A 41,160-nucleotide genomic window follows, 5' to 3' on the forward strand; every position below is an offset into this window, starting at 1 on the left:
CGGCGGTGCTGGCGAAGCTGAAAGACCAGGCTTCCGTCGGCGCGCCCGCACCAAAAGGCCCCGCCAAACCGGTGCTGCCTGCGGTTAAAAAATAGGGGAACCTGTAAAGGAAGGGGCATCGGCTGCCGCCGGCGCTTTTTTGTTCTTTGTTTGGAAGGGAAATGGCTGGAGAAAGACCTGCGCTATATCGGGGAATGAATCGATGCAAAGGAAATGCCGTCTGAACATGCGTTCGGGCAGCGTTTTGTTGGGTGTATCAGAGCGGAACGTCTGAAAAAGGGTTTCAGGCGGTCTTTGGGCGTGTGGCGGCAGTTGAAAACGTGATAAGGCTACCTGAAAAGTTTGGGAGATTTTCAGGTAGCCTTTGGTATTGGGCGCAACAGACGCAGGTACAGATTAGGCGGTGTGCCGTAATCGTACGAATGCCGATTCAACCTAAGCAGACATCAGTATACATCAGTATTTAGGAAGTGGATGTTTGATGGAGCAAAGGTTGTACGAAGGGTGGAAGGCAACCTGTGGGTGTTTGGTATGGTCGCGCTTGAAAAAACGTGTTTTAAGGGACAAATGCCGTCTGAAAATTGGTTTTAAGACGGCATTTTCGGTTTGTGTGAAACAATGAGGTAAGCTGCACTACGGAATACTTCCCTTGGAAATGGGAAAAGGCAGCATTTTTATGCTGCTTTTTATACGTAAGGGAATTAGAACGTTGCGGCTACGCGGAAGCCCTACTCGTTAAACTTTTCGCTGTCTGTTTTGGTTTTGGTAGTGTTCGAGACAAATTCGGCAGACTTGCGGATTGCGCGGTGGCGGTAGTATGGGTCAAACTCTACGCCGAGACTGCCGGTCAGTTGTTTGCCCACATTCAGACCGCTGCTGACGAACCGGCCTTTAGAGTTTAGGTTGGCATCTTGGGAGGCAATTGCTATTCTGTTTTTGTTGCGGAGATAGACAGCCACCCCGCTCATAGCTTCAGAAACCAGCCTTCGCCAAGGTTTTGACGGATTTCACCATCTGCTTGCAGGGTGAAGCGTTCGCTTTTTGGACAGGCGTAGCCGCAGCATTTTTCTCCCAGATAACGTTTAACTTGGACACGCTCCAAACCGCCACGGAAACGTGTGGATTCGCCGCCCGGTTGGGTGTAGGTATAACCGGCATACACGGCAGCCATTTTGCCTATTGCGCCGTTAGCGATGTGTGCATTCCCTCTTTTGTCGTCTGCATCGTTTTTGCTTCGGGCGTACTCTGCCTTAAAACGCATATCGTGGCGTTCGTTGAACGAAAACCGATGGACGGTGTGCGTTATTTTTCTTTCAAATTGCCGGCAGTGGCTTTGCCTTTAACATAAGCGGTAAAGACTTTGTATTCGCCTTTGCCGTTAGACTCGGGAATATCGGCTACCGTAACGGCGGACACGGCTGCAAGTGAGAGTGCAAGCAGGGGTTTTTTTTCATGTTTTTATAATGAGGATAAATAAATGGAGAAAGTGTGGGAAATACCCGCATTCCAATTAAATCTTTTTTCAAGCAATTAGTTCTTTTTGTTTTCAACATTTTCCTTGCGTATGAAATTTTGCCGGATGTGCAGGCGGAATCGGCAGCGGGGTGTCCTGTACCGGATTGTCGTGGAAACGGGAAAACGGATGTTCCGTGCGGTTTTGCCCGAATGAATGGCGGGTATTGTTTTTATCAATCTGTTTCTTTTTCTTTGAAATAAAATTCCTAAAATATTAAAAATATGAAATTTAAAATCTATGAAAAAAGATATATCAGTTATTTTGAAATAAAATAGCTTTGTAGTAATATGTTGCACTTGTTTGTGCAAGGTAAACGATGTAACCTAAGCAGCGTATAAAAACCCATCAGGAAAGATGCAAGATGACACACCATTACCCCACAGACGATATTAAGATTAAAGAAGTTAAAGAGTTGTTGCCGCCGATTGCCCATCTTTACGAGCTGCCGATTTCCAAAGAGGCTTCGGGCTTGGTTCACCGCACCCGTCAGGAAATTTCCGATTTGGTTCACGGCAGGGACAGGCGGCTGTTGGTCATTATCGGGCCGTGTTCGATTCACGATCCGAAAGCGGCGTTGGAATATGCGGAACGTCTGTTGAAACTCCGCAAGCGGTATGAAAACGAGCTTTTGATCGTGATGCGCGTTTATTTCGAGAAGCCGAGAACGACGGTGGGTTGGAAAGGTTTGATTAACGACCCGCATTTGGACGGTACGTTCGACATCAATTTCGGTTTGCGTCAGGCGCGCAGCCTGTTGTTGTCCCTGAATAATATGGGCATGCCTGCCTCTACCGAATTTTTGGATATGATTACACCCCAGTATTATGCCGACCTGATTTCTTGGGGGGCAATCGGCGCGCGGACGACCGAAAGCCAAGTCCACCGCGAATTGGCAAGCGGTCTGTCCTGCCCCGTCGGCTTTAAAAACGGTACGGACGGCAATTTGAAGATTGCGATCGACGCAATCGGTGCGGCGAGCCATTCGCATCATTTCTTGTCTGTAACCAAGGCCGGGCATTCCGCCATTGTCCATACCGGCGGCAATCCCGACTGTCATGTCATTTTGCGCGGCGGAAAAGAGCCGAATTATGATGCGGGACACGTCAGCGAGGCGGTGGAACAACTGCGTGCGGCAGGGGTAACCGACAAGCTGATGATCGATTGCAGCCACGCCAACAGCCGCAAGGATTACACCCGGCAGATGGAAGTGGCACAAGACATTGCCGACCAATTGGAACAGGACGGCGGCAATATCATGGGCGTGATGGTGGAAAGCCATTTGGTCGAAGGCAGGCAGGACAAGCCGGAAGTGTACGGCAAGAGCATTACCGATGCGTGTATCGGTTGGGGCGCGACTGAAGAATTGTTGGCATTGTTGGCGGGTGCGAACACAAAACGTATGGCGCGCGCAGGTTGAGATTTTTGACGCAGAATGTCATAAAATGCCGTCTGAAGCGTTCAGACGGCATTTTTGTGGAGAAAATATGCTCAAAATAACCATAATTGCGGCGTGTGCGGAAAACCTGTGCATCGGGGCGGGCAATGCTATGCCTTGGCACATCCCCGAAGATTTCGCATTTTTCAAAGCCTATACCTTGGGCAAACCCGTCATTATGGGGCGGAAAACGTGGGAATCCCTGCCCGTCAAACCCCTGCCCGGACGGAGGAACATCGTCATCAGCCGGCAGGCGGATTATTGCGCGGCAGGCGCGGAAACGGTGGCAAGTTTGGAGGTGGCATTGGCATTGTGCGCCGGCGCGGAAGAAGCCGTCATTATGGGCGGCGCGCAGATATACGGACAAGCGATGCCATTAGCGACCGATTTGCGGATAACCGAAGTGGATTTGTCTGTGGAAGGAGATGCATTTTTCCCAGAAATAGACCGGACGCATTGGAGAGAAGCAGAGCGGACGGAACGCCGTGTCAGCAGCAAAGGCGTTGCATATACATTCGTGCATTACCTCAAGGGATAACCGCAAGGCAGATGCCGTCTGAAGCCGCTTCAGACGGCATTTTTCCAGCTTGAGAACGGATGTTTGCTCAAATAGGCATTGGTAAACATACCGTCTGAAGTGATTTCGCGCCCCAGCCAGTCCGGACGGTCAAAATCGGCATTTTCGGCGGGCAACTCGATTTCCGCGACGACCAAAGGCGAGTTTTCGCCAAGGAAAACATCGACTTCAAACAGGCTGCCGCCCCATCTGACCGGATAACGCCGTTTTTCCATCTTAAACGGGCACATCGTTTCCATCATCTTTTCCGCATCGGCAAGCGGGATTTCGTATTCGAACTCGCTGCGGCTGATTTCCGAAATATAGCCTTTCAGCGTCAGCCACGCCCGTTTTCCGGCAATGCGGATGCGGATGGTGCGTTCTTTTTCAACAGACAGGTAGCCCTGTTTCAGCAGTAGCGGCTCATCGGCGTATTGCCGCCATTTGTCGTTTCCAATCAAAAAACGGCGTTCGATTTCTATCGGCATAAGATGCTCCGTCAAAACGGTTTGAACACGACCAGATACAGCGCGGCAACCATCAGCAGCACGGGGATTTCGTTGAACACGCGGTACCAGCGGTGTGAAAAAGCATTGCTGTAATCCTGAAAACGGCGCAGCAGCACGCCGCAATACAACTGATAAGCCAAGAGCATCAAGCCCAAACACAGTTTGACGTGAACCCAGCCGCTGCCCCACCGGCCGGCGGCAAACGGTATCGCCGCGCCGAGCACGACCGCGCCGAAACCCAAAGGCGACATAAAACGGTACAACCGCACCGCCATCCCCGACAGGCGCACATACTCGGGATTGCCGCGCGGCGCATCAATCATCGCCATATTGACGAAAATCCTCGGCAGGTAAAACAGCCCTGCAAACCACGAAATGACAAAAAACAAGTGAAACAGCTTGAACCAAGAAAACATCATCGCCCACACCCTTCCGAAAAGCGGTATTGTACAGGCAAACCGCTTGGGAAACGTGATAAAATCAGGCGGATAAACAAATCGAATAAATCCTTACCGCAAAACGGAGGCAAAATGCTCAAATCCATCGAACTCAATTCACACATCCGCAACCGCCTTGCAGCATATCTGAAAGGCAGGGGTTTGGATTTTCAGACGGCAATGCAGGAAGAAGAAGGCAACAAAGAAATCGCCGCCATCGTCCACAGCGGTCTGCCCACTCTGGTCCGCAAACTGTATTCCGAACAAAAAATGCAGAAGTTTTTTTGGGAAAAGCGGGATTTGATTGCCGACTACATCAGCCGCCGGATGCAGGGATAGGCGGCTGAAATCTGTTTTCAGGCAAGTGAAAAGACAATATGGCGGATTGAAATTACGCTTATCGTCATTCCCGCCCGCGCGGGAATCCGACTTGTCCGGTTTCGGTTCTTTTTCTCGTTTCGGGTGATTTCTAAACCGTCATTCCTGCGCAGGCGGAAACCCAGACCTTTAAACCCCGGCCATCCCCGATAAATTCTTGAGGCGTTGAAATTCTGGATTCCCGCTTTCGCGGGAATGACGGCGGAGGGGTTTTTTGTTTTTCCCGATTTTTCATTGCGATGTAGTGTGATATAGTATATAATCATTATAACTTTAACACTTGACAAAGGAAAATTTCTCATGACACTGAAAGCAAGCAAGCGGTCGGGTTAATCTATTAACATTATCTGTTTTATCGCTGTTTTGCACGCCATATGCTTGGGGTTCGGATGCGTACGATCCCGTCAAAGAAGCCGAGATTAAAAACAAATTTATTTTAGAAGCGGCGGAAGACAGAAATTCCCACGTTTGGCGCGGCCCGTGCAGCATATCTTTATGATTGCTTCGGTGCTTTCAGTTATCAGCCCGGTTCGGATACTCGTCCTACAAATGTTGGCGATACTGCCGATTTTTCATTTTCAGACAAGCCGGCAAACGGTGTTTTCCATTATTTCTCCAGCGGTAAAACCGATCAAAAATCATCTGAAGCCTTGTATGACGAAATCAATATTACGGGTAAAAACTACAATAGCGGCATCCCCGCCGTCGATAATATGCCTGTTGTTAAGAAATATATTACAGATAATTACCGAACTGATTTAAAGCAGGCAGTTAAAAAGCAATTACAGGATTTATACAAAACAAGACCCGAGGCTTGGGAAGAAAATAAAAAACGGGTTAGGGAAGAGATAATAAAGCAGTTTGGAATTTCTGAAGATGTGTTTAATAAACTTCAACAGAAAATGCCTCAAAAGATTAATTCTTTAATAGAAGAACAGGTACTCACTCCTTATATATTGCGTCCCTAAGAAGGGGCGTTAATTTTTGTTAATCGCCCCTTCTTAGGGACGCAATATATAAGGCAGTAATATGCAGTTTTACCTGCAACCGCAGGCGCAGTTTACCTACTTGGGCGTAAACGGCGGCTTTACCGACAGCGAGGGGCGGCGGTCGGGCTGCTCGGCAGCGGTCAGTGGCAAATCCGCGCCGGCATTCGGGCAAAAACCCGTTTTGCTTTGCGTAACGGTGTCAATCTTCAGCCTTTTGCCGCTTTTAATGTTTTGCACAGGTCAAAATCTTTCGGCATGGAAATGGACGGCGAAAAACAGACGCCGGCAGGCAGGACGGCGCTCGAAGGGCGGTTTGGCATTGAAGCCGGTTGGAAAGGCCATATGTCCGCACGCATCGGATACGGCAAAAGGACGGACGGCGACAAAGAAGCCGCATTGTCGGTCAAATGGTTGTTTTGATGCGCCGGGAAATGTTTTGACACACAGGCGGCACCCCTGCACGGCCCCGTGCGCCGCCCCGCAAACCGATCCGAACCCTGCCGCCCCGAAGGGCGGGGCATAATGATGAAACCGGCGGAAAACCGCCGGTTTTTTGCCGCCGTCTGAAACCCGATTCTGGCTTCAGACGGCATTGTCGCGGCATCGGGCGGCAGGGTTTGGAACAGCGGCATAAAAAACTGATACAATCCGCCGGTTGATAATGGTTATTTTTTATTTTTATTTTTGTGGGAAGACATTTATGCCTGCACGAAACAGATGGATGCTGCTGCCTTTATTGGCAAGCGCGGCATACGCCGAAGAAACACCGCGCGAACCGGATTTGAGAAGCCGTCCCGAGTTCAGGCTTCATGAAGCGGAGGTCAAACCGATCGACAGGGAGAAGGTACCGGGGCAGGTGCGGGAAAAAGGAAAAGTTTTGCAGGTTGACGGCGAAACCCTGCTGAAAAATCCCGAATTGTTGTCGCGTGCCATGTATTCCGCAGTGGTCTCAAACAATATTGCCGGTATCCGCGTGATTTTGCCGATTTACCTACAACAGGCGCGGCAGGATAAGATGTTGGCACTTTATGCACAAGGGATTTTGGCGCAGGCAGAGGGCAGGGTGAAGGAGGCGGTTTCCCATTACCGGGAATTGATTGCCGCCCAACCCGACGCGCCCGCCGTCCGTATGCGTTTGGCGGCGGCATTGTTTGAAGACAGGCAGAACGAGGCGGCGGCAGACCAGTTCGACCGCCTGAAAACAGAAGATCTGCCGCCGCAGCTTATGGAGCAGGTCGAGCTGTACCGCAAGGCATTGCGCGAACGCGATGCGTGGAAGGTAAACGGCGGTTTCAGCATTACCCGCGAACACAATATCAACCAAGCCCCGAAACAGCAGCAGTACGGCAACTGGACTTTCCCGAAACAGGTGGACGGCACGGCGGTCAATTACCGGTTCGGCGCGGAGAAAAAATGGTCGCTGAAAAACGGCTGGTACACGACGGCGGGCGGCGACGTGTCCGGCAGGGTTTATCCGGGGAATAAGAAATTCAACGATATGACGGCAGGTGTTTCCGGCGGCATCGGTTTTGCCGACCGGCGTAAAGATGTCGGGCTGGCAGTGTTCCACGAACGCCGCACCTACGGCAACGACGCTTATTCTTACGCCAACGGCGCACGCCTTTATTTCAACCGTTGGCAAACCCCGAGATGGCAAACGCTGTCTTCGGCGGAGTGGGGGCGTTTGAAGAATACGCGCCGGGCGCGTTCCGACAATACCCATTTGCAAATTTCCAATTCGCTGGTGTTTTACCGGAATGCGCGCCAATATTGGACGGGCGGTTTGGATTTTTACCGCGAGCGCAACCCCGCCGACCGTGGCGACAATTTCAACCGTTACGGCCTGCGCTTTGCCTGGGGGCAGGAATGGGGCGGCAGCGGCCTGTCTTCGCTGTTCCGCCTCGGCGTGGCGAAACGGCATTATGAAAAACCCGGCTTCTTCAGCAGTTTTAAAGGGGAAAGGCGCAGGGATAAAGAATCGGACACATCCTTGAGCCTTTGGCACCGGGCATTGCATTTCAAAGGCATCACGCCGCGCCTGACGCTGTCGCACCGCGAAACGTGGAGCAACGATGTGTTTAACGAATACGAGAAAAACAGGGCGTTTGTCGAGTTTAACAAAACGTTCTGATTGCTGTTCCTTTTCGGCGGAAACCCTGCCGGCGGCGGTGTCACGGCGGGCATCGGCGGCTTTCGGGCGGTGTTTTGCGTGCCGCCGCGTGTGCGGAAACGTATTCCGGTTTTTCCGGCATAACGGCGATGCGGGGTAAAATGCCGTCTGAAACCCGATTCGGGCTTCAGACGGCATTGTCGCGGTTGCGGCGGGCGGGTTTACCAGATTCCGTCAAAGGTTTTCGTGCAGCGCCAAAACTTCCGCCTGTCTGTGGGTTTGAAGGTCAGCGTACCGCCGTGTTGTCCGTCCGTGGCGATGTCCAGCCGTTTGATTTTGCCGGTGCGGACGGCTTCGTAAAGCGGTGCGAACCAGCGTTCTTCCCACTGCTGCAATATTGCCGCATACCGCTCCCTGTCCCCTGTCAGGGCGGTCAGGCGCAAATCGTCCATAAACAGGATGTGGTGCGTATCGGGCAGGTGTGCCGCCGTTTCCGCATAAGCTCGGAAGCTGTCGGGCAATGCTCGGCGGTTCGGGTGAAAACGGCTCCAAACCGTATCGGCGAAAAGCGTGCCGCCTTGTGCGCTTCCGTGCAGACTGTCCCAAAGCCATAAGCCGTTCAATTCGGGCAGCCCGCGTTTTTTGCGGTTGTGGTTGACGGGGTGAGCGTTCAGCCACATTTGGATTTCGGTTTGGACGCGCAGCCATTCCAACGCGTCTTCCCCGTCCGGCTGATCGTCCGCGCCCAACAGTCCGCCCAAGTCCAAAACGGGCTTCGCGCCCCAGCGGTACGCGCGGGGAAGGGAAACCAGCCATAATTCGGGCAGGACGGGAACGAAACGCCACGGAATGTCGCCGTAAAACGCCGACAGATCGCGGCAGAGCCGTTCCGCTTCATCCGTACCGACATCCAAATATTCCGCCGTCAGCACATTTGCCTGATGCAGCCCCATTTTTTGCCAGACGGGCGTGGCGAGCGCGACGGTTTCAGACGGCATATTCAGGCTTTGCGCCGGGCGTTGTGCCAGTCTTCCGCACCACAAATAACGTGCGTAAAATGCCGAAGCCGTGCAGCTTTGGCGGTGCGGCGAGCCGTATTGCAGGATTTTGTTGAAGGCGGGCAGGCATAGAGGTATTCGGATTTCGTCTTCATCCAAATTGAGCGAGGGGAGGGCGAGGGTGAGTTTCATCGTTTGATGCCTGACAAATGAGGATCGGGCGGATATTATAGAGGATTCGGCGCAAACGCCGTCAAAAAGGAACAATATGGCTGTCTTCCCACTTTCGGCAAAACATCGGAAATACGCGCTGCGCGCGCTTGCCGTTTCGATTATTCTGGTGTCGGCGGCATACATTGCTTCGACAGAGGGGACGGAGCGCGTCAGACCGCAGCGCGTGGAACAAAAACTGCCGCCGCTGTCTTGGGGCGGCAGCGGCGTTCAGACGGCATATTGGGTGCAGGAGGCGGTGCAGCCGGGCGACTCGCTGGCGGACGTGCTGGCGCGTTCGGGTATGGCGCGGGACGAGATTGCCCGAATCACGGAAAAATATGGCGGCGAAGCCGATTTGCGGCATTTGCGTGCCGACCAGTCGGTTCATGTTTTGGTCGGCGGCGACGGCAGTGCGCGCGAAGTGCAGTTTTTTACCGACGAAGACGGCGAGCGCAATCTGGTCGCTTTGGAAAAAAAAGGCGGCATATGGCGGCGGTCGGCTTCTGATGCGGATATGAAGGTTTTGCCGACACTGCGTTCGGTCGTGGTCAAAACGTCGGCGCGCGGTTCGCTGGCGCGGGCGGAAGTGCCCGTCGAAATCCGCGAATCCTTAAGCGGGATTTTTGCCGGCCGCTTCAGCCTTGACGGTTTGAAGGAAGGCGATGCCGTGCGCCTGCTTTACGACAGCCTGTATTTCCACGGGCAGCAGGTGGCGGCGGGCGATATTTTGGCGGCGGAAGTTGTCAAGGGCGGCACAACCCATCAGGCGTTCTATTACCGTTCGGACAAGGAAGGCGGAGGGGGCGGCAATTATTACGATGAAGACGGCAGGGTGTTGCAGGAAAAAGGCGGCTTCAACATCGAGCCGCTGGTCTATACGCGCATTTCTTCGCCGTTCGGCTACCGTATGCACCCCATCCTGCACACATGGCGGCTGCACACGGGCATCGATTATGCCGCACCGCAGGGAACGCCGGTCAGGGCTTCCGCCGACGGCGTGATTACCTTTAAAGGCCGGAAGGGCGGATACGGCAACGCGGTGATGATACGCCACTCCAACGGTGTGGAAACGCTGTACGCGCACTTGAGCGCGTTTTCGCAGGCACAAGGCAATGTGCGCGGCGGCGAGGTCATCGGTTTTGTCGGTTCGACAGGGCGTTCGACCGGGCCGCACCTGCATTACGAGGCGCGCATCAACGGGCAGCCCGTCAATCCTGTTTCGGTCGCATTGCCGACACCCGAATTGACGCAGGCGGACAAAGCGGCGTTTGCCGCGCAGAAACAGAAGGCGGACGCGCTGCTTGCGCGCTTGCGCGGCATACCGGTTACCGTGTCGCAATCGGATTGAAGTTTGAACCGACGACGAAAACAATGCCGTCTGAAAATCTGCAAACAGGTTTTCAGACGGCATTTATAGTGGATTAAAACTAAGCCAAGGAAGCGCTGCCGTCATTCCCGTACCGGCGGGAATCCGGACACCACGGCACGGAAACCCATCCGCCGTCATTCCCGCGAAAGCGGGAATCTAGAAATACAATGCGGCAGGAGTTTATCGGAAATGACTGAACCCCAACGCACCGGATTCCCGCTTTCGCGGGAATGACGAAGTGGGTGGGAATCCGGATTTATCCGTTCCGGCAGTGTTTGCAAATAAAAGAAAACCCAACCGTCCCGATTCCCTACAGAGCTGTTTTACGGATTTTGCAGCGAGGGCACGGGGCGGTCTTGCGCCTGTTTGGTTTGCAGGGCCGTCAGTTTTTTCGTCAGCAGATTCAGTATCACGCCGTAGGCGGGCAGGAAGAAGAGGGTGCAGACGGTAAGTTTGAACAGGTAATCGACAAAAGCGATGCCCTGCCAGTTTGCCGCCATAAATTCATCGCTGCTTGCGTAAAAGGCAACGGCAAAAAATACTAACGTGTCCAGTGCATTGCCGATGACGGTTGATGCGGCCGGGGCAATCCACCACGCTTTCAGACGGCGTAATTTGTCGAATACGAAAATATCAAGGATTTGTCCGAGCGCGTAGGCGGCAAAACTTGCCAGCGCGATGCGTCCGACAAAGGTGTTGAATTGGGACAGCGCGCCCAAGCCCGTCCAACTGCCGTTGTGGAACAAAACGGAAAAGACGTAGGAAAGCAAAAGGGCGGGGAACATCACCCAAAAGATAATCCGCCGCGCCAAGTGCGAACCGAAAATGCGGACGGTCAGGTCGGTGGCGAGGAAGATGAAGGGAAAGGAAAACGCGCCCCAAGTGGTGTGGATGCCGAAAATCCGGAAGGGGAACTGCACCAGATAGTTGCTGGCGGCGATGATGAGGATATGGAAAAGCACCAGCCGGAAGAGTGCCTTCTGTTGCTGTGCGGCGGTCAATGCGTACATAAAAACCTTTCGGAAAGGCGTTCAGACGGCATACCGTATCGAAGGAATGCCGTCTGAAATATGGGAAGGATGGTTTATTGTGCGTCGTGCTCGAACAGGCGTTTGCGTGCCAATGCTTCAAACTCTGTGCCTGCTTTGCCGTAGTTGGCAAACGGATGAACGGCGATGCCGCCGCGCGGTGTGAACTCGCCGAACACTTCGATGTATTTCGGATCCATCAGGGCGATGAGGTCTTTCATGATGATGTTGACGCAGTCTTCATGAAAATCGCCGTGGTTGCGGAAGCTGAAGAGGTAGAGTTTCAGGGATTTGCTTTCCACCATTTTGATGTGCGGGATATAGCGGATGACGATGGTGGCGAAGTCGGGCTGCCCGGTCATCGGGCAGAGGCTGGTGAATTCGGGGCAGACGAATTTGACGAAATAGTCGTTGTCGGGATGTTTGTTGTCGAATGCTTCGAGAATTTCAGGCGCGTAGCCGGTCGGATATTGGGTTTTTTGATTACCCAAAAGAGAGATGCCTTGCAGCTCTTCGTTGTTGCGGGACATAGGGTTTCCTTAGTTTTTTAGTGTGGGAGGTTTTCGAACCACGGGGCGGCGATTGTAATATAAGCGGCGGTATTTGTGTAGTTTTCTTCAGACGGCATGGTGCGGGCGGCGGTGTTTGCCATGTCATATATAAACGAAATATATTTTCAGTTTTGCCGCCTGAAGCGTTGTTTTTTGAATATTGCATCTAAAATACTGACTTGATTGAATTATTGCGCGGATATAAAATCTATTTCCTATTGAAAGAACATTGTTTATATGAAATCAGGAAATTCGGAACCCAATCTTATGGAAACGCACACAGACGAAACAAAACTTCAAAACACGCAAGTCAAACGCAAACGCCGCCTGACGGCATTGACGCTGCTGTTCGCGCTTTCCGCCGCAGCCGCCGGATCGGCGTTTTTTTATGGTGGCAGCAGGAAGAGGAAACGGAAGACGCTTATGTTGCCGGACGCGTGGTTCAGGTTACGCCGCAAAAGGGCGGCACGGTGCGGAAGGTTTTGCACGACGATACGGATGCCGTGAAAAAAGGCGACGTGCTGGCGGTGTTGGATGACGATAATGATGTGCTGGCTTACGAGCGGGCAAAAAACGAGTTGGTTCAGGCGGTGCGCCAAAACCGCCGGCAAAATGCCGCCACTTCGCAGGCGGGGGCGCAGGTTGCCTTGCGCCGTGCGGATTTGGCGCGCGCGCAGGATGATTTGCGCCGCCGGTCCGCTTTGGCGGAATCGGGTGCGGTGTCCGCCGAAGAGCTGGCACACGCCCGTACGGCAGTGTCTCAGGCGCAGGCGGCGGTTAAGGCGGCTTTGGCGGAAGAATCTTCGGCACGCGCGGCTTTGGGCGGAGGTGTTTCTTTGCGCGAACAGCCGGAGGTTCAGACGGCAATCGGCAGGTTGAAAGATGCGTGGCTGAACCTTCGGCGGACGCAAGTCCGCGCGCCGGCGGACGGTCAGGTGGCGAAGCGTTCGGTGCAGGTCGGGCAGCAGGTGGCGGCAGGCGCGCCGCTGATGGCGGTGGTGCCGCTGTCGGATGTGTGGGTGGATGCCAATTTTAAAGAGACGCAGTTGCGGCATATGAAAATCGGACAGCCTGCCGAGCTGGTGTCCGATTTGTACGGCAAACAAATTGTTTATCGCGGCAGGGTGGCAGGGTTTTCGGCAGGTACGGGCAGCGCGTTTTCGCTGATTCCGGCGCAAAACGCAACGGGCAACTGGATTAAAGTGGTGCAGCGCGTCCCCGTCCGTATCGTGCTGAACCGCGAAGATGTGGACAGGCATCCGTTGCGTATCGGTTTGTCGATGACGGTTAAAGTGGATACTTCCGCCGCAGGCGCGCCTGTTTCAAAAACGCCGGGTGCGGCATTGCCGGAAATGGAAAGTACCGACTGGTCGGAAGTCGATCGGACGGTCGATGAAATCCTCGGGCAATCCGCGCCCTGATGCCGTCTGAAACGGAGGACACAATGGATTATCCACCGCTTAAGGGTGCGGCATTGGCGTGGGTTACGCTGTCTTTGGGGCTTGCCGTATTTATGGAGGTTTTAGATACGACCATCGCCAACGTCGCCGTCCCCGTCATTGCCGGCAACCTCGGTGCGGCAACCACGCAGGGGACGTGGGTCATCACTTCTTTTTCCGTGGCAAACGCCGTTTCCGTGCCGCTGACGGGCTTTTTGGCAAAACGTATCGGCGAGGTCAAATTGTTTACCGCCGCCGCCGCCGGTTTCGTCATCGCATCGTGGCTGTGCGGCATCGCGCCCAACCTTCAGTCGCTGGTTGTTTTCCGCATTTTGCAGGGCTTTATCGCCGGGCCGTTGATTCCCCTGTCGCAAAGCCTGTTAATGGCATCCTATCCGCCCGCAAAACGGATGCTGGCACTGGCATTGTGGGCAATGACCGTCGTTGTCGCCCCTGTCCTCGGGCCGATACTCGGCGGTTGGATTTCCGGAAACTGGCATTGGGGTTGGATTTTCTTCATTAATATCCCCATCGGGATCATATCGGCATGGATTACATGGAAACATTTGAAACACCGCGAAACGGCAACCGTCAGAACGCCGACCGACTATGTCGGGCTGACGCTGATGATGGTCGGTATCGGCGCGTTACAGATGATGCTGGACAGGGGTAAGGAACTTGACTGGTTCGCCTCTGGAGAAATCATTACCTTGGGCGTAGTCGCACTGGTGTGCTTGTCGTATTTTATTGTTTGGGAATTGGGAGAAAAATATCCGATTGTCGATTTATCGCTGTTTAAAGATCGGAATTTTACCGTCGGCGTAATTGCCACCTCGTTGGGTTTCATGGTGTATATGGGGACGCTGACCCTGCTGCCGTTAGTGTTGCAGACCAACTTGGGCTATACCTCCGCGTGGGCAGGGCTTGCTGCCGCGCCCGTCGGCATCCTCCCCGTCTTCCTATCTCCGTTAATCGGCAGGTTCGGCAATAAAATCGATATGCGCCTGCTCGTAACCGCCAGCTTCCTGACCTTTGCCTTCACTTTTTATTGGCGCACTGATTTTTATGCCGACATGGATATCGGCAACGTCATCTGGCCGCAGTTTTGGCAGGGGGTAGGCGTTGCCATGTTCTTCCTGCCGCTGACCACCATCACACTGTCGCACATGAAGGGCGGACAGATTGCCGCCGCCGGCAGCCTGTCGAATTTCCTGCGCGTGCTGATGGGCGGTGTCGGCGTATCCGTCGTCAGCACCCTGTGGGAACGGCGCGAAGCGTTGCACCACACGCGTTTTGCCGAACACATCACGCCCTATTCCGCAACATTGCACGAAACGGCGGCGCATTTGTCCCAACAAGGCATTTCCGACGGTCAAACTCTAGGCATCATCAACAATACCATTACGCAACAGGGCTTCATCATCGGATCGAACGAAATATTCCTCGCCGGCAGCATTTTGTTTATCGTCCTGATTCCCATTGTCTGGCTGGCGAAACCGCCGTTCCACAGCGGCGGCGGTGGACATTGAGGGATTTGAAAACTTGAAATGCCGTCTGAAAATACTGGAAATATGTTCGGACGGCATTTTGAATGCAGAAGCTCCCGAAATCCGCTATAATCGCGCCCCATCTGTTTCGCACCTGCAAACGTTCCGCAGATGCGGCACTCGGGCGGCTTACCCGCGCAAAACATCTGTTTTTCTTTAAAACACTTGAAACGGCATTGTTTTTCGTGGTATAAATCGCGTTTTACTATTTTAGAAGTTTGGAGACTGATTATGGCACGAGTTTGCAAAGTGACCGGTAAACGCCCGATGTCCGGCAACAACGTATCGCACGCCAACAACAAAACCAAACGCCGTTTTTTGCCCAACTTGCAATCACGTCGTTTTTGGGTAGAAAGTGAAAACCGCTGGGTTCGCCTGCGCGTTTCCAACGCTGCATTGCGTACCATCGACAAAGTAGGCATTGATGTCGTATTGGCTGATTTGCGTGCTCGCGGCGAAGCTTAATTTAAACACTATTTAATTAAGGATTACTGCAATGCGCGATAAAATCAAACTGGAATCCGGTGCAGGTACTGGCCACTTCTACACCACTACCAAAAATAAACGCACTATGCCCGGCAAACTGGAAATCAAAAAATTCGATCCGGTTGCCCGCAAACACGTAGTGTACAAAGAAACCAAACTGAAATAATTTCAGTTTGAAAGCAAAGCCTCCGACTGTTCGGAGGCTTTTTTATTTTTATTGTGTTTCCTTTCTGCTTGAAACATCTGCCGTATGCGAATCTGCTGCAAACCGTCTGCCAAGGATATGGAAACCGCAAAACGGTTCATAATACAAAAATGCCGTCTGAAACGTTTCAGACGGCATTTCGGCAGTTTTCAACCGGTCAGTTGTTTGGTAATCAGCTTTTTCAGCGGCGGGAAGTTGTTGCCGGCTCGTAATACCAAACCGCGCAACAGTTTTGCCGGCGCGGTTTCGTTGGTAAACAGTTTCAGCATCATATTGGTGCCGTGATAAAGCGGATGGGCGTGCAGCATATGTTTGCTGCTGTATTTTTCCAACAAGGAAGCCGCGCCGATGTCTTGACCGCGCTGTTCGGCTTCGAGTATCAGTTTTGCCAGAATATCCGCGCTGGAAAGCCCGAGGTTGAAGCCGTGTGCCGTTACGGGGTGCATACCGACAGCCGCATCGCCGATCAGCGCGCTGCGTTTGCCGTAGAAACGTTTGGCAATCATGCCGACAAGGGGGTAATGGTGGATGCTGCTGACCAGTTCCATGTCGCCGAGCCTGCCCTTGAGCTGTTCTTTTACGCTTGCCGCCAATTCTTCGGGCGAAAGGTTTTGAACGCTGTTGATTTTATCGGTATCGACTGTAATGACGGTATTGGTCAGGCGCTTTTCCAGTGGCAGCAGTGCGATGGTGCGTCCGTAATGGAAGCATTCGTAAGCGGTATGTTGGTTGGAAAGGGTATGTTTCATGCGGCAGACGAACATGGTTCGGCTGTAGTCGTGCATATCTGAAGAAATACCGAGTTGTCGGCGGGTTTGTGAGAAACGGCTGTCTGCTGCCAAAAGGAGACGCGCGGTTAGAATGTCTCCATTTTCCAAAAAGACTTGCGCTTCATTATCAGATGTTTTGACTTCTTTAACGGCCGTATCGGTCAGAATGCTGACATTGTCGAGTTGTGATACGATTTCATAGGCGGCGCGGCGGATATTGTGGTTGGAAATCAGATAGCCCAAACAGTCGGCAGGCTCGCCGCGCGCTTCAGTCGGTTGGGGAAAGTGGAGCTGGTAGTCGGAACGTCCGTTCAGCACTTTGGCATCGCGCAAGGGGTAGATTTCGTTTTCGGGAATTTTGTCCCACATACCCAAACGCTGCATGATTTCGCGGGAAAAATGGGTCAGGGCGATTTCGCGTCCGTCATAGGGAGGATTTTGCAGAACAGTCAGTGGGCTGCGTTCGATCAGAGTAACTTTCAAACCGCTGCCGGCAAGTTCGGCTGCAAAACTTAAACCCGCCGGGCCTGCGCCGACGACGAGGATGTCGCTGTGTAAACTCATAAAATATCCTTTGCATAGGCGGATGCCGATGATTTCAGACGGCATTTGTAAGGGTTTGAATGCCGTTTGAACTATCTGTAACAGATAGGCGATTATATCAAAACCCGTTGTTGAAGAAATATGCAGGGGAGGGTGTATGCGGATTTTTACTTTCAGCTTAATGTGTATCAAATCGGGTATGGGGTATGTAAAAAGCCGCATCGTGAAAAGATGCGGCTTCAGGTATCGGTTGAATTATTCTTCAGAACCGGTGTAAGGACGGATGCTGACAGTTTTACGGTTCAGCGCGCCTTTGGTTTTGAATTCGACATAACCGTCAATTTTGGCGAACAAAGTGTGGTCTTTGCCCATACCTACGTTGTCGCCTGCGTGGAATTTGGTACCGCGTTGGCGTACGATGATGGAACCTGCGGGAATCAGCTCGTTGCCGTAGGCTTTAACGCCCAAGCGTTTGGCTTCTGAATCGCGACCGTTGCGGGTGCTGCCGCCTGCTTTTTTACTTGCCATTTGTAATGCTCCTAAGTTTTAAGGTTAGGCGATTGCCACGATTTCGATTTGGGTGAAATTTTGGCGGTGGCCTTGGCGTTTTTGGTAGTGTTTGCGGCGGCGCATTTTGAAGATGCGGACTTTTTCGCCACGACCGTGTGCCACTACTTTAGCCGTTACTTTTGCACCTTCGATAAAGGGTGCGCCAACTTTTACAGATTCGCCGTCAGCAATCATCAAAACTTCGGTCAGTTCGATTTGGCTGTCGAGTTGGGCTGGTATCTGTTCTACTTTCAATTTTTCGCCGACGGAAACTTTATACTGTTTGCCGCCGGTTTTTACGACCGCGTACATACTCAACTCCATAAGGGTTATGGTTAATATCCGCACACCATTGTGCGAAATTGGGCATTGTATTGTTATTTGCCTGTTTTGTCAAAGTTTGCGCGGTTCGGGCAATCATATGCCGTCTGAAAAGATGTACCCTGATGGCTTTGCTGATATAATTGCCCGCTATTTGAATCAGCTTTCAAGCGGTATCTGCCGTTTGACGGAAACGTAAACCTGAGAGTCTGCCATGCTCGAGAATCTGCCCTATTTCCAGCGACATCTGCCTGAAGACCTTGCCAAAGTCAATGAAGTCATCAACCGTGCGGTGCAATCCGATGTCGCACTGATTTCGCAAATCGGTACATATATCATCAGCGCGGGCGGCAAACGCCTGCGTCCGATTATGACGATTTTGGCGGGTAAGGCGGTCGGTTATGATGACGAGAAACTGTATTCGCTGGCAGCGATGGTCGAGTTTATCCACACTTCCACACTCCTGCACGACGATGTCGTCGATGAAAGCGATTTGCGCCGTGGGCGGGCAACGGCAAACAATCTGTTCGGCAATGCGGCGGCAGTGTTGGTTGGCGACTTTTTATATACCCGTGCATTTCAACTGATGGTTGCCTCGGGCAGTATGCGCGTTTTGGAAGTGATGGCGGATGCGACCAACATCATTGCCGAGGGAGAGGTCATGCAGCTGATGAACATCGGCAATACGGACATTACCGAAGAACAATATATCCGAGTCATCCAATATAAAACGGCAAAATTGTTTGAAGCTGCCGCTCAAGTCGGCGCAATTTTGGGCAAAGCTTCCCCCGGGCACGAACAGGCCTTGAAAGACTACGGTATGTACGTCGGTACGGCATTCCAGATTATTGACGATGTGCTGGATTATTCGGGGGAAACCGAAGAAACAGGTAAAAACGTCGGCGACGATTTGGCGGAAGGAAAACCGACCCTGCCTTTGATTTATCTGATGCGTCAGGGTTCCGAACAGGTTGCGAACGATGTGCGTACTGCTTTGGAAAATGCAGATCGCGGCTATTTTGAAAAAATCCGCGATTATGTCGTCCGTTCGGATGCTTTGGCATATTCGATAGGCGAGGCGCGCAAAGCAGTCGATTGTGCCGTTGCCGCGTTGGATGCCCTGTCCGACAGCGAAGTGAAGGATGCTATGATTCAGCTGGCGAAGGAATCTTTGGTCAGGGTGTCGTAACCGATGAATTTCAGTTTTGTTCCCCTGTTTCTGGTTACGCTGATTCTGTTGGGGGTGGTCAGCAACAACAATTCGATTACCGTCTCGGCAACCATATTGCTGCTGATGCAGCAGACGGCATTGGTACAGTTTGTCCCGTTGGTCGAGAAGCACGGGTTGAACCTCGGTATCATTCTTTTGACCATAGGGGTTTTGAGTCCGTTGGTTTCAGGAAAGGCGCAGGTTCCTCCTGTTGCCGAATTTTTGAATTTTAAAATGATATCCGCCGTTTTTATCGGTATTTTCGTGGCTTGGCTGGCGGGATGCGGCGTGCCTTTGATGGGACGGCAGCCGGTATTGGTAACGGGCTTGCTGATCGGTACGGTCATCGGGGTGGCATTTATGGGCGGTATCCCTGTCGGGCCGCTGATTGCGGCCGACATCTTGTCTTTTGTTGCCGGAAAGGTTTAAAATCTCCCTTTTCATTTCGGCTCGCCATAGTTCAACGGATAGAACGTATGCCTCCTAAGCGTAAAATACAGGTTCGATTCCTGTTGGCGAGGTTTGACGGTTTGCATTTGTCTGTTTCCCGTGTTGCGGGAAGTTTCCGATATAAGGCCTTTCAGTGCTGGAGGGCTTTTTTGCCATCTGAAAACTTTTTCTTCCTGCTTGAAAAACCGACCTTTAGGACGGCAGAATCGTGAAATGATTTTCAGGCTTCGTAAAAGATGTTCAGGCTTGGAAATCTGTTGTTTTATGATAAAATCTGTACAGGTATAACAATGAATAAATTTGGGGATAAGGTCGTATGAGCGTAGGTTTGCTGAGGATTCTGGTTCAAAACCAGGTGGTTACTGTTGAGCAGGCCGAGCATTACTACAATGAGTCGCAGGCGGGTAAGGAAGTGTTGCCGATGCTGTTTTCAGACGGTGTCATTTCGCCCAAGTCGCTTGCGGCATTGATTGCGAGGGTGTTCAGTTATTCGATTCTTGATTTGCGTCATTATCCGCGCCACAGGGTGCTGATGGGGGTGTTGACGGAGGAGCAGATGGTGGAGTTCCACTGTGTGCCGGTTTTCCGTCGGGGCGACAAAGTATTTTTTGCGGTTTCCGATCCGACCCAGATGCCGCAAATTCAGAAAACCGTTTCTGCCGCAGGGATTGCGGTTGAGTTGGTCATTGTCGAGGATGACCAGTTGGCGGGTTTGCTCGATTGGGTGGGTTCGCGTTCGACATCGCTGCTTCAGGAGCTTGGGGAGGGGCAAGAGGAAGAGGAAAGCCACACCCTGTATATCGACAACGAGGAGGCAGAAGACGGCCCTGTTCCGAGGTTTATCCATAAAACTTTGTCGGATGCCTTGCGTAGCGGGGCATCCGACATCCATTTCGAGTTTTACGAACACAATGCGCGTATCCGTTTCCGTGTGGACGGGCAGCTCCGCGAGGTGGTTCAGCCGCCCATTGCGGTAAGGGGGCAGCTTGCTTCCCGGATTAAGGTAATGTCGCGTTTGGACATTTCCGAAAAACGGATACCGCAGGACGGTAGGATGCAGCTGACCTTTCAAAAGGGCGGCAAGCCTGTCGATTTCCGTGTCAGCACATTGCCGACGCTGTTTGGCGAAAAGGTCGTGATGCGGATTTTGAATTCCGATGCCGCGTCTTTGAACATCGACCAGCTCGGTTTTGAGCCGTTCCAGAAAAAATTGTTGTTGGAAGCGATTCACCGTCCTTACGGGATGGTGCTGGTAACCGGTCCGACGGGTTCGGGTAAGACGGTGTCGCTCTATACCTGTTTGAATATTTTGAATACGGAGTCGGTAAATATTGCAACGGCGGAAGACCCTGCCGAGATTAACCTGCCGGGCATCAATCAGGTTAACGTCAATGATAAGCAGGGTCTGACTTTTGCCGCTGCTTTGAAGTCTTTCCTGCGTCAGGACCCGGACATCATTATGGTCGGTGAGATTCGTGATTTGGAAACTGCCGATATTGCGATTAAGGCGGCACAAACAGGGCATATGGTGTTTTCCACACTGCACACGAATAATGCGCCGGCGACGTTGTCGCGTATGCTGAATATGGGTGTCGCGCCGTTTAATATTGCCAGTTCGGTCAGCCTGATTATGGCGCAGCGTCTTTTACGCAGGCTGTGTTCGAGCTGCAAACAGGAAGTGGAACGCCCGTCTGCCTCTGCTTTGAAGGAAGTCGGTTTCACCGATGAGGATCTTGCAAAAGATTGGAAACTTTACCGCGCCGTCGGTTGCGACCGTTGCCGGGGGCAGGGTTATAAGGGGCGTGCGGGCGTGTATGAGGTTATGCCCATCAGCGAAGAAATGCAGCGTGTGATTATGAACAACGGTACGGAAGTGGGTATTTTGGACGTTGCCTATAAGGAGGGTATGGTGGATTTGCGCCGGGCCGGTATTTTGAAAATTATGCAGGGCATTACTTCATTGGAAGAGGTAACGGCAAATACCAACGATTAGGTTTGAGAATGAAAATGCCGTCTGAAGCGTGTTTGTTTCAGACGGCATTTGACCTTTCAGGGTGTTTGCCGGGAAGGCGGGGCGGTCAGCGGTATGCCCCGTCGGGTTCGGATATTTCCGGCAAACTTTCCGTTTGACCGGAAACCGTATATTTCCCGTCTGCCCATCCGCCCAAGTCGATCAGTTTGCAGCGTTGCGAACAGAACGGGCGGAATGCGTTTTCCGGTTTCCATACTACTGCCGTTTGACAGGTCGGACATTTGACTTGAAGGCGTGTTTGCCGCGATTCAGCCATTGTGTTTTCCTTGTGTTGGTTTTGAGGCGAAAATCCCTGAATAAAACGCGTGCAGGAGCATTGTTTTCTCACGTAGGCTTTTGAGGCTGCCGTCATTGAGCAGTACATCGTCTGCAAGCAGCAGGCGTTCGGATTCGGATGCCTGATGGCTGATGATGTCCGCCACCTCGCCGCGCGTCAGCCCGCTGCGTGCCATTACCCTGCCGATACGTTTTTCCAAAGGTGCGCTTATGGTCAGGACACGCCGTATCAGGCTGATAAATTGACGCTTCTCCGTCAGCAGCGGAATTTCGACAATGCCGTAAACCGCATCGGTAAAGGTTTCTTGCTGTTTTTTGATTTCTGAGAAAATCAGCGGCAACATCACGGATTCGAGCAAGGCTTTGCGCGATGGGGAGGCAAAGATTTCTTTACGCAATATGTCGCGCCGCAACAAACCCTGTGTGTCGAAAACGGTGTCGCCGAACAGCCGCCTGATTTCCGGCAGGGCGATGCCGTCTGAAGCCGTCAGCGAGTGCGCCGCCGCGTCCGCATCGATGCGCGGCACGCCCAAATCGGCAAAATATTGCGCGGCTGCCGATTTGCCGCTGCCGATTCCGCCGGTCAGTCCGACCCATGCTGTCATCTCACCGGATGGGTCAGCCACCAGTTGACCGCCCGCCATACGGAATCGTTTGCCGTAAAAATTATCCAGCCCGAAACTGTCAGTGCGGGGCCGAAGGCAAAATGCCGCCCCTTGGCGACGCGCATAACGATTGCCGCGACCAAACCGATCAGAGAGGAAACAAAAATCAGCACGGGCAATGCGGATATGCCGAGCCACGCGCCCAATGCGGCAATCAGTTTGAAATCTCCGTTGCCCATACCGGTTTTTCCTGTGAGCAGTTTATACACTGCACATAAGAGCCATAATGAACTATAGCCGGCAACCGCACCTAAAACGGCAGACTGCAAAGGCACGAAGCCGCCGTCCAAATTAAATATCAGCCCCAGCCAGATCAAGGGTAATGTCATCGAGTCGGGCAGGTATTGGGTGTCCGCATCGATAAAGGTCAGGGAAATCAGAAACGCGGTCAGTATCAAACCGCCCAGCGTAATCCAAGACCAGCCGTATTGCCAGGCGACCAGCCCGAACAATACGCCGGTCAGCAGCTCGATTAAGGGATAACGTATGCTGATTTTGGTTTGGCAGGAAGCGCATTTGCCGCGCAGGAGCAGGTAACTGACAATCGGGATGTTCTGCCACGCGCGTATCGGCACACGGCATTTGGGACAGCAGGAATCCGGCTTCATCAGGTTGAAGGTACGGCTTTCATCGTCGGTCAGCGGCAGGTTTAAATGTTCTTTGGCAAATACCGTCCAGCCGCGTTCCATCATAACGGGTACGCGGTAAATGACGACATTCAGGAAGCTGCCGACCAGCAGCCCCAAAACTGCTGCCAAAGGCACGGCAAACGGCGACAATACAGACAAATCAGACATATTTTGTCCTTGATATATTCAAAGCAAAAACAAACCGGCGCAGAACCAATCCGCGCCGGATCTGTGCGGCAAATCAGGCGACCACGTTGCCCAAGTTGAACAGCGGCAGATACATAGCGACCAGAAGCGTACCGATGACCAAGCCCAAAATCACAATAATAATCGGCTCCATCATAGCGGACAGCCTGCCGACCGCATTGTCCACCTCGTCTTCGTAAAATTCGGCGGCTTTGTTGAGCATATCGTCCAAAGAACCCGATTCCTCGCCGATGGAGGACATCTGCAACATCATATTGGGGAACAGTTCCGTCGCACGCATCCCCGAAGTCATAGACAGACCTTGGATGACGCGCGTACGGATTTCCCGGGTGGCTTCTTCATAGATTAAATTGCCCGCCGCGCCGGCAGTGGAGTCCAATACATCGACCAAAGGCACGCCGGCGGCAAACAGCGTTGCCGTCGTCCTGCCCCAGCGGGCAATCGTCCCTTTGCGGACAATGTCTCCGAAAATCGGCATACGCAGCAGTATGGCATCCATACGCCGTTGGATTTTAATCGAACGCGCCTTCAATTTAAGGAAGCCGTATATGGCAAAGCCCAGTGCGATCAGCACCATCCAGCCGTATGAGACGAAAAAGTCGGACATATCCATCACTGTTTGGGTCAGTGGGGGAAGCTCCGCGCCCATATTGGCGTAAACTTCTTTAAAGGCGGGCAGTACGAAAATCATCATCACGAATACCAAACCGATGGCGACGGCGATGACGGATACCGGATAGGTTAGCGCGGTTTTTACCTTTTTGCGGATGGCCTGGGTTTTTTCCTTGTAAATTGCCAATTTGTCCAGCAGGCTTTCCAATACACCGCCCGTTTCGCCCGCCGCAACCAGGTTGCAGTAGAAGCGGTCGAAATATTTCGGGTGGTTTGAGAATGCGCGGCTCAACGAGCTGCCCTGTTCCACTTGGCCTCGGATTTCCATCAGCATTTCCGTCATAGACGGGTTGCCGTGTCCGCGCGCCACGATTTCAAATGCCTGCATCAGCGGCAGGCCCGCTTTAATCATCGTGGAAAGCTGGCGGGTGAAAACGGTAATGTCTTCTTGTGTGATTTTGCGCTTGGAGCTTGTTTTCACACGGGTAATCTGCAACGGGCGGATGCCGCGTTTTGCCAGTTTTTTGCGTGCCTCTTCTTCGGTAAACGCGGATACTTCGCCGTTGACCAGTTTGTCGGAGGCAGAATGCCTGCCTTCAAAGATAAAGCGTTTTTCTTTCTTTGCGAACAAAGAAAATCCCCCATTTTTAGCCATATTCTAGCCCCGTAAAGTAATTGGAATAAAATGTAAGAAACATCGTTAAAAAACAGTATCGGCGTGTTCCCGGTAAGATGAAAACCGCCGACATCCCGCCTGCGGGCGGCAAACGGGACAGAATCGGATGCGATTATACCTTAATTTAGGCGGCTGTCCGGCATTTATGCGTACACAATAAATCTTGCAGGATATTGTTGCGGGTCAAATGCCGGCCGGAGGGTATAGTGAATTAACAAAAACCGGTACGGCGTTGGCCCGCCCCGGCTCAAAGAGGACGATTCCCTAAGGTGATGAAGCACCAAGCGAACCGGTTCCGTACTATCCGTACTGCCTGCGGCCCGCCGCCTTGTCCTGATTTTTGTTAATTCACTATATTTTCGCCATATGGAAATAAGGTGTTATTGGACGCGGCGGGCGGTGTTCCTGAGATTCGCTAAAGTGTCTGCCGTTTGTTAGACTACATTCTGCTATATTTTAATCCGGTTCTGAAAAATCAAGGAAAACAGATGGATGCTTTTACCCGTGCATGGTATGCGCTCGAACGCCATTATCAGGATACGTGCCACATCCTTTTGCGCGACCGCTTTGCTGCCGAACCCGACCGTTTTGAGCGTATGCATGAGCGTTTGGACGGGATGTTGTTCGATTACAGCAAAAACCGTTTTGGCGAAGATACGCTGCAACTGCTCTGCCGTCTTGCGGAGACGGCGGATTTGGAAGGGAAAATGCGTGCTTTGCGGACGGGTGCGAAAGTCAACGGCAGCGAGGGGCGTGCCGCGCTGCATACGGCTTTGCGCCTGCCCGACGGTGCGGATGCCGTTTATGCGGACGGCAGGGACGTGTTGCCCGAAATCCGCCGCGAGTTAAATCGTGCGTTGAAGTTTGCACACAGTTTGGACGACGGTTTATATCAGGGGATAACCGGAAAACGGATTGCGGATTTTGTCCACATCGGCATAGGCGGATCCGACCTCGGGCCGGCAATGTGCGTGCAGGCGCTCGAGCCGTTCAGACGGCAGATTTCCGTCCATTTTGTTTCTAATGCCGACCCTGCCTGCCTGGATGAGGTCTTATGCCGTCTGAACCCCGAAACAACAATGTTTTGCGTTGCCAGCAAGTCCTTTAAAACACCGGAAACCCTGCTCAATGCAGAGGCGGTCAAGGCGTGGTATCGCGGTGCGGGGTTCTCGGAATCCGAAACGGCGCGCCATTTTTGCGCGGTGTCTGCCGATACGGAAGCGGCGCAAAGTTTCGGCATTGCGGCGGAACGCGTGTTTGCGATGTACGACTGGGTGGGCGGACGCTATTCCGTCTGGTCGCCCGTCGGTTTGCCCGTGATGGTTGCGGTTGGCGGGGCGCGTTTCCGCGAACTGCTAGCGGGGGCGCACGCGATGGACAGCCATTTTTTCCACACGCCCCCGCGTCGCAACATTCCCGTTCTGATGGCACTGATTGCCGTGTGGTATAACAATTTCCAGCACGCGGACGGGCAGACCGCCGTTCCGTACAGCCACAACCTGCGCCTGCTGCCGGCGTGGCTGAACCAGCTCGATATGGAGAGTTTGGGCAAAAGCCGCGCTTCAGACGGCAGTCCCGCCGCGTGCAAAACGGGCGGCATCGTGTTCGGCGGTGAAGGGGTCAACTGCCAGCACGCCTATTTCCAACTGCTCCACCAAGGCACGCGCCTGATTCCCTGCGACTTTATCGTCCCGATGACGGCGCAGGGCGCGGAGGACGGACGCAGCCGTTTTACCGTTGCCAACGCCTTTGCCCAAGCGGAAGCCCTGATGAAGGGTAAAACCTTAGACGAAGCACGCGCCGAACTGGCAGATTTGCCCGAAGCGGAACGCGAACGCCTCGCGCCGCACAAAGAGTTCCCCGGCAACCGCCCCAGCAACAGCATCCTGCTCGACCGCCTCACGCCCTACAATCTGGGTATGCTGATGGCGGCTTACGAACACAAAACCTTCGTCCAAGGCGCGATATGGAACGTCAACCCCTTCGATCAGTGGGGGGTTGAGTACGGCAAACAGTTGGCAAAAACCATCATCGGCGAACTGGAAGGCGGCACGTCCGTACACGATGCCTCGACCGAAGGGCTGATGGCGTTTTACCGCGAATGCCGTCTGAAAGGCGGCGGCGCGGCATAAAAGTACCGCCGCCTTTCTGTATTGATTCGGGCGCGGAAAAAGACATATGCCTGCCGCCCGCCCGATTCCGAAACGCCGGCATCCGGCAAGCCTGCGGCGCGGCTGACGGGCGGGCGTTTGTATGGCACAATAGCACGTTTGTTCCAACCGCCATGCCGTCTGAACAATACCGGCAAGCGTCCCGAAATATCTCGAACCAAGGAAACATTATGTCTTTGCAAAACATTATCGAAACCGCCTTTGAAAACCGCGCGGACATCACTCCGACCACCGTTGCCCCCGAAGTCAAAGAAGCCGTGTTGGAAACCATCCGCCAACTCGATTCAGGCAAACTGCGCGTCGCCGAACGCTTGGGCGTGGGCGAGTGGAAAGTCAACGAATGGGCGAAAAAAGCCGTGTTGCTGTCCTTCCGCATCCAAGACAACGAAGTCCTCAACGACGGCGTGAACAAATACTTCGACAAAGTGCCGACCAAATTTGCCGACTGGTCTGAAGACGAGTTCAAAAACGCAGGCTTCCGCGCAGTTCCGGGTGCGGTTGCCCGACGCGGCAGCTTTGTTGCCAAAAACGCCGTGCTGATGCCGTCTTACGTCAACATCGGCGCATACGTCGACGAAGGCGCGATGGTCGATACTTGGGCGACCGTCGGCTCTTGCGCGCAAATCGGCAAAAACGTCCACTTGAGCGGCGGTGTCGGCATCGGCGGCGTACTCGAACCCCTGCAGGCCGCACCCACCATCATTGAAGACAACTGCTTCATCGGCGCGCGTTCCGAAATCGTCGAAGGCGCGATTGTCGAAGAAGGCAGCGTGATTTCGATGGGCGTGTTCATCGGTCAATCCACCAAAATCTTCGACCGCACCACAGGCGAAATCTACCAAGGCCGCGTACCGGCAGGTTCGGTCGTCGTGTCCGGCAGCCTGCCTTCCAAAGACGGCAGCCACAGCCTTTACTGTGCCGTCATCGTCAAACGCGTGGACGCGCAAACCCGCGCCAAAACCAGCGTGAACGAACTCTTGCGCGGCATCTGATGCCTTAAACCGTATTTGAAACGTCCAATGCCGTCTGAAATCCGCTTCGGACGGCATTGCCGTCTGCACGCTGCAACGTGAAAACACAGAAACAGGGACAATTTGCTATAATCAACGGTTTAGAACGAACCGAACACTATTTGAAGGATACAAAATGGGTTTTCTGCAAGGCAAAAAAATTCTGATTACCGGCATGATTTCCGAGCGTTCCATCGCTTACGGCATCGCCAAAGCCTGCCGCGAACAGGGCGCGGAACTGGCGTTTACCTACGTTGTGGACAAACTGGAAGAGCGCGTCCGCAAAATGGCGGCGGAATTAGATTCCGAACTCGTATTCCGCTGCGATGTCGCCAGCGACGACGAAATCAACCAAGTGTTCGCCGACTTAGGCAAACATTGGGATGGCTTGGACGGTTTGGTGCATTCCATCGGCTTCGCGCCGAAAGAAGCCTTGAGCGGCGACTTCCTCGACAGCATCAGCCGCGAAGCGTTCAACACCGCACACGAAATTTCCGCATACAGCCTGCCCGCATTGGCAAAAGCCGCCCGTCCGATGATGCGCGGCAGAAACTCCGCCATCGTCGCCCTTAGCTACTTGGGCGCGGTACGCGCGATTCCGAATTACAACGTGATGGGTATGGCAAAAGCCAGCCTTGAGGCAGGCATCCGCTTTACCGCCGCCTGTCTGGGTAAAGAGGGCATCCGCTGCAACGGCATTTCCGCCGGCCCGATCAAAACGCTCGCCGCCTCCGGCATCGCCGATTTCGGCAAACTCTTGGGACACGTCGCCGCCCACAACCCGCTGCGCCGCAACGTTACCATCGAAGAAGTCGGGAATACTGCCGCCTTCCTGCTGTCCGACCTGTCGTCCGGCATTACCGGCGAAATCACTTATGTTGACGGCGGTTACAGCATCAATGCCTTGAGCACCGAGGGATAATCCGCCGTTTTCAAATCCGTGCGCCGTCCGTGCCGAGTATCGGTTTCGGGCGGCGGTTTGCCGTTTGAAGCGTATTTCCAGGGAAATGCCCGACTTGCGGCAGGCGGGATGGGAAATGCGGACGCTTGTTTTAACCGATTGCCTTTGTACCGACTTGCTGCAGGTGCGGCGGAAACGGTCCGAACGCGAAAATGCCGTCCGAAACGCCAAACGGGTTTCAGACGGCATTTTTTTATTTAAAGCATCAGCACACTTCGACCAGCCAGCCGTATTTGTCTTCCGCCAAACCGTACTGGATGTCGGTAATCGCCTTACGGATGGCATAGCCGCGTTCTTGGTTTTTCACTTCGATTTCTTTGCCGCCGATGACGAAGGAAGTAACGGGCGAGATGACGGCGGCCGTACCGGTCAAAATCGCTTCCGCACCGTTTTCCACAGCAGCTTTCAGTTCGTCAACCGTGAAATTACGTTCGCTGACGGTATAGCCCAAATCTTTGGCGACAGTCAGCACGGAATCGCGGGTAACGCCGTGCAGGAATTCGTCTGTCAACGGTTTGGTAATGATTTCATCGCCGTTAATCAGGATAAAGTTGGATGCGCCGGTTTCCTGAACGTCGCCGTTCGGGCAGAACAGGACTTGATTTGCGCCGTATTCGGCTTTCGCCTTCAGCAACCAGTGCATGGCGGAAGCGTAGTTGCCGCCGCATTTGACGCGGCCCATATGCGGGGCGCAGCGGATGTGTTCGGTTTCCACCAAGATTTTCACGGGCGAGCCGACTTTGAAATAGTCGCCGACGGGGGAAGCCAAAATATACAGCAGGGCGGTTTCGGAAGGAGAACCGGCCTTGCCGATAACGGGATCGGTACCGATTAAGGTCGGGCGCAGGTACAGCGCGGCAGGCGCATCGGGAATTTCGTCGGCGGCACGTTTGACCAGTTCGACCAAAGCATCGAGATAAGCTTGGGTTTCGGGGCGCGGCAGGTGCAAAATGTCCGCACTTTGCCGCATACGCGCGATATTGGCGGTCGGACGGAACAGCACGATTTTACCGTCTGCCTGACGGAAGGCCTTCAAACCTTCAAAGCATTCGCTGCCGTAATGCAGGGCATGCGCGCCGGGTGCAAGGGTAAGGTCTTGGGAAGATTGCCATTCGGTCGGCTGCCATTTGCCTTCGCGGTAGGCGAGGACGGGCATTTGACTGTGAAAAACGCTGCCGAATACGGCGGGTACGGGTCTGCTCATGATGTAAAGCCTTTCTTATTCTGATATGTTTCAATGAACGGTTTGAATTTGAAGGTTGTAAAGATACGCCTGCAAACAGGGTTTTGACAAGTGCGCGGCGGGTTTTTCTGTCGATGCGGTGTCCAATCCGTTATTTTTCAAATGGAAAGGAGCGGTGTATTTGGTAAAATTGTCGGCAATCGCATACTCCGTATGCCGTCCGAACACGCTGCCGCATTCTATCCGAAACCGTGCAAATCGTTTAAACTAACGCAATCTTGGTTCAGAGTGCGAAGCTGTCCGTGCGGCGTTTTTATTTACGGAGCAAACATGAAACTTATCTATACCGTCATCAAAATCATTATCCTGCTGCTCTTCCTGCTGCTTGCCGTCATTAATATGGATGCCGTTACCTTTTCCTATCTTCCGGGGCAGAGTGTCAATCTGCCGCTGATTGTCGTATTGTTCGGCGCGTTTGTCGTCGGCATCGTGTTCGGAATGTTTGCCCTGTTCGGGCGGCTGCTGTCCTTGCGCGGCGAAAACAGCCGCCTGCGTGCGGAAGTGAAGAAAAGTGCGCGCTTGAGCGGACAGAAATTGACTGCACCGCCGATACAAAATGCTGCCGAATCTGCCAAACAGCCTTAAGAAAGCCGATATGGACAACGAATTGTGGATTATCCTGCTGCCGATTATCCTTTTGCCCGTCTTCTTCACGATGGGCTGGTTTGCCGCCCGCGTGGATATGAAAACCGTATTGAAGCAGGCAAAAAGCATCCCTTCGGGATTTTATAAAAGCCTGGACGCTTTGGTCGACCGCAACAGCGGGCGCGCGGCAAGGGAGTTGGCGGAAGTCGTCGACGGCCGGCCGCAATCGTATGATTTGAACCTCACCCTCGGCAAACTTTACCGTCAGCGCGGCGAAAACGACAAAGCCATCAACATACACCGGACAATGCTCGATTCTCCCGATACGGTCGGCGAAAAGCGCGCGCGCGTCCTGTTTGAATTGGCGCAAAACTACCAAAGCGCGGGTTTGGTCGATCGTGCCGAACAGATTTTTTTGGGGCTGCAAGACGGTGAAATGGCGCGTGAAGCCAGACAGCACCTGCTCAATATCTACCAGCAGGACAGGGATTGGGAAAAAGCGGTTGAAACCGCCCAACTTCTTAGTCACGACGAACAGACATATCAGTTTGAGATTGCACAGTTTTATTGCGAACTTGCCCAAGCCGCGCTGTTCAAGTCCAATTTCGATGCCGCGCGTTTCAATGTCGGCAAGGCACTCGAAGCCAACAAAAAATGCACCCGCGCCAACATGATTTTGGGCGACATTGAACACCGACAAGGCAATTTCCCTGCCGCCGTCGAAGCCTATGCCGCCATCGAGCAGCAAAACCATGCATACTTGAGCATGGTCGGCGAGAAGCTTTACGAAGCCTATGCCGCGCAGGGAAAACCTGAAGAAGGCTTGAACCGTCTGACAGGATATATGCAGACGTTTCCCGAACTTGACCTGATCAATGTCGTGTACGAGAAATCCCTGCTGCTTAAGGGCGAGAAAGAAGCCGCGCAAACCGCCGTCGAGCTTGTCCGCCGCAAGCCCGACCTTAACGGCGTGTACCGCCTGCTCGGTTTGAAACTCAGCGATTTGGATCCGGCTTGGAAAGCCGATGCCGACATGATGCGTTCGGTTATCGGACGGCAGCTCCAGCGCAGCGTGATGTACCGTTGCCGCAACTGCCACTTCAAATCCCAAGTCTTTTTCTGGCACTGTCCCGCCTGCAACAAATGGCAGACGTTTACGCCGAATAAAATCGAAGTTTAACCACCACCGAGAGGAACACGAAAAATGCGCTTACTCCATACTATGCTCCGCGTGGGCAATCTCGAAAAATCCCTCGATTTCTACCAAAACGTTTTGGGTATGAAACTGCTCCGCCGAAAAGACTATCCCGAAGGCAGATTTACCCTTGCCTTCGTCGGTTACGGCGACGAAACCGACAGCACGGTTTTGGAACTGACGCACAACTGGGATACGGAACGATACGACTTGGGCAACGCCTACGGACACATCGCGGTTGAAGTGGACGATGCCTACGAAGCCTGCGAACGCGTGAAGCGGCAGGGCGGAAACGTCGTCCGCGAAGCCGGCCTGATGAAACACGGCACAACCGTGATAGCCTTCGTAGAAGACCCCGACGGATGCAAAATCGAGTTCGTTCAAAAGAAAAGCGGCGACGATTCGGTTGCCTATGCGAATACCTGATACCGCCGCCGCCAATGCCGTCTGAAGCCTTTAGGGGTTTCGGACGGCATTTTGTTGCCGACGGCCTGCTGTTTGAGCCTGTGCCGGTTCAAACTTTATCCGTTACACCGATAAGGCAAAAAAAGATGCCGTCTGAAACGGCATCCTTGATCTGCGAAAGGGCAGTTGGGAATCAAATACCCAATTCCTGCGCCAATGCTTGGGCACGTTTGAGTACGTCGCCTTCCGCTTCTTCCAGCAATTTCTGCACTGTCTCGGCAGCGGCATCGCGGTCGCCGATTTCGAGATACATTTCGGCAAGGTCGTATTTCGCTTCGGAAGGCGCGTCAGAACCTACAGATTCCGAAGGGAAACCGGTATCTGCATTATTTGGGATATTTTCTTCCGAGAGGTAGATGCTCCAATCTACCGTTTCCTCCTCGCCGTCTTTCAGGAAGTCGGGCAAAGCGTCTGCCTCAGAGGTGTTGGAATCAGGCGTTTCCAAAGTGATTTCCGCTGCATTTTCCTCAACGGCCGGTGCTTCGGCAGGTTGAAGCAATGCGGACAAATCGTCTGCGGCGGCGTTGAAATCGGGCGTTTCAGGCGCAGTTTCCGCGACGGCACCGGTTTCGTACACTTTCAGGAAATCGTGCAACTCTTCCGGTGTTTGGACTTCGGCAACTGTTTTTTCCAAGATGGTTTCGGGCGAGGAAGCCTTCAGGAAGCCTGCCAGTCCGGAGGGTGCGGCAGGTTTTGCGGAAGCTGTTTCTTCTGTGCCGATATGGTTGTTTGAGAACAGGTTGTTGTAGAAATCGGTATCGACGGTTTCCGGTTTGTTTTCGGCAGTTTGGGCGACAGATTCCGGTTCGGGCGTGTCGATGACGATTTCGACAGGGTTGTACGGGTTGAAGGTCTCAGGCTCGTACACGCTGTCTGTGGATTCGATGGCGTTCCAATCGGCATCCGCGCGTTTTTGGGTTTCTTCATCCTGCGTAAGTGCGCCGGACAAAATGCCGTTTTGCGCGGCTGCCAGGCTGTCGAAATCCAAGTCGATGCGGTTGGAAGGCGTATCGGTTTCGACATCGAACGTTTGTTTTGCCGATAACTCTTCTTCAGATTCCCCACCTAAGGCAAGTGTGTCGTTTACATCGTTTTTCGGAGCGGGTTCGGGCGTTGCCGGAGTTTCGACTTCGGCAAAGGTGATTTTTATGCCGTCGTCTGCCGCGTCGTCAAGGTCAGGCTCTTCTTCAGGGACGGATTCTTCGGTACGGCGCGCGCGTTTGGATTGGGCAAGGCGTAAAAGCAGCAGCAGGGCGATCAATGCCGCGCCTCCGCCGGCAAGCAGCAAGGTGTACGAACCGCCGAACAGACCGTCAAACAGTCCGCTTTCGGTTTCTTCTTCGGCAGAAACCTGTTCGACAGGTTCGGCAACGGGTTCGGCGGCAACTTCACTGGCTGTTTCCGCAACAGGTTCGGAAACGGTGTTACCGGTTTCGTCGGTCGGCGTGTCGATGGCAGAAGCGGCGGCTTCTTGGGGGGCGGATTCGGCAGCGGTTTCCGATGCGGCAGTATTTGCAGCGGGTACAGGTCCGGGTTGGCGTTCTGTCGCCGAAGCCGGAGTTTCGGACACTGCGGGTTTGGGTTCGGGTCGAACGGCCGGTTTTTCCGCTTTTGCTTCGGGCGCGGCAACTTTTGCTTCAGGTTTTTCAACCGGTTTTTCGACAGGTTTCTCTATCGGTTTCTCTACCGTTGCCTGTTTGGACGGTTCAGACGGCATGGATGCAGTTTCGGCTTTGGGTTTCGCCGTTTGCGGTTTGGGTTGTTCCGCTTTGATTTTTTTGGGTGCTGCCGCTTTGATCCTGTTCAGATTCGGAATGTGAAGCACGCTGCCCGCACGCAGTCTGCCGTGTGCGGAAACATTTGGGTTTGCCTTCAGCAGCGCATCGGCAACCTGTTCGAGCGTCAGGTGTTTCGGACGGATGGCGGCGGCAATCTGTTTGAGCGTTTCGCCTTTGCGGACGGTATGGGTTTTGCCGTTATGCGCCGGTTTGACGGCTGAGTTTGCGCTGTCTTTTTTATCGGTTTTGCGGAGGGCTTTGGCGTTTTGATTTTCTTGGGACTCTGCTTTCGGAGCGGTTTTGCGGTGTGTCTTGCCGTCTGAAAGTGCAGATTTGGTTTTGGGCGAGCAGCCGACAGGATCGAGGATGGCGGTGTATTCGCGTACCTGCGCGCCTGCACCGATGCGGAACACCAAGACGGGATCGCGGACTGCCTGTGCGGAAGAAACGGCAATGACGGCTTTATCGTCCAACTTGTGGACTTTGGCGGTCAGGCCTTTTTCGGAAACGGTAACGCTGCCGCCGCCTAGCAGGGCTTTGGCTTCTTCGCCGGTTACGGTAATGCTGCCGGAAAAGGGTTCGTCAAGGTTGGACCGGATATTCAGTCCGCCCAGTCGCGCATGTGCCTGAAAGGATGCGGCAACTGCGATGGAGGCGGCAATCAGTTTGATTTGTCTGTTGTTTTTGCAAGATGTATCCCCTGTGGGTTGGCGGCTGAATACGGTTTGACCGCGTACAGTCTGTAAATTTCGTCATCAGGCATAGGCAATACGGACGATAGGGTGCGGATAGGCAGAGGTTCCGGCCGAAGCTGTATTTTAAAGCCAATTTTATAAATTATGACATATTTCCATCTTTTTTCAAAAACATCTGTGCATATTTGCATTAATCAAAACAAAATTTGTTGGTTTTGCAGGTGCAAAGATAGGGTTCTGCCTGTATGATTAGCGTTTATTTGATTTGCTTTCTCATTTGGATATGAAATTTGTCAGCGACCTTTTGTCCGTCATCTTGTTTTTTGCTACTTATACCGTTACCAAAAATATGATTGCCGCTGCGGCGGTTGCCTTGGTTGCAGGCGTGGTTCAGGCGGCTTTCCTGTATTGGAAGCATAAAAGGCTGGATACGATGCAGTGGGTCGGACTGGTGCTGATTGTCGTATTCGGCGGCGCAACCATTGTTTTGGGCGACAGCCGCTTCATTATGTGGAAGCCGACAGTATTGTTCTGGTGCGGGGCGTTATTCCTGCTGGGCAGCCACCTTGCGGGTAAAAACGGCTTGAAAGCGAGTATCGGCAGGGAGATTCAGCTTCCGGATGCCGTATGGGGAAAATTGACATATATGTGGGTCGGTTTTCTGATTTTTATGGGTATTGCCAACTGGTTTGTGTTTACTAGGTTTGAAGCGCAATGGGTTAACTATAAGATGTTCGGTTCGACTGCGCTGATGCTTTTTTTCTTTATTATTCAGGGTATTTATCTGAGTACCTATCTGAAAAAGGAGGATTGACTGTGGAATATTTTATGTTGCTGGCAACAGACGGGGAGGATGTGCATGAAGCGCGTATGGCGGCACGTCCCGAACACTTTAAACGGCTGGAAACGCTGAAATCGGAAGGCCGTCTGCTGACGGCAGGCCCAAACCTGCTGCCGGACAATCCCGAACGTGTTTCGGGCAGCTTGATTGTGGCACAGTTCGAGTCTTTGGATGCGGCGCAGGCTTGGGCTGAAGACGATCCCTATGTTCATGCCGGCGTGTACAGCGAAGTGCTGATCAAGCCGTTTAAAGCGGTGTTCAAATAATGCCGGCTGTCGATTTGATCCGCGAACGCCTGCAGACGCTCGATCCTCTGGTGTTGGAAATCGGCGATGAGAGCCATCTGCACAAAGGACACGCGGGCAATACCGGCGGCGGACATTATGCCGTTTTGGTCGTCAGCGGCCGTTTTGAAGGTTTAAGCCGTCTGAACCGTCAGAAAACGGTCAAATCGCTGCTCAAAGATTTATTTTCAGGCGGCATGATTCACGCGCTCGGCATCCGGGCGGCTACCCCTGACGAGTATTTCCATACGGCGGACTGAATGAAGTCTGCCTGAATATTTCAATTTAAAATTTAAAGAGAGAAGATTATGAAAGCAAAAATCCTGACTTCCGTTGCGCTGCTTGCCTGTTCCGGCAGCCTGTTTGCCCAAACGCTGGCAACCGTTAACGGTCAGAAAATCGACAGTTCCGTCATCGATGCGCAGGTTGCCGCATTCCGTGCGGAAAACAGCCGTGCCGAAGACACGCCGCAACTGCGCCAATCCCTGCTGGAAAACGAAGTGGTCAACACCGTGGTCGCACAGGAAGTGAAACGCCTGAAACTCGACCGGTCGGCAGAGTTTAAAGATGCGCTTGCCAAATTGCGTGCCGAAGCGAAAAAGTCGGGCGACGACAAGAAACCGTCCTTCAAAACCGTTTGGCAGGCGGTAAAATATGGCTTGAACGGCGAGGCATACGCACTGCATATCGCCAAAACCCAACCGGTTTCCGAGCAGGAAGTAAAAGCCGTTTACGACAATATCAGCGGTTTTTATAAAGGCACGCAGGAAGTCCAGTTGGGCGAAATCCTGACCGACAAGGAAGAAAATGCGAAAAAAGCGGTTGCCGATTTGAAGGCGAAAAAAGGTTTTGATGCCGTTTTGAAACAATACTCGCTCAACGACCGCACCAAACGGACCGGCGCGCCGGACGGATATGTGCCGCTGAAAGATTTGGAACAGGGTGTTCCGCCGCTTTATCAGGCAATTAAGGACTTGAAAAAAGGCGAATTTACGGCAACGCCGCTGAAAAACGGCGATTTCTACGGCGTTTATTATGTCAACGACAGCCGCGAGGTGAAAGTGCCTTCTTTTGACGAAATGAAAGGACAGATTGCCGGCAACCTTCAGGCGGAACGGATTGACCGTGCCGTCGGTGCGCTGTTGGGTAAGGCAAACATCAAACCTGCAAAATAATCTGAAAACGGGATACGGCGGCAAGACGTTCATACAGGCGTTTTGCCGCCGCGCAGGACAGGGAATACCATGAAACAGAAAAAGACCGCTGCCGCAGTTATTGCTGCAATGTTGGCAGGTTTTGCGGCAGCCAAAGCACCCGAAATCGACCCGGCTTTGGTGGATACGCTGGTGGCGCAGATCATGCAGCAGGCAGACCGGCATGCGGAGCAGTCCCAAAGACCGGACGGGCAGGCAATCCGAAACGATGCCGTCCGCCGGCTGCAAACTTTGGAAGTTTTGAAAAACAGGGCATTGAAGGAAGGTTTGGATAAGGATAAGGATGTCCAAAACCGCTTTAAAATCGCCGAAGCGTCTTTTTATGCCGAGGAGTACGTCCGTTTTCTGGAACGTTCGGAAACGGTTTCCGAAAGCGCACTGCGTCAGTTTTATGAGCGGCAAATCCGCATGATCAAATTGCAGCAGGTCAGCTTCGCAACCGAAGAGGAGGCGCGTCAGGCGCAGCAGCTCCTGCTCAAAGGGCTGTCTTTTGAAGGGCTGATGAAGCGTTATCCGAACGACGAGCAGGCGTTCGACGGTTTCATTATGGCGCAGCAGCTTCCCGAGCCGCTGGCTTCGCAGTTTGCCGGTATGAACCGTGGCGACGTTACCCGCAATCCGGTCAAATTGGGCGAACGCTATTACCTGTTCAAACTCGGCGCGGTCGGGAAAAACCCCGACGCGCAGCCTTTCGAGTTGGTCAGAAACCAGTTGGAACAAGGTTTGAGGCAGGAAAAAGCCCGCTTGAAAATCGATGCCCTTTTGGAAGAAAACGGTGTCAAACCGTAATGGCATTTCCGATACCGATGCCGTCTGAAGCCTTTTCAGACGGCATTGCACGTTCAGGTAAGGAGGACGGCTTATGCGTGCGGTCATACAGAAAACGGTAGGTGCAAAGGTGGATGTCGTGTCCGAAGCCGGCACGGAAACCTGCGGCAAAATCGACGGCGGGTTTGTCGTGTTACTCGGTGTAACGCATAGCGACACAGAAAAAGATGCACGCTATATCGCCGACAAAATCGCACATTTGCGCGTGTTTGAAGACGAAGCGGGCAAGCTGAACCTGTCTTTGAAAGATGTCGGCGGCGCGGTGCTGCTGGTGTCGCAGTTTACGCTTTATGCCGACGCGGCAAGCGGGCGGCGGCCTTCGTTTTCCCAAGCCGCGCCGGCAGAACAGGCGCAACGGCTTTACCTGCGAACGGCGGAGCTGTTACGCGGACACGGGATTCATGTCGAAACAGGGCGTTTCCGCACGCATATGCAGGTGTCGCTCTGCAACGACGGGCCGGTAACCATACTGCTGGACTCTTTCATGACGCGGATTTCCCCAAAAATGAAGGTTGTTCCGGATTGAAATTGAGTCCGCAATGATGAAATATCGACAATGAACGACAATACACACACCCTTCCCCCGCGCCGCCTTTCCGTCGCCCCTATGCAGGGTCATGTAATATTTAATTAAATTAATATATAAATCAAATATTTGAATTATATTTATAAAAAAGGTGCAAATAAGGTGCAAATAAAATTAGTTTTTCCCAATGGGTTAAAGAAAAAATCCGAAAAGAGTTCTTAAAATAGCCCGACCGCCGCCAAGCCGCAAACTTGGCGGTTTTTTTGTTGCCCTATGATTTTAAATCGAGTAAAATGTATCTACGATTATTTTCAACAAGGGGGAAGAATGAACCCAACCAAACAATCCAAAAAAAGCTACGAATCTAAGCGCGTTTTAAAGCACGTTTCATTTAACACTGAAAAAGAAGCTAATTTATTGGAATTTTCCAATAATTTAGACTTCTCCAAATGGGTAAAAGAAAAGCTGAAACATGAACTTGAATTAGAAAAACTGAAAAAATAATAGAAATGGCTTGCATGAATCGTAGATACAAATTATAATTTCAACACTTGCTGATTGCAGGTAAAAAAGAAGCCCAAACCAAGCTGTAACTTGATTTGGGCAGGTGGAAAGCAGAGCGGCAACTCTCTTTCCGCGTCTATCTACCATGAAATAGAAAGGTCATTCTACCATGAATACTGTCCAAGTTTTAAACTTTCAACAAAGCTCCGTCCGTGCTTCCCCCCAAAATATTGACGCAATAGCGGAATAATAGTAAAGTTCGGTTCACAGGTTTGGTCGCCTGTTTCTTTCGTGGTTATTGCCGCGCTTGCGGCTTTTGTTTTGATAAGAGTTCCCTGAAGGGTGTATGTTAAACATACACCCTTGCTGAAAAAGCCAACGGGCGGACTTTCGGGACATCTCCGGATGTGCTGTTTCCACGAGCAGTCGACCAACCTGAAACGTCCGCCTACCTCTTCTTGGTCGAAGAGAGGCTTTCAAACTTTCGTGGAGCTTAAAATGCAAAACACCATTTCTGTATTTTCTTTCAAATCTCAAAATGTCCGTACTCAAATCTTGGGGGCTGAACCTTGGTTTTGCCTTGGCGATGTTGCGGAAATTCTTCAAATTCAAAATGCCCGTCAGTTGCCATTAAAAGACCAGGGCATTCAAAAATCCAGCGTTGCAACAAAAAAAGGCAACCAAGAATTACTTTTCATCAACGAGCCGAATCTCTACCGAGTCATCTTCCGTTCACGCAAAGCCGAAGCCGTCAAATTCCAAGACTGGATATTTGAAGAGGTTATCCCTCAAATCCGCAAAACAGGCGGCTACCAAATTACTCCCAAAACCACCGCCGACGACCGTACCGGATTGCGCCGGGCGGTTGCCGCGCTTGTCGGGCGCAAACGCATAGGCTACTCCTCCGCGTACAGTATGATACACCAACGCTTCAACGTCGAAGCCGTCGAAGGCATCCCCGCCGACAAACTGCCCGAAGCCGTCGCCTACGTCCACGCATTGACACTGCACACGGGTTTGGCCGGCGAAGTCCCCGACCGCGAACCGTTGCCCGCGCCGCAACCCGCCCTGCCCATCGACGGCAACTCTTTAGCCGACATTGCCGCTATGGTTTATTACGGCACACGGATGATTGAATCGGGCAAAGACGTTTCCGCACCGCTCAAACAGCTTGGCAACAGACAGGCGGTTACGATGCTGACGGTCTGGCACGAAACCCGTTCAATCCTGAAAAGATCCGCCGCGGCCCTCGAAGTGTTGCGGGGATATGCGGACAAAGACGCCTCCGGCCGCATAGCCGCATGTCTTGAAGGCATTTACGGCAAGGCTGCGGCAAGGTAAACGGAAAATGCCGTCTGAACCTTCGGACGGCATTTTTATTGAAGGGATGATTGGGGATTTGTAGGCGTTTGCAGATACGACAAGGGGCGCATTCCGCGCCCCGTCACACGCACGGACGGCTTGTCATCGCCTGTCGCCCGTGCGCGGCTGCCCATATTTCGGAACAGTCTTGCAAGCCCCTTTAAGGGAACGGTTTTATTCTAGTACAGTTTGAATGCCTTGGCAACGGCTGTTTTAACCGCCTGAAAATCCTCTTCACTGATTATTGGGATGCAACGGTCGCGCCCTTTGGGTTTGTATCGGTCTAATCGTGCCAATCCGACTGTTGCCGTCATATCGCATTTTGCCCGACATTGGATGTGCGGCTTGTCCGGTAAGGGGTTTTCACTCATTTTGTGGTGGCAGTCCGCCAAAGGGACAGGCTCTGTGCCGCTTAAGGGTACGACCGTTACCGGTTTGCCGTTGTGCCTGTTTCGCGCTATGACGACGACAGGGCGTTTCTTGACCATTTCCGGTTCTTCATAACCGCGAAAGTCGCACATGATAACTGAACGTTCCCTTGGTTGGAATTTTAAAGGCATTAGCCGCTCCTGACGATGACAGGCGGCTATTATAGCAGTTCTTACACAAAAAACCGCTTTGTGTAAGGCGGTTGCAAAAAAAAGCCTTCCAATAAAAATGCCGCCTGAACCTTTCAGAGTGCGAAGCCTGCCCATAGGGTACGGCATTTTCATTTCCGCCCATTATTGGTGCGCTTAATAATTTTGTATAACGCCCCCTTCGCGCAAACAAAACGGCAAAAATTTGCCGCGT

The 41,160-nt window shown here is 52.8% G+C and carries 47 protein-coding genes, 1 tRNA gene, 1 pseudogene and 1 riboswitch; of the genes and pseudogenes, 30 read left to right on the forward strand and 19 right to left on the reverse strand.

What is annotated here, in order from left to right:
* Positions 1-728 precede the first annotated feature (728 nt).
* Both DFR77_RS14395 and DFR77_RS14400 read right to left on the reverse strand, forming a co-directional pair.
* Positions 729-968, reverse strand: a complete 240-nt coding sequence (locus DFR77_RS14395) for a membrane protein (protein ID WP_003689861.1) — start codon at positions 966-968, stop codon at positions 729-731.
* The gene (locus tag DFR77_RS14400) at positions 965-1,261 is read right to left on the reverse strand and encodes a hypothetical protein (RefSeq protein ID WP_003689859.1); all 297 of its coding nucleotides are present in this window, start codon (positions 1,259-1,261) and stop codon (positions 965-967) included. The genes DFR77_RS14395 and DFR77_RS14400 overlap by 4 nt, the downstream gene beginning before the upstream one ends.
* Positions 1,262-1,488: 227 nt before the next feature.
* On the opposite strand from DFR77_RS14400, the gene DFR77_RS13360 reads away from it, so the two are divergent.
* The 3 genes from DFR77_RS13360 (at position 1,489) to DFR77_RS07470 (ending at position 3,489) form a co-directional block, all read left to right on the forward strand.
* Complete coding sequence (locus DFR77_RS13360; RefSeq protein ID WP_153707886.1) at positions 1,489-1,716, forward strand: hypothetical protein; 228 nt, start codon at positions 1,489-1,491, stop codon at positions 1,714-1,716.
* Between the two features lie 161 nt (positions 1,717-1,877).
* Complete coding sequence (gene aroG / locus DFR77_RS07465; protein WP_003689853.1) at positions 1,878-2,933, forward strand: 3-deoxy-7-phosphoheptulonate synthase AroG; 1,056 nt, start codon at positions 1,878-1,880, stop codon at positions 2,931-2,933.
* 67 nt (positions 2,934-3,000) lie between these two features.
* Positions 3,001-3,489 carry a dihydrofolate reductase gene (locus DFR77_RS07470; protein WP_003689852.1) on the forward strand — a complete coding sequence of 163 codons (489 nt, stop codon included), beginning with the start codon at positions 3,001-3,003 and terminating at the stop codon, positions 3,487-3,489.
* Between the two features lie 29 nt (positions 3,490-3,518).
* On the opposite strand, the gene DFR77_RS07475 is transcribed toward DFR77_RS07470, so the two are convergent.
* Together DFR77_RS07475 and DFR77_RS07480 are read right to left on the reverse strand one after the other, a co-directional pair.
* Positions 3,519-3,995: a CYTH domain-containing protein gene (locus DFR77_RS07475; protein ID WP_003703189.1), complete on the reverse strand. Its 477-nt coding sequence runs from the start codon at positions 3,993-3,995 to the stop codon at positions 3,519-3,521.
* 11 nt (positions 3,996-4,006) lie between these two features.
* A complete protein-coding gene (locus DFR77_RS07480; protein WP_010359204.1) occupies positions 4,007-4,435 on the reverse strand; it encodes a CopD family protein in 429 nt (142 codons plus the stop codon).
* 111 nt (positions 4,436-4,546) lie between these two features.
* Here DFR77_RS07480 and DFR77_RS07490 point away from each other — a divergent pair, with 111 nt between their 5' ends.
* Together DFR77_RS07490 and DFR77_RS14405 are read left to right on the forward strand one after the other, a co-directional pair.
* Positions 4,547-4,792, forward strand: a complete 246-nt coding sequence (locus DFR77_RS07490) for a hypothetical protein (protein WP_003689849.1) — start codon at positions 4,547-4,549, stop codon at positions 4,790-4,792.
* Between the two features lie 689 nt (positions 4,793-5,481).
* Entirely contained in the window at positions 5,482-5,799 is a 318-nt protein-coding gene (locus tag DFR77_RS14405; RefSeq protein ID WP_282957220.1) for a hypothetical protein, read from the forward strand.
* Between the two features lie 96 nt (positions 5,800-5,895).
* Here the strand turns inward: DFR77_RS14405 and DFR77_RS14410 are convergent, their stop codons facing one another.
* Positions 5,896-6,057 carry a hypothetical protein gene (locus DFR77_RS14410; protein WP_003700479.1) on the reverse strand — a complete coding sequence of 54 codons (162 nt, stop codon included), beginning with the start codon at positions 6,055-6,057 and terminating at the stop codon, positions 5,896-5,898.
* Between DFR77_RS14410 and DFR77_RS14415 the strand changes: the two genes are divergently transcribed.
* Together DFR77_RS14415 and DFR77_RS07510 are read left to right on the forward strand one after the other, a co-directional pair.
* Positions 5,983-6,240 carry an autotransporter outer membrane beta-barrel domain-containing protein gene (locus DFR77_RS14415; protein WP_229931517.1) on the forward strand — a complete coding sequence of 86 codons (258 nt, stop codon included), beginning with the start codon at positions 5,983-5,985 and terminating at the stop codon, positions 6,238-6,240. The two genes, DFR77_RS14410 and DFR77_RS14415, sit on opposite strands and share 75 nt — an antisense overlap.
* A gap of 247 nt (positions 6,241-6,487) precedes the next feature.
* A complete protein-coding gene (locus tag DFR77_RS07510) occupies positions 6,488-7,951 on the forward strand; it encodes a surface lipoprotein assembly modifier (RefSeq protein WP_428839049.1) in 1,464 nt (487 codons plus the stop codon).
* 200 nt (positions 7,952-8,151) lie between these two features.
* Here DFR77_RS07510 and DFR77_RS07515 read toward each other — a convergent pair whose 3' ends face one another.
* On the reverse strand, positions 8,152-9,120 hold the full coding sequence (locus tag DFR77_RS07515; RefSeq protein WP_003691862.1) for a hypothetical protein: 969 nt from the start codon (positions 9,118-9,120) through the stop codon (positions 8,152-8,154).
* A gap of 76 nt (positions 9,121-9,196) precedes the next feature.
* Here DFR77_RS07515 and DFR77_RS07520 point away from each other — a divergent pair, with 76 nt between their 5' ends.
* Positions 9,197-10,489 (forward strand): DD-carboxypeptidase/endopeptidase Mpg, encoded by a 1,293-nt coding sequence (locus DFR77_RS07520; protein ID WP_047919427.1) that lies wholly within the window; start codon positions 9,197-9,199, stop codon positions 10,487-10,489.
* A 344-nt stretch (positions 10,490-10,833) separates the two neighbouring features.
* On the opposite strand, the gene DFR77_RS07530 is transcribed toward DFR77_RS07520, so the two are convergent.
* Together DFR77_RS07530 and queF are read right to left on the reverse strand one after the other, a co-directional pair.
* Positions 10,834-11,520 carry a 7-cyano-7-deazaguanine/7-aminomethyl-7-deazaguanine transporter gene (locus DFR77_RS07530; protein ID WP_003689839.1) on the reverse strand — a complete coding sequence of 229 codons (687 nt, stop codon included), beginning with the start codon at positions 11,518-11,520 and terminating at the stop codon, positions 10,834-10,836.
* A gap of 74 nt (positions 11,521-11,594) precedes the next feature.
* The gene (gene queF, locus DFR77_RS07535; protein WP_003689837.1) at positions 11,595-12,068 is read right to left on the reverse strand and encodes a preQ(1) synthase; all 474 of its coding nucleotides are present in this window, start codon (positions 12,066-12,068) and stop codon (positions 11,595-11,597) included.
* Positions 12,069-12,071: 3 nt separating this feature from the next.
* A riboswitch (PreQ1 riboswitch) is annotated at positions 12,072-12,116 on the reverse strand.
* Positions 12,117-12,356: 240 nt separating this feature from the next.
* On the opposite strand from queF, the pseudogene farA reads away from it, so the two are divergent.
* From farA to rpmG, 4 genes and pseudogenes are all read left to right on the forward strand, one after another.
* A pseudogene (gene farA / locus DFR77_RS07540) lies at positions 12,357-13,510 on the forward strand (fatty acid resistance MFS efflux transporter adaptor subunit FarA).
* A 23-nt stretch (positions 13,511-13,533) separates the two neighbouring features.
* Positions 13,534-15,057 carry a fatty acid resistance MFS efflux transporter permease subunit FarB gene (gene farB, locus DFR77_RS07545; protein WP_003703449.1) on the forward strand — a complete coding sequence of 508 codons (1,524 nt, stop codon included), beginning with the start codon at positions 13,534-13,536 and terminating at the stop codon, positions 15,055-15,057.
* A 249-nt stretch (positions 15,058-15,306) separates the two neighbouring features.
* The gene (gene rpmB / locus DFR77_RS07560; RefSeq protein ID WP_002216391.1) at positions 15,307-15,540 is read left to right on the forward strand and encodes a 50S ribosomal protein L28; all 234 of its coding nucleotides are present in this window, start codon (positions 15,307-15,309) and stop codon (positions 15,538-15,540) included.
* A 31-nt stretch (positions 15,541-15,571) separates the two neighbouring features.
* On the forward strand, positions 15,572-15,727 hold the full coding sequence (rpmG, locus tag DFR77_RS07565; RefSeq protein WP_003689824.1) for a 50S ribosomal protein L33: 156 nt from the start codon (positions 15,572-15,574) through the stop codon (positions 15,725-15,727).
* A 188-nt stretch (positions 15,728-15,915) separates the two neighbouring features.
* Here the strand turns inward: rpmG and ubiM are convergent, their stop codons facing one another.
* From ubiM to rplU, 3 genes are all read right to left on the reverse strand, one after another.
* On the reverse strand, positions 15,916-17,100 hold the full coding sequence (gene ubiM / locus DFR77_RS07570) for a 5-demethoxyubiquinol-8 5-hydroxylase UbiM (protein ID WP_020996717.1): 1,185 nt from the start codon (positions 17,098-17,100) through the stop codon (positions 15,916-15,918).
* Between the two features lie 234 nt (positions 17,101-17,334).
* Entirely contained in the window at positions 17,335-17,607 is a 273-nt protein-coding gene (rpmA, locus tag DFR77_RS07575; protein ID WP_003689821.1) for a 50S ribosomal protein L27, read from the reverse strand.
* A gap of 24 nt (positions 17,608-17,631) precedes the next feature.
* Positions 17,632-17,940, reverse strand: a complete 309-nt coding sequence (rplU, locus tag DFR77_RS07580) for a 50S ribosomal protein L21 (RefSeq protein ID WP_003691838.1) — start codon at positions 17,938-17,940, stop codon at positions 17,632-17,634.
* Positions 17,941-18,163: 223 nt separating this feature from the next.
* On the opposite strand from rplU, the gene DFR77_RS07590 reads away from it, so the two are divergent.
* The 4 genes from DFR77_RS07590 to pilB all read left to right on the forward strand — a co-directional run bounded on the left by DFR77_RS07590 (position 18,164) and on the right by pilB (position 21,602).
* Positions 18,164-19,138 carry a polyprenyl synthetase family protein gene (locus tag DFR77_RS07590; RefSeq protein WP_003689819.1) on the forward strand — a complete coding sequence of 325 codons (975 nt, stop codon included), beginning with the start codon at positions 18,164-18,166 and terminating at the stop codon, positions 19,136-19,138.
* Between the two features lie 3 nt (positions 19,139-19,141).
* A complete protein-coding gene (locus DFR77_RS07595; RefSeq protein ID WP_003689818.1) occupies positions 19,142-19,588 on the forward strand; it encodes a DUF441 domain-containing protein in 447 nt (148 codons plus the stop codon).
* A 20-nt stretch (positions 19,589-19,608) separates the two neighbouring features.
* Positions 19,609-19,680, forward strand: a tRNA-Arg gene (locus DFR77_RS07600).
* 245 nt (positions 19,681-19,925) lie between these two features.
* Positions 19,926-21,602: a type IV-A pilus assembly ATPase PilB gene (gene pilB / locus DFR77_RS07610; RefSeq protein WP_003689817.1), complete on the forward strand. Its 1,677-nt coding sequence runs from the start codon at positions 19,926-19,928 to the stop codon at positions 21,600-21,602.
* An 85-nt stretch (positions 21,603-21,687) separates the two neighbouring features.
* Here pilB and DFR77_RS07615 read toward each other — a convergent pair whose 3' ends face one another.
* From DFR77_RS07615 to pilG, 4 genes are all read right to left on the reverse strand, one after another.
* Positions 21,688-21,897 carry a DNA gyrase inhibitor YacG gene (locus DFR77_RS07615; protein WP_003696096.1) on the reverse strand — a complete coding sequence of 70 codons (210 nt, stop codon included), beginning with the start codon at positions 21,895-21,897 and terminating at the stop codon, positions 21,688-21,690.
* On the reverse strand, positions 21,890-22,522 hold the full coding sequence (gene coaE / locus DFR77_RS07620) for a dephospho-CoA kinase (protein WP_003689816.1): 633 nt from the start codon (positions 22,520-22,522) through the stop codon (positions 21,890-21,892). The genes DFR77_RS07615 and coaE overlap by 8 nt, the downstream gene beginning before the upstream one ends.
* Complete coding sequence (locus DFR77_RS07625) at positions 22,519-23,379, reverse strand: prepilin peptidase (RefSeq protein ID WP_003689814.1); 861 nt, start codon at positions 23,377-23,379, stop codon at positions 22,519-22,521. The genes coaE and DFR77_RS07625 overlap by 4 nt, the downstream gene beginning before the upstream one ends.
* A gap of 73 nt (positions 23,380-23,452) precedes the next feature.
* On the reverse strand, positions 23,453-24,685 hold the full coding sequence (gene pilG, locus DFR77_RS07630) for a type 4 pilus assembly protein PilG (RefSeq protein ID WP_003689811.1): 1,233 nt from the start codon (positions 24,683-24,685) through the stop codon (positions 23,453-23,455).
* A gap of 509 nt (positions 24,686-25,194) precedes the next feature.
* Here pilG and pgi point away from each other — a divergent pair.
* The 3 genes from pgi (at position 25,195) to fabI (ending at position 28,809) form a co-directional block, all read left to right on the forward strand.
* Complete coding sequence (gene pgi / locus DFR77_RS07640; protein WP_003697594.1) at positions 25,195-26,838, forward strand: glucose-6-phosphate isomerase; 1,644 nt, start codon at positions 25,195-25,197, stop codon at positions 26,836-26,838.
* 209 nt (positions 26,839-27,047) lie between these two features.
* Entirely contained in the window at positions 27,048-27,869 is an 822-nt protein-coding gene (gene dapD / locus DFR77_RS07645; RefSeq protein ID WP_003689804.1) for a 2,3,4,5-tetrahydropyridine-2,6-dicarboxylate N-succinyltransferase, read from the forward strand.
* 154 nt (positions 27,870-28,023) lie between these two features.
* A complete protein-coding gene (fabI, locus tag DFR77_RS07650; protein ID WP_002223367.1) occupies positions 28,024-28,809 on the forward strand; it encodes an enoyl-ACP reductase FabI in 786 nt (261 codons plus the stop codon).
* A gap of 244 nt (positions 28,810-29,053) precedes the next feature.
* On the opposite strand, the gene ilvE is transcribed toward fabI, so the two are convergent.
* Positions 29,054-30,052 (reverse strand): branched-chain-amino-acid transaminase, encoded by a 999-nt coding sequence (gene ilvE / locus DFR77_RS07655; protein WP_003689799.1) that lies wholly within the window; start codon positions 30,050-30,052, stop codon positions 29,054-29,056.
* 309 nt (positions 30,053-30,361) lie between these two features.
* Here ilvE and DFR77_RS07665 point away from each other — a divergent pair, with 309 nt between their 5' ends.
* Genes DFR77_RS07665 through gloA form a run of 3 tightly spaced genes read left to right on the forward strand, consistent with a single transcriptional unit; the run spans position 30,362 to position 32,297 of the window.
* Positions 30,362-30,676 (forward strand): LapA family protein, encoded by a 315-nt coding sequence (locus DFR77_RS07665; protein WP_010359134.1) that lies wholly within the window; start codon positions 30,362-30,364, stop codon positions 30,674-30,676.
* Positions 30,677-30,686: 10 nt separating this feature from the next.
* Positions 30,687-31,856, forward strand: coding sequence for a lipopolysaccharide assembly protein LapB (gene lapB, locus DFR77_RS07670; protein ID WP_003689796.1), 1,170 nt, complete (start codon positions 30,687-30,689; stop codon positions 31,854-31,856).
* A 24-nt stretch (positions 31,857-31,880) separates the two neighbouring features.
* On the forward strand, positions 31,881-32,297 hold the full coding sequence (gene gloA, locus DFR77_RS07675) for a lactoylglutathione lyase (RefSeq protein ID WP_003698936.1): 417 nt from the start codon (positions 31,881-31,883) through the stop codon (positions 32,295-32,297).
* Positions 32,298-32,469: 172 nt separating this feature from the next.
* On the opposite strand, the gene tspA is transcribed toward gloA, so the two are convergent.
* Entirely contained in the window at positions 32,470-34,785 is a 2,316-nt protein-coding gene (tspA, locus tag DFR77_RS07680) for a FimV/HubP family polar landmark-like protein TspA (protein WP_029671550.1), read from the reverse strand.
* 307 nt (positions 34,786-35,092) lie between these two features.
* On the opposite strand from tspA, the gene DFR77_RS07690 reads away from it, so the two are divergent.
* The 8 genes from DFR77_RS07690 (at position 35,093) to DFR77_RS07725 (ending at position 40,347) form a co-directional block, all read left to right on the forward strand.
* A complete protein-coding gene (locus DFR77_RS07690; RefSeq protein ID WP_010359130.1) occupies positions 35,093-35,623 on the forward strand; it encodes a septation protein A in 531 nt (176 codons plus the stop codon).
* A gap of 2 nt (positions 35,624-35,625) precedes the next feature.
* Entirely contained in the window at positions 35,626-35,916 is a 291-nt protein-coding gene (locus DFR77_RS07695) for a YciI family protein (protein ID WP_003689792.1), read from the forward strand.
* A complete protein-coding gene (locus tag DFR77_RS07700) occupies positions 35,916-36,194 on the forward strand; it encodes a BolA family protein (RefSeq protein WP_003689791.1) in 279 nt (92 codons plus the stop codon). The genes DFR77_RS07695 and DFR77_RS07700 overlap by 1 nt, the downstream gene beginning before the upstream one ends.
* 48 nt (positions 36,195-36,242) lie before the next feature.
* A complete protein-coding gene (locus tag DFR77_RS07705; protein WP_003689790.1) occupies positions 36,243-37,109 on the forward strand; it encodes a peptidyl-prolyl cis-trans isomerase in 867 nt (288 codons plus the stop codon).
* A gap of 69 nt (positions 37,110-37,178) precedes the next feature.
* The gene (locus DFR77_RS07710) at positions 37,179-37,937 is read left to right on the forward strand and encodes a peptidyl-prolyl cis-trans isomerase (protein WP_003689788.1); all 759 of its coding nucleotides are present in this window, start codon (positions 37,179-37,181) and stop codon (positions 37,935-37,937) included.
* A gap of 73 nt (positions 37,938-38,010) precedes the next feature.
* Positions 38,011-38,502, forward strand: coding sequence for a D-aminoacyl-tRNA deacylase (gene dtd / locus DFR77_RS07715; protein ID WP_003689787.1), 492 nt, complete (start codon positions 38,011-38,013; stop codon positions 38,500-38,502).
* Between the two features lie 327 nt (positions 38,503-38,829).
* Positions 38,830-39,006, forward strand: coding sequence for a hypothetical protein (locus DFR77_RS07720; protein WP_003689785.1), 177 nt, complete (start codon positions 38,830-38,832; stop codon positions 39,004-39,006).
* Positions 39,007-39,504: 498 nt separating this feature from the next.
* Entirely contained in the window at positions 39,505-40,347 is an 843-nt protein-coding gene (locus DFR77_RS07725; RefSeq protein ID WP_017146878.1) for a BRO-N domain-containing protein, read from the forward strand.
* Between the two features lie 200 nt (positions 40,348-40,547).
* Here the strand turns inward: DFR77_RS07725 and DFR77_RS07730 are convergent, their stop codons facing one another.
* Together DFR77_RS07730 and DFR77_RS13795 are read right to left on the reverse strand one after the other, a co-directional pair.
* The gene (locus DFR77_RS07730; RefSeq protein WP_003694162.1) at positions 40,548-40,928 is read right to left on the reverse strand and encodes a type II toxin-antitoxin system PemK/MazF family toxin; all 381 of its coding nucleotides are present in this window, start codon (positions 40,926-40,928) and stop codon (positions 40,548-40,550) included.
* Positions 40,867-41,160, reverse strand: a 294-nt coding sequence (locus tag DFR77_RS13795; protein WP_249033553.1) for a hypothetical protein, incomplete at its 5' end; no start/stop codon positions are given. The genes DFR77_RS13795 and DFR77_RS07730, both read right to left, overlap by 62 nt.

This window comes from Neisseria gonorrhoeae (assembly GCF_003315235.1).
GTDB lineage: Bacteria > Pseudomonadota > Gammaproteobacteria > Burkholderiales > Neisseriaceae > Neisseria > Neisseria gonorrhoeae.

Coding starts and splice junctions, on each gene's coding strand:
- rpmA (WP_003689821.1), bottom strand. CDS start 17,607: ATGGCAAGTAAAAAAGCAGGCGGCAGCACCCGCAACGGTCGCGATTCA.
- DFR77_RS14400 (WP_003689859.1), bottom strand. CDS start 1,261: ATGCGTTTTAAGGCAGAGTACGCCCGAAGCAAAAACGATGCAGACGAC.
- dapD (WP_003689804.1), top strand. CDS start 27,048: ATGTCTTTGCAAAACATTATCGAAACCGCCTTTGAAAACCGCGCGGAC.
- DFR77_RS07710 (WP_003689788.1), top strand. CDS start 37,179: ATGAAACAGAAAAAGACCGCTGCCGCAGTTATTGCTGCAATGTTGGCA.
- DFR77_RS07515 (WP_003691862.1), bottom strand. CDS start 9,120: ATGAAACTCACCCTCGCCCTCCCCTCGCTCAATTTGGATGAAGACGAA.
- DFR77_RS07625 (WP_003689814.1), bottom strand. CDS start 23,379: ATGTCTGATTTGTCTGTATTGTCGCCGTTTGCCGTGCCTTTGGCAGCA.
- DFR77_RS07470 (WP_003689852.1), top strand. CDS start 3,001: ATGCTCAAAATAACCATAATTGCGGCGTGTGCGGAAAACCTGTGCATC.
- DFR77_RS14395 (WP_003689861.1), bottom strand. CDS start 968: ATGAGCGGGGTGGCTGTCTATCTCCGCAACAAAAACAGAATAGCAATT.
- dtd (WP_003689787.1), top strand. CDS start 38,011: ATGCGTGCGGTCATACAGAAAACGGTAGGTGCAAAGGTGGATGTCGTG.
- aroG (WP_003689853.1), top strand. CDS start 1,878: ATGACACACCATTACCCCACAGACGATATTAAGATTAAAGAAGTTAAA.
- DFR77_RS07615 (WP_003696096.1), bottom strand. CDS start 21,897: ATGGCTGAATCGCGGCAAACACGCCTTCAAGTCAAATGTCCGACCTGT.
- pilB (WP_003689817.1), top strand. CDS start 19,926: ATGAGCGTAGGTTTGCTGAGGATTCTGGTTCAAAACCAGGTGGTTACT.
- ubiM (WP_020996717.1), bottom strand. CDS start 17,100: ATGAGTTTACACAGCGACATCCTCGTCGTCGGCGCAGGCCCGGCGGGT.
- queF (WP_003689837.1), bottom strand. CDS start 12,068: ATGTCCCGCAACAACGAAGAGCTGCAAGGCATCTCTCTTTTGGGTAAT.
- DFR77_RS07520 (WP_047919427.1), top strand. CDS start 9,197: ATGGCTGTCTTCCCACTTTCGGCAAAACATCGGAAATACGCGCTGCGC.
- DFR77_RS07530 (WP_003689839.1), bottom strand. CDS start 11,520: ATGTACGCATTGACCGCCGCACAGCAACAGAAGGCACTCTTCCGGCTG.
- rpmB (WP_002216391.1), top strand. CDS start 15,307: ATGGCACGAGTTTGCAAAGTGACCGGTAAACGCCCGATGTCCGGCAAC.
- farB (WP_003703449.1), top strand. CDS start 13,534: ATGGATTATCCACCGCTTAAGGGTGCGGCATTGGCGTGGGTTACGCTG.
- ilvE (WP_003689799.1), bottom strand. CDS start 30,052: ATGAGCAGACCCGTACCCGCCGTATTCGGCAGCGTTTTTCACAGTCAA.
- DFR77_RS07720 (WP_003689785.1), top strand. CDS start 38,830: ATGAACCCAACCAAACAATCCAAAAAAAGCTACGAATCTAAGCGCGTT.
- DFR77_RS07725 (WP_017146878.1), top strand. CDS start 39,505: ATGCAAAACACCATTTCTGTATTTTCTTTCAAATCTCAAAATGTCCGT.
- DFR77_RS07665 (WP_010359134.1), top strand. CDS start 30,362: ATGAAACTTATCTATACCGTCATCAAAATCATTATCCTGCTGCTCTTC.
- DFR77_RS07730 (WP_003694162.1), bottom strand. CDS start 40,928: ATGCCTTTAAAATTCCAACCAAGGGAACGTTCAGTTATCATGTGCGAC.
- DFR77_RS07700 (WP_003689791.1), top strand. CDS start 35,916: ATGCCGGCTGTCGATTTGATCCGCGAACGCCTGCAGACGCTCGATCCT.
- rpmG (WP_003689824.1), top strand. CDS start 15,572: ATGCGCGATAAAATCAAACTGGAATCCGGTGCAGGTACTGGCCACTTC.
- lapB (WP_003689796.1), top strand. CDS start 30,687: ATGGACAACGAATTGTGGATTATCCTGCTGCCGATTATCCTTTTGCCC.
- DFR77_RS07490 (WP_003689849.1), top strand. CDS start 4,547: ATGCTCAAATCCATCGAACTCAATTCACACATCCGCAACCGCCTTGCA.
- DFR77_RS07590 (WP_003689819.1), top strand. CDS start 18,164: ATGCTCGAGAATCTGCCCTATTTCCAGCGACATCTGCCTGAAGACCTT.
- rplU (WP_003691838.1), bottom strand. CDS start 17,940: ATGTACGCGGTCGTAAAAACCGGCGGCAAACAGTATAAAGTTTCCGTC.
- gloA (WP_003698936.1), top strand. CDS start 31,881: ATGCGCTTACTCCATACTATGCTCCGCGTGGGCAATCTCGAAAAATCC.
- DFR77_RS07690 (WP_010359130.1), top strand. CDS start 35,093: ATGAAATTTGTCAGCGACCTTTTGTCCGTCATCTTGTTTTTTGCTACT.
- pilG (WP_003689811.1), bottom strand. CDS start 24,685: ATGGCTAAAAATGGGGGATTTTCTTTGTTCGCAAAGAAAGAAAAACGC.
- pgi (WP_003697594.1), top strand. CDS start 25,195: ATGGATGCTTTTACCCGTGCATGGTATGCGCTCGAACGCCATTATCAG.
- DFR77_RS07475 (WP_003703189.1), bottom strand. CDS start 3,995: ATGCCGATAGAAATCGAACGCCGTTTTTTGATTGGAAACGACAAATGG.
- DFR77_RS07480 (WP_010359204.1), bottom strand. CDS start 4,435: ATGATGTTTTCTTGGTTCAAGCTGTTTCACTTGTTTTTTGTCATTTCG.
- coaE (WP_003689816.1), bottom strand. CDS start 22,522: ATGACAGCATGGGTCGGACTGACCGGCGGAATCGGCAGCGGCAAATCG.
- DFR77_RS07705 (WP_003689790.1), top strand. CDS start 36,243: ATGAAAGCAAAAATCCTGACTTCCGTTGCGCTGCTTGCCTGTTCCGGC.
- fabI (WP_002223367.1), top strand. CDS start 28,024: ATGGGTTTTCTGCAAGGCAAAAAAATTCTGATTACCGGCATGATTTCC.
- DFR77_RS07595 (WP_003689818.1), top strand. CDS start 19,142: ATGAATTTCAGTTTTGTTCCCCTGTTTCTGGTTACGCTGATTCTGTTG.